Source organism: Delftia sp. (assembly GCF_059499305.1).
Genome location: NZ_JCABYI010000019.1, coordinates 1 through 55,087 on the forward strand (window position 1 = coordinate 1; position 55,087 = coordinate 55,087).

Annotated in this window: 54 protein-coding genes and 1 pseudogene (1 of these 55 cut by a window edge); 21 read left to right on the plus strand and 34 right to left on the minus strand. The window is 65.6% G+C overall.

The features are described 5' to 3' along the window. The 4 genes and pseudogenes from AC5I49_RS10435 to AC5I49_RS10450 all read right to left on the minus strand — a co-directional run. A pseudogene (locus AC5I49_RS10435) lies at window positions 1–363 on the minus strand (electron transfer flavoprotein subunit alpha/FixB family protein); the annotation flags it as partial. 1 nt (window position 364) lies between these two features. Continuing rightward, a complete protein-coding gene (locus AC5I49_RS10440; RefSeq protein WP_035884627.1) occupies window positions 365–1,114 on the minus strand; it encodes an electron transfer flavoprotein subunit beta/FixA family protein in 750 nt (249 codons plus the stop codon). A gap of 24 nt (window positions 1,115–1,138) precedes the next feature. Then, window positions 1,139–2,920 carry an acyl-CoA dehydrogenase gene (locus AC5I49_RS10445; RefSeq protein WP_016452523.1) on the minus strand — a complete coding sequence of 594 codons (1,782 nt, stop codon included), beginning with the start codon at window positions 2,918–2,920 and terminating at the stop codon, window positions 1,139–1,141. Between the two features lie 157 nt (window positions 2,921–3,077). After that, a complete protein-coding gene (locus tag AC5I49_RS10450; RefSeq protein WP_016452524.1) occupies window positions 3,078–3,779 on the minus strand; it encodes a nitroreductase in 702 nt (233 codons plus the stop codon). 294 nt (window positions 3,780–4,073) lie between these two features. On the opposite strand from AC5I49_RS10450, the gene AC5I49_RS10455 reads away from it, so the two are divergent. Continuing rightward, window positions 4,074–5,102, plus strand: coding sequence for an AraC family transcriptional regulator (locus AC5I49_RS10455; protein WP_016452525.1), 1,029 nt, complete (start codon window positions 4,074–4,076; stop codon window positions 5,100–5,102). Window positions 5,103–5,124: 22 nt separating this feature from the next. On the opposite strand, the gene AC5I49_RS10460 is transcribed toward AC5I49_RS10455, so the two are convergent. Continuing rightward, window positions 5,125–5,895 carry an SDR family NAD(P)-dependent oxidoreductase gene (locus tag AC5I49_RS10460; RefSeq protein ID WP_271427067.1) on the minus strand — a complete coding sequence of 257 codons (771 nt, stop codon included), beginning with the start codon at window positions 5,893–5,895 and terminating at the stop codon, window positions 5,125–5,127. Between the two features lie 286 nt (window positions 5,896–6,181). Between AC5I49_RS10460 and AC5I49_RS10465 the strand changes: the two genes are divergently transcribed. The 15 genes from AC5I49_RS10465 (at window position 6,182) to AC5I49_RS10535 (ending at window position 20,521) form a co-directional block, all read left to right on the plus strand. Then, complete coding sequence (locus AC5I49_RS10465; protein WP_271427066.1) at window positions 6,182–7,213, plus strand: helix-turn-helix domain-containing protein; 1,032 nt, start codon at window positions 6,182–6,184, stop codon at window positions 7,211–7,213. Window positions 7,214–7,360: 147 nt separating this feature from the next. Beyond that, window positions 7,361–8,506, plus strand: a complete 1,146-nt coding sequence (locus tag AC5I49_RS10470) for an acyl-CoA dehydrogenase family protein (RefSeq protein WP_016452528.1) — start codon at window positions 7,361–7,363, stop codon at window positions 8,504–8,506. Continuing rightward, window positions 8,503–9,570: a CaiB/BaiF CoA transferase family protein gene (locus AC5I49_RS10475; protein WP_271427065.1), complete on the plus strand. Its 1,068-nt coding sequence runs from the start codon at window positions 8,503–8,505 to the stop codon at window positions 9,568–9,570. Before AC5I49_RS10470 ends, AC5I49_RS10475 begins: the two co-directional genes overlap by 4 nt. 11 nt (window positions 9,571–9,581) lie before the next feature. Beyond that, entirely contained in the window at window positions 9,582–11,249 is a 1,668-nt protein-coding gene (locus AC5I49_RS10480; RefSeq protein WP_271427064.1) for a long-chain-fatty-acid--CoA ligase, read from the plus strand. Between the two features lie 27 nt (window positions 11,250–11,276). Beyond that, entirely contained in the window at window positions 11,277–12,458 is a 1,182-nt protein-coding gene (locus AC5I49_RS10485) for a thiolase family protein (protein ID WP_271427063.1), read from the plus strand. Window positions 12,459–12,469: 11 nt separating this feature from the next. After that, window positions 12,470–13,255: an enoyl-CoA hydratase/isomerase family protein gene (locus AC5I49_RS10490; protein ID WP_271427062.1), complete on the plus strand. Its 786-nt coding sequence runs from the start codon at window positions 12,470–12,472 to the stop codon at window positions 13,253–13,255. Between the two features lie 29 nt (window positions 13,256–13,284). Next, window positions 13,285–14,067, plus strand: a complete 783-nt coding sequence (locus AC5I49_RS10495; protein ID WP_271427061.1) for an SDR family NAD(P)-dependent oxidoreductase — start codon at window positions 13,285–13,287, stop codon at window positions 14,065–14,067. Between the two features lie 147 nt (window positions 14,068–14,214). Further along, complete coding sequence (locus AC5I49_RS10500; protein ID WP_271427060.1) at window positions 14,215–14,937, plus strand: glutathione binding-like protein; 723 nt, start codon at window positions 14,215–14,217, stop codon at window positions 14,935–14,937. Between the two features lie 45 nt (window positions 14,938–14,982). Then, complete coding sequence (locus AC5I49_RS10505) at window positions 14,983–15,591, plus strand: 2-hydroxychromene-2-carboxylate isomerase (protein ID WP_271427059.1); 609 nt, start codon at window positions 14,983–14,985, stop codon at window positions 15,589–15,591. A 60-nt stretch (window positions 15,592–15,651) separates the two neighbouring features. Beyond that, window positions 15,652–16,842 carry an ABC transporter substrate-binding protein gene (locus AC5I49_RS10510; protein ID WP_271427058.1) on the plus strand — a complete coding sequence of 397 codons (1,191 nt, stop codon included), beginning with the start codon at window positions 15,652–15,654 and terminating at the stop codon, window positions 16,840–16,842. A gap of 16 nt (window positions 16,843–16,858) precedes the next feature. Then, a complete protein-coding gene (locus AC5I49_RS10515) occupies window positions 16,859–17,626 on the plus strand; it encodes an ABC transporter ATP-binding protein (protein WP_271427057.1) in 768 nt (255 codons plus the stop codon). Then, complete coding sequence (locus AC5I49_RS10520; protein WP_026062538.1) at window positions 17,623–18,339, plus strand: ABC transporter ATP-binding protein; 717 nt, start codon at window positions 17,623–17,625, stop codon at window positions 18,337–18,339. Before AC5I49_RS10515 ends, AC5I49_RS10520 begins: the two co-directional genes overlap by 4 nt. 20 nt (window positions 18,340–18,359) lie before the next feature. Beyond that, window positions 18,360–19,232, plus strand: a complete 873-nt coding sequence (locus AC5I49_RS10525) for a branched-chain amino acid ABC transporter permease (RefSeq protein ID WP_016452539.1) — start codon at window positions 18,360–18,362, stop codon at window positions 19,230–19,232. Window positions 19,233–19,243: 11 nt separating this feature from the next. Beyond that, a complete protein-coding gene (locus AC5I49_RS10530; RefSeq protein WP_271427056.1) occupies window positions 19,244–20,239 on the plus strand; it encodes a branched-chain amino acid ABC transporter permease in 996 nt (331 codons plus the stop codon). A 9-nt stretch (window positions 20,240–20,248) separates the two neighbouring features. Then, on the plus strand, window positions 20,249–20,521 hold the full coding sequence (locus AC5I49_RS10535) for a thiolase family protein (protein ID WP_271427055.1): 273 nt from the start codon (window positions 20,249–20,251) through the stop codon (window positions 20,519–20,521). A gap of 26 nt (window positions 20,522–20,547) precedes the next feature. Here AC5I49_RS10535 and AC5I49_RS10540 read toward each other — a convergent pair whose 3' ends face one another. The 9 genes from AC5I49_RS10540 to AC5I49_RS10580 form a co-directional block, all read right to left on the minus strand. Next, entirely contained in the window at window positions 20,548–22,530 is a 1,983-nt protein-coding gene (locus AC5I49_RS10540) for a relaxase/mobilization nuclease domain-containing protein (RefSeq protein WP_271427054.1), read from the minus strand. Between the two features lie 448 nt (window positions 22,531–22,978). Further along, a complete protein-coding gene (locus tag AC5I49_RS10545; protein ID WP_012202386.1) occupies window positions 22,979–23,566 on the minus strand; it encodes a S26 family signal peptidase in 588 nt (195 codons plus the stop codon). Beyond that, window positions 23,563–24,120 carry a DUF2840 domain-containing protein gene (locus tag AC5I49_RS10550; RefSeq protein ID WP_012202387.1) on the minus strand — a complete coding sequence of 186 codons (558 nt, stop codon included), beginning with the start codon at window positions 24,118–24,120 and terminating at the stop codon, window positions 23,563–23,565. The genes AC5I49_RS10545 and AC5I49_RS10550 overlap by 4 nt, the downstream gene beginning before the upstream one ends. Then, a complete protein-coding gene (locus AC5I49_RS10555) occupies window positions 24,117–24,392 on the minus strand; it encodes a hypothetical protein (protein WP_012202388.1) in 276 nt (91 codons plus the stop codon). Before AC5I49_RS10555 ends, AC5I49_RS10550 begins: the two co-directional genes overlap by 4 nt. Next, window positions 24,389–25,027 (minus strand): ParA family partition ATPase, encoded by a 639-nt coding sequence (parA, locus tag AC5I49_RS10560; protein WP_012202389.1) that lies wholly within the window; start codon window positions 25,025–25,027, stop codon window positions 24,389–24,391. The genes AC5I49_RS10555 and parA overlap by 4 nt, the downstream gene beginning before the upstream one ends. A gap of 253 nt (window positions 25,028–25,280) precedes the next feature. Next, a complete protein-coding gene (locus tag AC5I49_RS10565) occupies window positions 25,281–26,138 on the minus strand; it encodes a replication initiator protein A (RefSeq protein WP_012202390.1) in 858 nt (285 codons plus the stop codon). Window positions 26,139–26,164: 26 nt separating this feature from the next. Further along, the gene (locus AC5I49_RS10570; protein WP_016451569.1) at window positions 26,165–26,455 is read right to left on the minus strand and encodes a helix-turn-helix transcriptional regulator; all 291 of its coding nucleotides are present in this window, start codon (window positions 26,453–26,455) and stop codon (window positions 26,165–26,167) included. An 83-nt stretch (window positions 26,456–26,538) separates the two neighbouring features. After that, window positions 26,539–27,312: a DUF2285 domain-containing protein gene (locus tag AC5I49_RS10575; RefSeq protein WP_016451570.1), complete on the minus strand. Its 774-nt coding sequence runs from the start codon at window positions 27,310–27,312 to the stop codon at window positions 26,539–26,541. 343 nt (window positions 27,313–27,655) lie between these two features. Continuing rightward, on the minus strand, window positions 27,656–28,003 hold the full coding sequence (locus tag AC5I49_RS10580) for a DUF2958 domain-containing protein (RefSeq protein ID WP_012202392.1): 348 nt from the start codon (window positions 28,001–28,003) through the stop codon (window positions 27,656–27,658). A gap of 216 nt (window positions 28,004–28,219) precedes the next feature. On the opposite strand from AC5I49_RS10580, the gene AC5I49_RS10585 reads away from it, so the two are divergent. Next, window positions 28,220–28,513: a helix-turn-helix domain-containing protein gene (locus tag AC5I49_RS10585; protein WP_012202393.1), complete on the plus strand. Its 294-nt coding sequence runs from the start codon at window positions 28,220–28,222 to the stop codon at window positions 28,511–28,513. A 364-nt stretch (window positions 28,514–28,877) separates the two neighbouring features. Here the strand turns inward: AC5I49_RS10585 and AC5I49_RS10590 are convergent, their stop codons facing one another. The 17 genes from AC5I49_RS10590 to cadR form a co-directional block, all read right to left on the minus strand. Continuing rightward, entirely contained in the window at window positions 28,878–29,192 is a 315-nt protein-coding gene (locus AC5I49_RS10590) for a DUF736 domain-containing protein (protein ID WP_016451571.1), read from the minus strand. Between the two features lie 790 nt (window positions 29,193–29,982). Further along, a complete protein-coding gene (locus tag AC5I49_RS10595; RefSeq protein ID WP_012202395.1) occupies window positions 29,983–30,375 on the minus strand; it encodes a YkvA family protein in 393 nt (130 codons plus the stop codon). Then, complete coding sequence (dmeF, locus tag AC5I49_RS10600) at window positions 30,372–31,319, minus strand: CDF family Co(II)/Ni(II) efflux transporter DmeF (protein WP_017405395.1); 948 nt, start codon at window positions 31,317–31,319, stop codon at window positions 30,372–30,374. Before dmeF ends, AC5I49_RS10595 begins: the two co-directional genes overlap by 4 nt. Window positions 31,320–31,371: 52 nt before the next feature. Continuing rightward, window positions 31,372–31,644: a metal/formaldehyde-sensitive transcriptional repressor gene (locus AC5I49_RS10605; RefSeq protein WP_012202397.1), complete on the minus strand. Its 273-nt coding sequence runs from the start codon at window positions 31,642–31,644 to the stop codon at window positions 31,372–31,374. A 260-nt stretch (window positions 31,645–31,904) separates the two neighbouring features. Then, window positions 31,905–32,114 (minus strand): hypothetical protein, encoded by a 210-nt coding sequence (locus tag AC5I49_RS10610; RefSeq protein ID WP_012202398.1) that lies wholly within the window; start codon window positions 32,112–32,114, stop codon window positions 31,905–31,907. A 63-nt stretch (window positions 32,115–32,177) separates the two neighbouring features. Continuing rightward, window positions 32,178–34,241 carry a ParB/RepB/Spo0J family partition protein gene (locus AC5I49_RS10615; protein WP_016451573.1) on the minus strand — a complete coding sequence of 688 codons (2,064 nt, stop codon included), beginning with the start codon at window positions 34,239–34,241 and terminating at the stop codon, window positions 32,178–32,180. Window positions 34,242–34,305: 64 nt separating this feature from the next. Further along, on the minus strand, window positions 34,306–35,130 hold the full coding sequence (locus AC5I49_RS10620; RefSeq protein WP_012202400.1) for a DUF932 domain-containing protein: 825 nt from the start codon (window positions 35,128–35,130) through the stop codon (window positions 34,306–34,308). 710 nt (window positions 35,131–35,840) lie between these two features. After that, a complete protein-coding gene (locus tag AC5I49_RS10625) occupies window positions 35,841–36,119 on the minus strand; it encodes a hypothetical protein (RefSeq protein WP_012202401.1) in 279 nt (92 codons plus the stop codon). A gap of 65 nt (window positions 36,120–36,184) precedes the next feature. Next, the gene (locus AC5I49_RS10630) at window positions 36,185–36,535 is read right to left on the minus strand and encodes a DUF2958 domain-containing protein (protein WP_012202402.1); all 351 of its coding nucleotides are present in this window, start codon (window positions 36,533–36,535) and stop codon (window positions 36,185–36,187) included. Between the two features lie 465 nt (window positions 36,536–37,000). Then, window positions 37,001–37,438, minus strand: a complete 438-nt coding sequence (locus AC5I49_RS10635; protein WP_016451574.1) for a copper-binding protein — start codon at window positions 37,436–37,438, stop codon at window positions 37,001–37,003. 108 nt (window positions 37,439–37,546) lie between these two features. Next, window positions 37,547–37,852 (minus strand): hypothetical protein, encoded by a 306-nt coding sequence (locus tag AC5I49_RS10640; RefSeq protein WP_016451575.1) that lies wholly within the window; start codon window positions 37,850–37,852, stop codon window positions 37,547–37,549. Window positions 37,853–38,269: 417 nt separating this feature from the next. Then, window positions 38,270–41,440 carry an efflux RND transporter permease subunit gene (locus tag AC5I49_RS10645; protein ID WP_016451576.1) on the minus strand — a complete coding sequence of 1,057 codons (3,171 nt, stop codon included), beginning with the start codon at window positions 41,438–41,440 and terminating at the stop codon, window positions 38,270–38,272. Then, on the minus strand, window positions 41,437–43,074 hold the full coding sequence (locus tag AC5I49_RS10650) for an efflux RND transporter periplasmic adaptor subunit (RefSeq protein WP_016451577.1): 1,638 nt from the start codon (window positions 43,072–43,074) through the stop codon (window positions 41,437–41,439). The genes AC5I49_RS10645 and AC5I49_RS10650 overlap by 4 nt, the downstream gene beginning before the upstream one ends. A 20-nt stretch (window positions 43,075–43,094) precedes the next feature. Next, complete coding sequence (locus AC5I49_RS10655) at window positions 43,095–44,408, minus strand: TolC family protein (protein ID WP_016451578.1); 1,314 nt, start codon at window positions 44,406–44,408, stop codon at window positions 43,095–43,097. Between the two features lie 134 nt (window positions 44,409–44,542). After that, window positions 44,543–45,016, minus strand: a complete 474-nt coding sequence (locus tag AC5I49_RS10660; protein WP_012202408.1) for a hypothetical protein — start codon at window positions 45,014–45,016, stop codon at window positions 44,543–44,545. Further along, window positions 45,013–45,534, minus strand: a complete 522-nt coding sequence (locus AC5I49_RS10665; protein WP_012202409.1) for a MerR family transcriptional regulator — start codon at window positions 45,532–45,534, stop codon at window positions 45,013–45,015. Before AC5I49_RS10665 ends, AC5I49_RS10660 begins: the two co-directional genes overlap by 4 nt. 163 nt (window positions 45,535–45,697) lie before the next feature. Next, on the minus strand, window positions 45,698–46,138 hold the full coding sequence (cadR, locus tag AC5I49_RS10670; protein ID WP_012202410.1) for a Cd(II)/Pb(II)-responsive transcriptional regulator: 441 nt from the start codon (window positions 46,136–46,138) through the stop codon (window positions 45,698–45,700). Window positions 46,139–46,370: 232 nt separating this feature from the next. Between cadR and AC5I49_RS10675 the strand changes: the two genes are divergently transcribed. The 4 genes from AC5I49_RS10675 to AC5I49_RS10690 all read left to right on the plus strand — a co-directional run bounded on the left by AC5I49_RS10675 (window position 46,371) and on the right by AC5I49_RS10690 (window position 52,812). Further along, entirely contained in the window at window positions 46,371–49,244 is a 2,874-nt protein-coding gene (locus AC5I49_RS10675; RefSeq protein WP_174484806.1) for a heavy metal translocating P-type ATPase, read from the plus strand. Continuing rightward, window positions 49,234–49,740, plus strand: a complete 507-nt coding sequence (gene lspA / locus AC5I49_RS10680) for a signal peptidase II (protein ID WP_016451581.1) — start codon at window positions 49,234–49,236, stop codon at window positions 49,738–49,740. The genes AC5I49_RS10675 and lspA overlap by 11 nt, the downstream gene beginning before the upstream one ends. An 87-nt stretch (window positions 49,741–49,827) precedes the next feature. Continuing rightward, window positions 49,828–50,631 (plus strand): undecaprenyl-diphosphate phosphatase, encoded by an 804-nt coding sequence (locus AC5I49_RS10685; protein ID WP_012202413.1) that lies wholly within the window; start codon window positions 49,828–49,830, stop codon window positions 50,629–50,631. Between the two features lie 231 nt (window positions 50,632–50,862). Further along, window positions 50,863–52,812, plus strand: coding sequence for a cytochrome c/FTR1 family iron permease (locus tag AC5I49_RS10690; protein ID WP_012202414.1), 1,950 nt, complete (start codon window positions 50,863–50,865; stop codon window positions 52,810–52,812). A gap of 63 nt (window positions 52,813–52,875) precedes the next feature. Here AC5I49_RS10690 and merA read toward each other — a convergent pair whose 3' ends face one another. The 3 genes in view from merA to merT are tightly spaced (at most 12 nt apart) and all read right to left on the minus strand, a layout consistent with a single transcriptional unit that may run on beyond the window. Beyond that, a complete protein-coding gene (gene merA, locus AC5I49_RS10695) occupies window positions 52,876–54,564 on the minus strand; it encodes a mercury(II) reductase (protein ID WP_047219395.1) in 1,689 nt (562 codons plus the stop codon). Window positions 54,565–54,575: 11 nt separating this feature from the next. Then, entirely contained in the window at window positions 54,576–54,854 is a 279-nt protein-coding gene (merP, locus tag AC5I49_RS10700; protein WP_012202416.1) for a mercury resistance system periplasmic binding protein MerP, read from the minus strand. A 12-nt stretch (window positions 54,855–54,866) separates the two neighbouring features. Continuing rightward, a protein-coding gene (gene merT, locus AC5I49_RS10705) for a mercuric ion transporter MerT (RefSeq protein ID WP_046239654.1) crosses the window boundary here: on the minus strand, window positions 54,867–55,087 show its 3' portion. The gene runs 130 nt beyond the window's last position; 221 of the gene's 351 nt are visible here — the last part of the coding sequence; its start codon lies off the right edge, out of view — the gene reads right to left on this strand; the stop codon is at window positions 54,867–54,869.

The following is a 55,087-nucleotide window of genomic DNA, read 5'->3' on the forward strand; positions in this document are numbered from 1 at the left end:
GACCTTGGTGATGTCGCTGATCTGGGCGACGTCGAGCTTGGCAGCCACGCGCGGGGCCACGTTCTTGCCGCTGGCGGTGGCGGGGAACAGGATGTGGCTGTAGTTGCCGGCACCACTGCCATGGAGTGCCAGCACCTGGGCGGCCACGTTCTCGGCGAGGCCGTGGGCCAGGCTGGCGCCGTCGGCGTGGATGACCTTGGCAACGCCGGCGATCTGGCTGGCTTGCTGTGCGGCAGCGCCGGCGTTGTGGCCGGCCACCAGCACGTGCACGTCGCCGCCGCAGGCTGCGGCGGCCGTCACGGTGTTGAGCGTCGCGCCCTTGATGGTCGCGTTGTCGTGTTCAGCGATTACGAGTACGGTCATGTCAGATCACCTTCGCTTCGTTCTTGAGTTTCTCGACCAGGGCGGCCACGTCGGCCACCTTCACGCCGGCGCCGCGCTTGGCGGGTTCGCTGACCTTCAAGGTCTTCAGGCGCGGGGCCACGTCCACGCCGAGGTCTTCGGGCTTGACGGTGTCCAGCGGCTTTTTCTTGGCCTTCATGATGTTGGGCAGCGTGACGTAGCGCGGCTCGTTCAGGCGCAGGTCGGCGGTGATGACGGCGGGCAGCGTAAGGCTGAGGGTTTCCAGGCCGCCGTCCACTTCGCGGGTCACGGCTGCCTTGTCGCCGGCGATCTCGACCTTGGAGGCGAAGGTGGCTTGCGGCAGGTCGGCCAGCGCCGCCAGCATCTGGCCGGTCTGGTTGCAGTCGTCGTCGATGGCCTGCTTGCCCAGGATCACGAGGCCGGGCTGTTCATTGTCGATCAGGGCCTTGAGCAGCTTAGCCACGGCCAGCGGCTGCAGTTCTTCATTGGTCTCGACCAGGATGCCGCGGTCGGCACCGATGGCCATGGCGGTGCGCAGCGTCTCCTGGCATTGGGACACGCCGCACGAGACGGCGACGATCTCCGTTGCCGCGCCTTTCTCCTTGAGCCGCACAGCCTCTTCGACGGCAATCTCGTCGAAGGGGTTCATGCTCATTTTGACATTGGCGATGTCCACGCCGCTGCCATCGCTCTGGACGCGGACCTTGACGTTGTAGTCAACCACCCGCTTGACGGGAACCAGGATTTTCATGGGAGGGTTTCCTTTCAGGATCATTCAGAGTTGATCATCCGCCAGGGCCAGCGTGCTGGCGGCGCCGCCCGTGACGATGTCGCGCAACATCGGCGCCTGCACTAGGACATGCGCTGCGTAGTGGCTGGCCGTGGCACGCTTGGCGCCGAGAAAGCCCGCATCGCCAGATCTCGCCGCGAGTTGCGCAGTGGCGGCTTCGGCCATGCGCGCCGACAGCCAGCCGCCGATCACCGTGCCCGCCAGCCGCAAGAAGGGCACGGCGCCCGCCGCGCACTGCGCGGGTTGGTCGTCGTGGGCCAGCAGCCAGTCGGCCGCGTCCCCCAGCGCACGCGCCGAAGCCGCTAACACGCCGCCGATCTGCGCCAGCGCGGCATCGGGCATCTCGGCCAACCGGCGCGCATCGCCGTCGATGCGGCCCAGCAGTGCCTTCAGCGTGCGCCCGCCCTCGCGCGCCAGCTTGCGGCCAATCAGGTCGTTGGCCTGGATGCCCGTCGTGCCTTCGTAGATGGTCGTGATGCGCGCGTCGCGCAAGTGCTGTGAGGCGCCGGTTTCCTCGACGTAACCCATGCCGCCATGCACCTGCACACCATCGGACGTGATGCCCTGTGCGCTGTCGGTGCACCAGCCCTTGACCACCGGGATCAGCAGGCCGACCAGGGCCAGCGCCTGCTCGCGCTCTTGCGCGTCGGCGTGGCCTGCGGCGCGGTCCATCTGGCCGGCGCAGAAATAGGCCAATGCGCGCATGGCCTCGGTGCGGGCCTTCATGTCCATCAGCATGCGCCGCACGTCCGGGTGGCCGGCGATGGTGGTGCTGCCGCTGAGCAGTGGCTTGCCCTGCACCCGCTCCAGCGCGTAGGCGCGTGCGCGCTGGTAGGCGCGCTCGGCGATGCCCACGCCTTCAAGGCCGACGTTCAGCCGCGCATGGTTCATCATCGTGAACATGCAGGCCAGCCCCTGGTTCGGCTCGCCGACCAGGTAGCCGATCGCGCCCCCGCAGTCGCCAAAGCTCATCGACGCCGTGGGGCTGCCGTGGATGCCCATCTTGTGCTCGATGGAGGTGCAGGCCAGGTCGTTGCGTTCGCCCAGGGAGCCGTCGTCGTTGACCAGGTACTTCGGGCACAGGAACAGCGAGATGCCTTTCACGCCGGGCGGTGCATCGGGCAGGCGCGCCAGCACGAGGTGGACGATGTTCTCGGCCATGTCGTGCTCGCCCCAGGTGATGAAGATCTTGTTTCCGCTGACGCGGTAATGGTCGCCTTCGGGCACGGCGCGACTGCGCAGCGCGGCCAAGTCGGAGCCTGCTTGGGGCTCGGTGAGGTTCATGGTGCCGGTCCAGCGGCCCGCGACCATGGGCTCCAGGAAGCGGCGCTTGAGTGCGTCGCTGCCATGGTGCGCAATGGCTTCCACCGCGCCCAGCGTGAGCATCTGGCACAGGCTGAACGCGAGGTTGGACGACTTCCACATCTCCAGCACGGCTGTGGACACCAGCGTGGGCAGGCCCTGGCCGCCCCATTCGGTGGCAGCGGGCATGCCGTTCCAGCCGTTCTCGCAGAAGCTGGCCCAGGCTTCGCGAAAGCCATCGGCTGGCGTGACCTGGCCGTCGTGCCAGCGCGCGCCCTGCACGTCGCCGGTGCGGTTCAGCGGATCAAGCACGCCGGTGGCGTAGTGGGCAGCCTCCTGCAGGATGGCCTCGACCAGGTCGGGCGTGGTTTCTTCATGGCCCGGCTGGGCACAGATCGCATCCAGGCCTCCGACTTCCTTCATCGTGAACAGCATGTCGCGCAAGGGCGCGGCGTAGGTAGACATTGCTTACTCCTCTTTGTGGGTTCAACCCGTCTGCCCCATAGGGCATACATCCATGCATGACCCTACCCACCAGGACAAGGCCCGGTCGATCAACCGCTTCAGGGCGGCTGAATTTCTCAGGCGGCTTACGACGCGATTAGTTGGTATGACAAGATTTCTAGAAGCCGCTGAAGCGTGTGAAGTTCTCGACCGGCTCACGCTCGGTGCGCACGCGGTTCACCACGGCCGCCGGGTCGGCATAGCCCAGTGCCATGCCGCACAGGACCATCTGCCCGTCCGGGATTTGCAGGGCTTCAGCCAGAAGGCGCGGGTAAAGGGTCCACGCCATCTGCGAACAGGTATCCAGGCCTCGTGCGCGGGCCGCCAGCATGATGTTCTGTAAGAACATCCCGTAGTCCACCCAACTGCTCTGCACCATACGCCGGTCCAAGGTGAAGATCAAACCGACCGGCGCATCGAAGAAGGCAAAGTTGCGTGCATGTTGAGCGCGCATGGCATCCGTATCTCCCTTGGAGATTCCGACTGCGGCATAAAGAGCGAAACCGCACCGACGCCGCCTGGTCAGGTAGGGCTCGAAGAACTCGGCCGGGTAGATGTCGTATTCGGACTGGTGCTCTCCCTCTTCATGGTGAAAGGCGTGCAATACACGGTCGCATAGGCGCTTCCTCGCCTCGCCCGCCACGGCAATGACATGCCACGGCTGGGTGTTGGTGCCACTGGGCGCGCTGGCTGCCACCGACAGAATCTGGGCCACCGCTTCTTGCGACACCGGGGTCGGCAGAAAGGCGCGCACGGAACGACGTTCGCGCATCACCGCATCAATCAGCATGTTGCGCAAAGGCACGGCGCAGACAGACATTCACTCTCTCCTGGTTGCTGGGCTATTCGGGTGAGCACACCGACATGCCGTTGCCGAAGAAGCATTCATGCGAATGCATCGATGCCGAACGTCCACGGGTCGTCCCTGGGTGTGCTACCAAGCGGTATTCTGGGCACTCGGCACATACGCGTCTTGCCCGCCAGTGCATGGCGAGTTGACTTTGTATGCACAAGGCAAAATCCGGTTGACCGCAGCCGGACGCTACATCGTTAGCGGGCCGTTTTCTTGGTGTAATTTCGGATTCAGCGCCAGCTATCGTTGCTCCCTTTGACCATGTTGAAACCCGTCGTCACTGTTCCTGTTTTTGCCGTGCATGGCCTGCTCGACGGCGCGCGCAGCAAAGGACTGGCCACCGAGTCCTGGCTGGATGGCGTTCTGGCGCAGGCCCGCATCGCCGAGTCGCTGCTGCATCTGGAGCAGTCGCGTGTGACCATAGAGCAATACATCGCACTCTTCAGTGCCGTGAAGAACAGCTTGGACGACGAATGCCTAGGCCATCTACACGGTCGGCCGTTGCGCTGCGGCAGCTTTGCGCTGATGGCTCGCTCTACGCTCGGGGCCAAGACGCTGGCAGCCGCCTTGCAGCGCGTGAGTGCATCCTTCGCCCTGCTGCAGGACGACGTGGCGCTTGTGCCCGTCTCTGATGGCTTGCTCAAGGGTGCTGCTCTGGACGTGCGCCACGCTCTGGGCAAACATTCAGACTTCCTGCACGGGCTGCTGTTGCGCGTTTTCTGGCGTCTGCTGGTATGGCTGCACGGCGGCCGACTGGTGCCCAGAGGGCTCGATTTTGCCTTCGAGCCACCGCCGCGTGCCGCAGACTATGCCCAAATCTTCTCGGGCACGTTGCGGTTCGGGCAGGCGCGGTCGGCGGTCTGGTTCGAGGCATCCGCATTCACGCAGCCGATGCGCCGTGACACCGCCGCGCTCCAGACCTTTTTGCGTGCCACACCGGGCAACCTGATCGGCCCGCGTCTAATCGAGCGGACAGCCAGCGCGCGGGTGCGCGCGCTATTGCAGCAAGCGTGCCCGGAGTGGCCCGATCTGACTGTCGCCGCGCAGCGCTTGCACATGTCGGTCAGCGCACTGCAGCGGCATCTGGCCGTGGAGGGCAAGTCCTTTCAGGTGCTGAAGGACGAGTTACGGCGCGACATGGCGATCGTTCGGTTGACCAGCACCGATGCCGCGCTGAGCGCCATCGCCGCCGAGTTGGGGTTCGCCGACGGCACCGCCTTCCAGCGGGCCTTCAAGTCATGGACCGGCAGCACGCCAGGCGTCTATCGTTCGCGCACCCAAAAAACGTAGCGCTGCTTCGACGCGGTCGCACTCAAAGCGACGAGCACAGATGCCCGCCATCCACTGGCACGCAGGCGCCGGTCATCCACGACCCGGCCTCGGTCGCGAACAGCAGGAACAGACCGTTGAGCTCCTCCGGCTTACCCAGGCGGCGCATCGGGATGCGCTTGATAAGCGCCTTGCCATGGTCGGTATCCCACATGGCATCGGTCATCTCGGTGTCGATGTAGCCCGGCTCGATGGCATTGACGCGAATGCCGTGGCGCGCCCATTCGAGCGCCAGGCTCTTGGTCATGTGCACGACTGCAGCCTTGGACGTGGCATACAGCATGGCGCCCGGCATCACGCGTTCGCCCAGGATCGATGCGATGTTGATGACTGAGCCTCCCCGCCCCGCATCCACCCAGCGCTGCGCGGCACGCGCGGCCACCAGCCACACGCCGCGCACGTTGGTCTCCATCAGCGAGTCGAAGTCGGACGCAGGCAGCGTGAGCGACAAGGCGTCGTTGGAAGCCCCGGCGTTGTTAACCACCACGTCGAGGATGGTGCCCGAGGCGTCTATCTCGGCGAAGGCGTCGTCGATGGACTGCTCGGAAGCCACATCCATTTCCAGCACCGTGACCTGAGGCGAACCGAGCTTTTCGAGTTCCTGGGCGAGTTTGTCGAGCCGCGCCTTGCGCCGCGCCCCAATCACTACCTTGGCCTTGCAATCAGCAGCCAGCCGAGCGAAGTTCTCGCCCAGGCCCGACGAGGCCCCCGTGACCAGCACCCGCTTGCCTGCCAGCATTGCACCCAGATCCATCATCGTCTCCTTGCATCTTCAGTTCGCCGTCGATGCCGGGAGGTTAGCGCAGGGCCGCTCGGCTGCGGGGTTGCCTCGCTCCCCCATCCGTCGAAAGAGGTGCCTTGTCAGTTGATCGAGACCATCCGTCATTGCCGCGCCAAGCACCGCTGCCTACGATTGCCTGTATGCCTTGGGTACCCTGAGCGCCGCACGAAAGCACGCCACGGTGTCGACGCTCCGGTCCCGATGGGCTGCGGCGTCTGGGGGCAGATTCAGGAGACGACAAGTGCTGCAACAGTCACCCATGGGTTGGTCCATCGACCATGCGCCCATCGAGGGCAGGATAGATGCGACGGAAGCGATCCTCAAGGACTCCTTCCAGCGCTGGAGTCTTTCCTCCCCGGCGAAGCCTGCTGCATTCCAGGCGAAGTTGCGGCGACACGAACTCGCCGGAGCCTCCTTGGTATGCACCGTGACCGGTGCTTGCGTCGAGCAGTCTCCTCCTGGACATTCGTCATTCGACGATGAGTTCTGCCTGGGGCTGCAGCTGAACCTGAGCGGCCGAGTACAGTTGCAGCAGTGGGACACGCCAATCTGCGAGGGCGACATGTTCCTCTGGCGTACCGATCAGCGGCAAGACTATGAGGTGCTGGAACGAACCCACAGCGTGTCGTTGATGATTCCCTGGCAGCTCATGCGCGAGCATCTACCGGGCCGCAAGCAGCCGCCCGCAGCCTGCCGCATTGACAGTCACACAGGCGTGGGCTCACTGCTCAGCCAACACCTGATGGGGTTGGCAAAGGAGATCGGCGCCGTGCCGCCCTCCGCCCACGTCGCCCTTTGCCGCACGGTGATCGGGCTTCTGGACATTGCGCTGCCAGAGCCGGAGAGCGCCACTCGATTCACGGCCATGGCCGCGTTGCGCGAACGAGTACTTGCCTACATCGCCCAGCATTTTCAAGAGGATGACCTGAGTCCGGCACGCATCGCCGCGGCGCACGGTATTTCACTGCGTTACCTTCATGCGCTGTTTGCGCAGGGCGATACCACGGTGGTCGGCCACATCCTGGAAAGCCGATTGCAAGCGTGCTGGCGGACACTCGTTGACCCGGTCTGCCGGCATCTGCAGGTCTCGGCGATCGCCTTTCACTGGGGCTTCAACTCCACCAGCCATTTCTGCCGCGCATTCAAACAACGCTTTGGAGTGTCGCCCAGCGATGCACGCGGCATGACTGCTCACGGCTCCGCCATCGGCCCGGTCGAGTCAGCCGGGCTTTCCCTTGCACACGCAAAGTCAACTTGCCATGCACTGGCGGGCAAGACGCGCACGGGCTGAATGCCGACCATATGCCCTGGACAGACTGAGAACGCAGAGATTCGACGCTTCGCCCGCCCCGTTGTGGGTATGCGGGCATGACCCGGGGCCGCATCGCTGGCCAAGTTTTCAAACCTTCATCGTACAAACCTTCTGAGGAGCGCTCCCATGCTGCCGCAATTGCACCGTCAACCCTGGATGGACAGCGACATCGAGACCTTTCGCGACCAGGTGCGCCGCTACATCGCCGCCGAGATGGCTCCGCACCTGCCCGCTTGGCGCGAACAGGGCTACGTCCCGCGCGAGACCTGGCGGCCCTTCGGCGAGATGGGGTTCATGCTGCCCGAAATGCCCGAAGCCTACGGCGGCACCGGGGCCAGCATTGCCTACCAGCTGGTGGTACAGGATGAGTTGACCAGAGCGGAAATGCCCAACAACGTCCAGGTGAACAGCATCGCTGCGCACTACATCATGGACTACGGCACCGAGGAGCAGAAGCAGCGCTGGCTGCCCAAGCTGAGCAGCGGCGAGATGCTGCTCGGCATTGCGATGACCGAACCCGGCTGCGGGACGGACCTCAAGGCCATCGCCACCCGCGCGCGCCGTGATGGCGACCACTACGTGATCGACGGTGCCAAGACCTTCATCACCAACGGCTACACCTGCAATCTGCTGATTGTGGTCGCACGCACCGGCGAGGCGGGCAGCCGAGGCCTTTCGCTGATCGTGGTGGAGACCGAGAACCTGCCAGGGTTCCGCGTGGGCCGCCTGCTCGACAAGATCGGCCTGCATGCGTCGGACACCGCCGAACTCTTCTTCGACGGGGTGCGCGTGCCGGTCGATCAAGTCCTGGGGGGCGTCGAAGGGCTTGGTTTCAAGCAGTTGATGGGCCAGTTGCCCTACGAACGCATGACCATCGCCGTGCCTGCGGCGGCCATCATCGACCGGGCCCTGGAACTCACCGTCGAATACACGAAGGAGCGCAAGATTTTCGGCGCACCGCTGTTCGAGATGCAGACCACGCGCCACAAGCTGGCCGAGATCGCCACCACCGCTCACGTGGTGCGCACCTTCGTCAACGACTGCATCCAGCGGCTGCTGGACGGAAAGCTCGACGCCGAAGCCGCGTACATGGCCAAGTGGTGGTGCAGCGAGCAGCAGTGCCGCGTGGTGGACGAGTGCCTGCAGATGTTCGGCGGCTACGGCTACATGTACGAATACCCGATCGCGCGCATGTACACCACCTCGCGCGTGCAGAAGATCTACGGCGGCGCGAACGAGGTCATGAAAGAACTGATTGCGAGGAAGCTGTGAACGCCTCGCACACGCTGCAAAAGCCACTGCACGGCGTCCGTGTGGTGGAGTTCGAAGGGATCGGGCCGGGCCCGCTCGCCGCCATGATGCTGGCCGACATGGGTGCCGAGGTGATTGCGCTGACACGGGCCGAGCAGGCCGCCGGGGCGCAGCCGCTGGGCGGGGCGGCGGCCAACCCGCTGCACCGGGGCAAGACGGTCGAGATCACCGACCTGAAGTCGCCCGGCGGCAAGGCGCGCGCCCTGGATCTGATCGGCCAGTCCGACGTTCTGATCGAAGGCTTTCGCCCCGGCGTGATGGAACGGCTGGGGTTCGGCCCCGCCGAATGCGCGGCGCGCAACCCCAAGCTGGTCTATGGCCGGATGACGGGCTGGGGCCAGGACGGCCCGCTCTCCCGGGCCGCTGGCCACGACCTGAACTACGTGGCGCTGACGGGCCTGCTGTCGCTGTCGGCGCGCAAGGGGCAGATGCCCATCGTGCCGCCCTCGGTGCTCGGGGACGCGGCCGGGGCGCTGGGCATGGCCTTCGGTGTCGCCTGCGCGCTGGTCGATGCGCGCGGTAACGGTAGGGGCAGTGGCCGCGGCCGGGTCGTGGATGCCGCCATCATCGACATCGTGGCCATGATGGGCACGCTGGTGCATTGGATTCGCGCCAATGGACAGATCGACGGCACGAAGCCGAGCCCGTTTCACGATTCGCCGTTCTATGACGTGTACGCCTGTGCCGACGGCGGCTTCATCAGCCTCGCGGTGGTGGAGCCCGCGTTCCACGCACTGCTGCTGTCGAAGCTGGGCCTGACGGACGTGAACCCTGCCGACCAGTACGACACGACGACGTGGCCAGCGCTGAAGGAGCGCATTGCGGCCCTCATCCGCAGCCAACCCAGGGCGCATTGGTGCGCGTTGCTCGAAGGCAGCGACGCCTGCTTCGCGCCCGTGCTCAGCCTGGCCGAGGCGGCGCGGCATCCGCACAACGCGGCACGGGGCATCTACCAGACCACCCCCTCCGGCGCCATCGAGGCGGCCCCGGCCCCACGGTTCCAGGCACTCAACGCAATTACTTAGGAGACCAGAAAATGACCAGCACCACCCAGCCCATCCGCGGCTGCCCGTCCACCACGGGCAACGAACGCCAGCTCAACACCACGACGCTGATCCGGCACGCCGCGCGCACCCACGGGGACCAGGAGATCGTCTACCGCACACCCGATGGCGGCTGGGATCGCTACACCTATGCCGACTGCTACGCGCGCGTCTGCCGCAGCGCCAATGCGCTGCGCGCGCTCGGTGTCGAGCCGGGCGACCGCGTCGGTGTGCTGGACTGGAACAGCCGGCGCCACTTCGAGCTGTACTGGTCCATCCCCGGCCTGGGCGCGGTCATGCTGCAGATGAACCTGCGCCTGGGCGCCGAGGACCTGGGCTACGTGGTCGGCCACAGCAAGGTGTCCTACGTTTGCGTGGACGAGTCCTTGCTGCCGATCGCCGAATCCGTCGCAGCGAACTCGCCCCAGATCAAGGGCTGGATCGTGATGACCGACAAGCCGCTGGACCAGATCAAGACTACGCTGAAACCGCTGCTGCACTACGAAGACCTGCTGGCCGCTGCTGACGCCAAGATCGACTGGCCCGAGATCGACGAAACCTCGGCTTACAGCGCCTGCTACACCACCGGCACCACGGGCAAACCCAAGGGCGTGTACTACTCGCACCGCGGCATCTACCTGCACTCCACGGGCATGGCCACCAACATGGGCATGACGCTGGATGACTGCGTCATGCTCATCACGCCCATGTTCCACGGGCAGTGCTGGGGCTTACCACAGGCCGCCACGCTGCTGGCCGACAAGATCGTGCTGCCGGGACGCTACGCTGCCGAGGACACCAAGCCGCTGGTCGACACCATGATTGCCGAGGGCGTGACCATCACCAACGGCGCACCGGCCATCTTCCAACCGATGCTGCAGTACATCGAGACGCTGCCGGTCAAGCCGGACTTCAGCCGCATGCGCATGCTGTCCGGCGCGAGCGAGCCGCCGCTGTCGATGATGATCGGCTTCCACGAACTCACAGGTGCCGAGGTGGTGCACGGCTACGGCGCCACCGAAGCCACGACGCTGGTGACCGTCAACCGCCTCAAGCCCACGTTGAGGAAGCGCTTGACTCAGGACGAGCGGTGGAATCTCAAGCGCAAGCAGGGCCTGGTCCTGACCGGCGTGGACATCCGCATCCTCGATGCCAACGACCGGGATCTGCCGCACGACGGCCAGTCGGCCGGCGAGATTTGCCTGCGCGGCCCCTGGATCACGACCAGTTACCACGACATGCCCGATTCCGGCGATCGCTTCCTGGAGGGCGGCTGGTGGCGATCGGGCGATGTCGGCACGGTGGACGAGAACGGCTACCTCAAGGTCACCGACCGCATCAAGGACGTGATCAAGAGCGGTGGTGAATGGATCTCTTCCATCGACATGGAAAACCTGCTCATGGGCCACCCGGCCGTGCGCGACGCCGCGGTTGTCGGCATTCCTCATGCGAAGTGGCAGGAACGGCCGCTCGCCCTGGTTGTGCTGAAGCCCGGCCAGCAGGCGACCCAGGAACAACTGCAGCAACACCTGACCAGCGCTTTCGCCAAGTGGCAGTTGCCCGACCAGGTCCTGTTCGTCGAAACCATCCCCAAGACCAGCGTCGGCAAGCTTGACAAGAAGCGCATACGCGTCGAGCACGCGGGCCGCTACACCGAGTGAGCCAACCCTTTGCTACAGGAGAACAACATGAATGGTCATGAACCCGTTATCGTCGGTGCGCTGCGCACCCCCGTGGGTAAGCGCGGCGGACGCTTGCACAAATGGCATCCCGTCGACCTGATGGCCGAGACGTTGCGCCAGTTGGTCGAGCGCTCCGGCATCAACCCGGCGGATCTAGACGACGTGATCGTCGGCTGCGTGCTGCAGTGGGACCAGCAGCACGGCAACCTGGGGCGACATGCCGTGTTGGCGGCGGGGCTGCCAGAGTCCGTGCCGGCGGTGACGGTCGATCGGCAATGCGGCTCAGGCCAGCAGGCGGTGAGTTTTGCCGTGCATGGCATTCAGGCGGGCGCCTACCAGTTGGCCATCGGCGGGGGGGTGGAGTCGATGTCGCAGGCGCCGCTGCCGCCGTCGTTCAAGCCCGGCGCGCCGCTCGGTTCGCAATACAGCCCGCGCGAACTGGCGCGCTACCAGGACAACCCGCTGATACCGCAAGGCGTTTCGTCGGAGTTGCTGAACACGCGCTTCGGCATTACGCGCGAGACCCTGGATGCCTCTGCCGTGCGCAGCCATCGGCGCGCCACCGAGGCGATGCAGGCCGGCCGCATCAAAGATCAGCTGGTGTATCTGACCGAGGACCCGGCCGACCCGAACAGCCCGGTCGTCGCGGCCGACGAGGGCGTGCGCGCCAACCCCGACCCCGAGAAGATGGCCACGCTGAAAGCCGTGTTTGCCGCCAACGGCACCACCACCGCCGGCAACTCGTCGCAGGTCAGCGATGGTGCCGCCGCGCTGTTGATCGCCAGCCGCGCCTATGCCAAGCAGCACGGCCTGAAGCCGCGTGCGCGCTTCGTCAGCACCGCCGTGGCCGCCGCCGACCCGGTGATCCAGTTCACCGCCGTGCTCGACTCCACTCGCAAGGCACTGAAGGAATCGGGCCTGACCATCAACGACATCGACCTGTTCGAAGTCAACGAGGCTTTCGGCGGCGTGCCGCTGATGTTCCAGCAGGAATTCGGCGTCCCGGACGACCGCCTAAACGTCAACGGCGGCTCGATGGCCATCGGCCATCCGCTGGGCTCCACTGGCGCGCGCATGCTCACCGACCTACTGTACGAGCTGGAGCGCCGGGGCGGCCGCTATGGCCTGCAGACCATCTGCGAGGCTTCGGGCACGGCCAACACCACCATCATCGAGCGGCTGGCATGAGCGGGGCCAACATGAGCGAATCCAGCGAAGTGCTCGTCGGCCGCGAAGGCGCCATCGTCACCTTGACCATCAACCGCCCGCGCGCGAAGAACAGCCTGAACCGCGCGGTATTCGATGGCCTGTGCGCGCAGTTGGCGCAACTGCGCGACGACGATGCCGTGCGAGCCGTCGTCATCACCGGCGCCGAGGGCGTGTTTTGCGCGGGCGCCGACATCACGGCCTTTGAAGTGCTGCGCGCTGCGCCGCTGCTGGGCGACCGCTCGGCAACGGGCTGGGACTTTTTTGCGGCGCTGGGGCGCTTCCCCAAGCCCGTCATCGCGGCGGTGGAAAAGGTCGCGCTGGGCGGCGGCACGGAACTGGCGTTGGCCTGCGACATCGTGGTTGCTGGCGAGTCCGCCAAGTTCGGTGTGCCGGAAGTCAAGCTGGGCGCCATTCCCGGTGCCGGCGGCACCCAGCGCCTGGTTCACGCCATCGGCAAGTCCAAGGCGATGGCTCTGCTGCTGACCGGCGATTTCATCGACGCCCGCAAGGCCTGCGACGTCGGCATCGTCGCCGAAGTGACTGCTGACGGTCAGGCCCTGCCGACGGCGTTGGCGATGGCCAGCCGGATTGCGGCCAATTCGCCGCTGGCCGTGGCGCTCGCGAAAGATGCGGCCTTGGCCAGCTTTGAAACTCCGCTCGCGCAGGGCCTGGAGCATGAGAAGCGCAATTTCGTTGTCGCTTTGCGTTCGGCCGACAACCTGGAAGGGCAAGCGGCATTCCTGGGCAAGCGCACCCCCAAATTCACCGGCCAATAACGCCTGTCTGTCATCTTCAAGGAAAAACCATGCAACTCAATTCCGGCATTTCTGCCGTCATCACCGGGGGGGCTTCCGGCCTGGGGGCCGCCACGGCCCGGCGTTTGGCCAGCCATGGCGTCAAGGTCGCCATCTTCGACATGAACGAAGCCGTCGGCCAGGCGTTGGCCAGCGAGCTTGGCGGTGTTTACTGCAACGTGGACGTGACGTCCGAGGAGCAGGTGGACGCGGCCTTCGCCAAAGCCCGTGCCGCGATCGGGCAGGAACGCATTCTGGTCAACTGCGCCGGCACGGCCGACGCCGTCAAGACCGTCAGTCGCGACCGGAAAACGGGCGAGATCCGCCCGAGTGCGGTGGATCGCTTCAACCGCATCGTGCAGATCAACCTGGTGGGCACGTTCCGCTGCATTGCCAAATCGACGGCGGGCATGCTGGCGCTGGAACCGCTGGCCGACGGCGACCGCGGCGTCGTGGTCAACACCGCTTCGGCCGCTGCGGTGGACGGCCAGGTCGGCCAGGCCAGCTATGCCGCCAGCAAGGCCGCCGTCATGGGCATGACCTTGCCGATCGCACGCGACCTGATGGACGAAGGCGTTCGCGTCAACACCATCCTGCCGGGGATCTTCGGCACCCCCTTGCTGCTGGCCCTGCCGGACAACGTCAAGCAGGCGCTGGCGGCCAGCGTGCCCTTTCCCAAGCGTTTGGGCGACCCCGATGAATTCGCGCAGGCCGTCGAGTTTCTGGTCACTTGCGGCTACATGAACGCTGAGTCCATCCGCGTGGATGGGGCCCTCCGCATGGCGCCGCGCTGACGCCTTGAACCCTCGAAGAGCTGCGCATGATGTCGTCAACCCGAGAAAGCCACGCGACGGGAGCCTGGAATGTCAGGGGGTCGGCCACGGGTGCCTGCAAGTCATGGCGTGATGTCGATCCGCAGCTCGGCAGGAGCGTCATTCGCCATGATTGACCTGCATTACGCACCGACACCCAACGGCTGGAAGATCTCCATCCTGCTGGAGGAACTCGGACTTCCCTATACGGTGACTCCGGTCAACATCCGCGCTGGCGAGCAATTCAAGCCGGAATTTCTGGCGATCAGCCCGAACAACCGCATTCCGGCCATAGTGGACCATGCGCCGCTCGACGGCGGCGGCCCGCTTTCGGTGTTCGAGACCGGCGCCATCCTGGTCTATCTGGCCCAGAAAACCAACCGCTTCCTGCCCACGGATCTGCGCGGCTTCACCCAAACCATGCAATGGGTGATGTGGCAGGTGAGCGGACTGGGGCCGATGCTCGGCCAGCATGGTCACTTTGCGCTGTATGCGCAGGAAAAGATCGCCTACGCGATCGAGCGTTACCGCGACGAAGCGGCACGGCTGTATCGCGTGCTCGATACCCAGCTCGGCAAGACCGGCGCCTATGTCGCTGGCACCGAGTACGGCATCGCCGACATCGCCTGCTTTCCCTGGACCATGACCCACAAGGCCCAAGGCTTCACGCTCGACGACTTTCCCCACCTCAAGCGCTGGTACGCCAGCGTGCGCGGCCGGCCCCAGGTGCAAGCGGGGCTGGCGGTCGGCAAATTCGAGCAAGAGCCGCTGGACGACGAAGCGAGAAAGAACATGTTCGGCCACAAGGCCAGGGAGCTGGCGGAACGGAGCGCCATTCCGGGGCGCGAGTAGCGCGATTCCGGAATCCAGTGACGCCCCAAAAACACAGGAAACACCATGATCGAATTCTTCTTCGACTGCTCCAGCCCCTGGACTTATCTCGCCTTTCATAACATCCAGCCGCTCGCCAAGGAGCTTGACGTTGAGATCACATGGCGGCCGATCCTGGTCGGCGGCATCTTCAACACCATCAATCCCACCGTCTATGCCTCGCGCGAGACGCCGGTGCCGCAGAAGGCCCGCTACCTGAAAAAGGACCTAGCGGATTGGGCCCGCTCGACGGGGCTTGCGATCAAGATGCCGCCGACGGTGTTTCCCGTCAACAGCGTGAAGGCGATGCGCGGCTGCATCTGGCTCGGCAACGACATGGCGCCGTTTGCCCGCGCCATATTTGAAGCCTATTGGGGCGACGACCAGGACATCTCGCAGGACGCGGTGCTGGCGCAGGTGTGCCAGCGCGTTGGCATCGAGCCCGCCCAATTCTTTGCAGGCATCGGCGAGCAGGCGATCAAAGACCAGCTCAGGGCCAACACCGATGAGGTGGTCGCGCGCGGCGGCTTTGGCTCACCGACCATCTTCGTGGACAAGACTGACATGTATTTCGGCAACGACCGCATGCCGCTGATGCGCGAAGCCGTGCTGCGCTTGCAAGGGAAGGCGGCCTGATGCCGCAGGCCAGGGTTCACCCATCCATCCATTCATCTCACCACCACCACAGGAGACACCATGCAAAAAAGACAATTCATCACCATGCTTTCCGGCGCCATGCTGACCGGCGTTTCTGGCCTGGTCCGCGCGCAGGGCGCGGGCACCCCGGGCGTGACGGATCGCGAGATCAAGATCGGCTCGACCGGACCGCTCAGCGGCCCGGCCGCAGGCTATGGCGTCGTCGGCAAGACCATGTCTGCATGGTTTGACCTGGTCAACGCCGAGGGCGGCGTGAATGGGCGCCAGCTCAAGCTGGTGCTGGCCGACGATGGCTACAGCCCGCCGAAAACCCTGGAGCAATCGCGCCGCCTGGTGGAGCGCGATCAGGTGGCTTTTCTCGCGGCGCAGATAGGCTCGTCCACTGGGCTGGCGTCGCGCAGCTATCTCAACAACGCCAAAGTACCGCAACTCTTCGTTTCGTCCGGCTCCGCCACGTGGCTGGATGATGCGGCTAAGTTCCCCTGGAGCATGGGCTGGCTGCCCCTGTACACCGACGAAGGGCGCACCCTGGCCAGGCACATCCTGCAGACGCGGCCCAACGCGAAGATCGCCATGTTCTACCAGAACGACGACGCCGGCAAGGATGTGCTGCGTGGCGTGAAGGAGGTTCTGGCTGCCGCCGGGAAGAAGCTCATCAGCGAAGAGTCGCATGAGGTGTCGGATCCGACGGTGGACTCGCAGATCGTCTCCATGCATGCCTCGGGCGCGGACGTGCTGGTGGCGTGGGGTTCGCCCAAAGCCACCCTCCAGTCGCTGCGCAAGACCCACGACATCGGCTGGCGCCCGGCCATCTACATCAACCCGAGCGCATCTTCGGTGCCCGCGGTGCTGACTCCGGTGGGGCTGGACAAGGTCAAGGGCATCATGAGCGCCGCGTTCCTCAAGGATCCGAGCGATCCGACCTGGAAGGACGACCCTGGTGTCCTGGCCTGGCATGCCTTCATGGACAAATACAACAAAGGCGCGGCCAAGGAGTACCTCACCGTGCTCGGTGCCTGCCTTGGGCAAGTGACAGTGCAGTTGCTCAAGCAGTGCGGCAACGACCTCTCGCGCGAGAACATCATGCGGCAGTCGCGCCGCCTGGACATGGATTTGCCCATGATGCTGCCGGGCCTGCGTGTCAAGACCAGCGACGCCCGCCCTCACCCGATACCGGACATGCGCATCCAGCAGTTCGACGGCACGAGCTGGAAGGTGATGCCGTCCTGACGGGGCGAGCGCAGCGATGGAACCCATTCTTTCCGTACGCGACCTGACGATCCGCTTCGGCGGTGTCGTCGCGCTGGACGCCTTCTCGATGGACGTGCCCGAGGGCTGCATCTTCGGCCTGATCGGGCCGAACGGCGCTGGCAAGACGACCTGCTTCAACTGCATCAGCGGCCTGTACCAGCCCACCCACGGCAGCGTGCGCTTCGGCCAGGCCGAGTTGACGCGCCTGCCGCGCCACGGCGTGGCACGGCTGGGTCTGAGCCGCACCTTCCAGAACGTGGCGCTCTACCCCTCGCTCACGGTGCGCGAAAACGTGATGGTGGGTGCGCACGCGCGGCTGCCGGTGTCGATGCTGGGTGCCGCGCTGCGCTCGCGCGCCGTCCGTGCCGCCGAGGAAGAAATCGCGCACTCGGCTGACGCGGCCCTGGCCACGCTGCGGCTGTCTGACTATGCCGACCGGGGCGTGGCGGAACTGCCAGTGGGCATCCAGCACCGCGTGGAAATCGCGCGGGCGCTGGTGACGCGGCCCAAGCTGCTGCTGCTCGACGAGCCCGCCGCTGGCCTCACCGCTGGCGAGGTCGATGAACTGCGCGACGTGCTGCTGCGCCTGCACGAGGAGTTGAAGCTGACCATGGTGGTCGTGGAGCACAACATGCGCTTCGTGATGAAGACCTGCTCCGACCTCGCGGTACTGAGCTTTGGCCGCAAGCTCGCCCAGGGCTCGCCCGAGGAAGTGGCCAACAACGACGCCGTGCTCGATGCCTATCTGGGAGGTGTGCTGTGACCCAACGGCTTGAAATCCGCAACCTCGCGGTGGCCTACGGCCGAACGGCGGTGGTGCATGGCATCGACCTGCACGTGCAGGCCGGCGAGATGGTGGCGCTGCTCGGCGCCAACGGCGCGGGCAAGACCTCCATCCTGCGCGCCATCAGCCACCAGCAGGTGACTGCCAAAGGCACGCTGCGCTTCGAGGGCCAGGACATCATCGACATGGCCGCGCCCGCCATCGCCTCGCTGGGCATCGCCCACGTGCCCGAAGGGCGCGGCACCTTTGGCGACCTGACGGTGCTGGAGAACCTGCGCGTGGGCGCCATCCACCGCCGCGACAAGGACGGCATCGAGCAGGACATCGCCCGGATGCAGACGCTGTTTCCCAAGCTGTCCAGCCGCGCGAAGCAAGCGGCGGGCACGCTCAGCGGCGGCGAGCAGCAGATGCTGGCCATCGCGCGCGCGCTGATGATGCGCCCCAAGATGCTGCTGCTGGACGAGCCTTCGTTCGGCATCGCGCCGCGCGTGACGCAGGAGATCTACGAACTCCTGCACCAGTTGCGCGAAACCGAGCACCTCACGGCGCTCATCGTGGAGCAGAACGCCCAGGTCGCGCTGAACCTAGTCAACCGGGCCTATGTGCTCGAAAGCGGGCGCGTCACTGCCCAGGGCACCGCAGCCGAGCTGCGCGAAGACGACGCCGTGCGCCGCAGCTACCTCGGCCACTGATCAAAAAGAGGTTCATCACCATGCAAGCATTCCTTCACCAGATAGCTTCGGGCCTGGCGGCGGGCGGCATCTATGCCAGCCTCGCCATCGCGCTCGTGCTCATCTATCGCTGCACTTCGTCCGTCAACTTCGCGCAGGGCGAACTGGCGATGTTCTCCACCTATATGAGCTGGGCGTTGGTTCAGGCGGGCGCATCATGGTGGGTGGCCTTCGCCGTTGTGGTCGTGGGTTCCTTCCTGCTCGGGCTGGCGCTGGAGCGGGTCATCTTCCAGCCCCTGCGGCACAAGCCGGTGCTCTCGGTCGTGGCGGCCAGCATCGCGCTGCTCATCATCTTGAACAGCCTGGTCGGCTGGCTGTTCGGGCATGAGATGCTGGAGTTCGCCACGCCGTTCGGTGGCGTCCTCAGCCGTGCCGAACCCTATCTGTCGGCCCACGAGGTCGGCGTTCTGCTCGTCACCCTGGCCGAACTGGCGGCGGTATTCGCGTTCTTCCGCTTCACCCGGTTCGGCCTGGCGATGCGTGCGGTGGCGGTGAACGCGCCGTCGGCGGAACTGTCGGGCATCAGCACCAACAAGGTGCTGGCCGTGGGCTGGGGTCTTGCAGCGGTGGCCGGTGCCGTGGCGGGGCTGATGGCCGCGCCCATCGTGTTCCTGGAGCCGTCGATGATGATGGGGCCGCTGATCTACGCACTGGCGGGCGCGCTGCTGGGCGGCATCGCCAGCCCTGTGGGCGCCGTGGCCGGGGGCTTCGCCGTCGGGGTACTGGAGAACCTGCTGGGCGCCTACGTGGTCGGCAACGACCTGAAACTGACTTGCATCATGCTGTTGATCATCGCGATGCTGGTCTTGCGGCCCGCCGGGATCTTCGGCAAGACGGCCCAGGTGAGGGTGTGAGCATGAGTACCATGAACGCCCCACTCAACATCCGCCCGGCGGCATCGCCCACCTGGTTGCGCTGGACGGCCTCGGTGGTCGGGCTCGCGCTGCTGGCCTGGTCCTTTAGTTGGCAAAGTTATCCGCTGTACGTGATGACGCAGGTGCTGATCTACGGCATCGCCATCATGGGCCTGAACCTGCTCACCGGCTACACGGGCCAGATCTCGCTCGGCCACAGCGCCTTCTTCGCCATCGGCGCCTACGCCACGGCGGTGCTCTCGCACCACCTGGGCTGGCCGTTCTACGTGGGCGTGCCGGTGGCGGCGCTGCTGTGCTTCGCGGTCGGCTTTCTTTTCGGGTTCCCGGCACTGCGGCTGCCGATGCTCTACCTGGCGCTGTCCACCTTCGCGGTGGCGGTGGTGACGCCGCAGGCGCTCAAGTGGAAGAAGATCGAGTGGCTGACCGGCGGCGTGGCGGGGATCGTCCTGGAAAAGCCCGTGTTCCCAGGCATGCTGGCCGACCGGACGGACTGGGCCATCATGGCTTGCGTCGCGGTCTGTGCGCTGTGCGCCTTCCTGCTGGCGCGGCGGATCCTCGGCGCGCAGTTCGGCCGCCTGGTGGACGCCTCGCGCGACCAGCCGCTCGCGGCGGCGGCGGGCGGGCTCGACATCACCGCCCTGCGCACGCAAATGTTCGGCCTCAGCGCGGCGTTCACCGGTCTGGCCGGCGCTCTGAGCGCGGTGGCTACCCAGTTCGTCGCACCCGAGAACTTCCCCTTCCTGCTCTCGGTGTCCTTGCTGGTGGGCAGCTTCGTGGGCGGGGTGCGCAGCCTGTGGGGCGCCTTCCTGGGGGCGGCCTTCATCGTGCTCACGCCCAACCTGGCCGAGAGCGTGTCGCAATCCGCCCCGTGGATGATCTTCGGCTTCGCACTGCTCGCGATGGTCTTCCTGGCACCCAATGGCTTGAGCGGCTGGATCACCGGCCTCTGGCGCAGCCGCGCCAATTCCTCATCCACCCGACCGTAGGCGCTTTCCATGCAGCCCGTCTTCGTCGCTGGCACGGGCATGACCCGTTTCGGCAAGCACATTGACTGCGGTCTCAAATCGCTCGCCGCCGAGGCGATTGGCGAAGCCATCGCCGATGCGAGTATCACTTCGTCCCAACTGCAGGCGGCCGACATGGGCAACGCCGCTGCCGGTGTCATGGCCGACCAGGTGCTGATCCCCGGACAGGTGGCGCTGCGCGGCATGGGCATCGGGCGCATTCCGGTCGTCAAGATCGAGAACGCTTGTAGACGCATCACTTGAAGTGAGTGCTCGATATGCTGCTGGCTTCAGATAACAGATAAGCCCTGTTGCCGTCGGATTTGCCAGGATACACGGCCGTCATGTACCTGCGCAGAAATCGGCATACCGAGTCGTTGTTCGATGACAGGCCTCCATGGCACCAGGCTGAACCCCATGCCGTCATCGAGCATGGCGTAGCGCCCGCTGGCCAGCATGACGCTGCGGCGGTAGATGCCGGCCACGCGCTGCCCGTCGGCCGCCGTGCGATGTTCCAGTCCGGTGTCGGCGGCAATGTCCTTCGCGGCCTGTGCCACCTCCCGGTTGCGCAACGTGCCCAGCAGATTGCGCACCAGGATCACGCGCTGCCCGCGCCGCTCGGCCAGCCCCTGTTCGGCCAGGAAGTCGGCGCGCTGCTGCATTGCCCGCTTGGCCTCGCCGCCAAAGCCCAGGTCGCCCAGGACCGAGCCGCCGCCGATCAACTGCTGGTCAAGCCAGGTGGCCCCGACCACGCGGGCCTGCCGCTCGATGGGCAGGTGCGATTTCAGCTCCACGGCCACGCCGCCCAGGCGCTGCGCGTCGTAGCGACGGCCCTGATCGGGCAGGTCGCCCGGCACCTTCCATAGCCCTTCGGCCACGCGCTCCACGATGCCTGCCCGGCGCAGGGCTTCCAAGCGCCGGACGTGGGCCGCGACGACTTCCTGCGGATCGCGGCCCGGTACGGCCTGGCCCTGCGCGATAGCAAGGTGGTGGTCGGTGCGGTACAGGCCATCGCTCGCCAGCACGGCGATGTTCTTGTCAGCCGCGCGCACGTCGGCCGATCCCTTCACCTCCACCACGGCGCCGGTGGGATAGTTCGCCAGCTCGTCGCGGGTGTTGAGCGCGACGTAGTGGGCCTTGCCGTCCACCCCGTCGATGACCAGATAGCCGCGGTCGCGCAGCTCGTCGGCCAGCCCCTTCGCGGCCACGCGGCCGAGAATGGTTCGGCTATCGTCGCCCGGCTCGAACACCGCCAGTTCGCGCGGCTCGCCGCGCATGGCACGCTGCATGGTGCGGATGATGTCGCCACGCTCGCCCAGGGCGCGCAAGGTCTTCTCGGCATCGGCATGGACGGCCCAGGTGCCCGGCTGCGCCTCGTCGGCCAGTCCCAGGCGCTGCAAGCGTTGCAGGCGGCCGATCAGCAGCAGGCGTTGGCGTTGCAGCTTCGGTTCGTTGAAGCGTTCGATCTGCACCCGGCCGTCTTCGCCGGCCTCGCGTTGCAGCGTGCGATCCAGGCTCGTCCACCGCTCCTGCTCCACCTCGCGTTGCAAGGTCTGCTGGATCTCCAGTTCGGTGCGCGGCCCCAGCCATTCGGTCGCCAGTTCAGCGGCACGATGGCGGAATCCATCAGCGATGTAGTCGCCGGCGATGATGAGGTCTTTGCCGGTGTCGTCGCGCCCGCGCACGATCAAATGCGTGTGGGGGTTGTCGGTGTTCCAGTGATCCACCGCCACCCAATCCAGCCGCGTGCCCAAGTCAGCTTCCATGCGGTTCATCAGATGCCGCGTGTAGGTGCGCAGGTCGTCCAGTTCGGCCCCGTCCTCGGGCGAGACGATGAAGCGGAAATGGTGCCGGTCGTCGGCGCAGCGTTCCTTGAAAGCATCCAGATCGGCTTCGTCGGTCTGCGGCCCATAGGCCCGGCCTGGCTCGCCATCACGGCCCACACCATCGCGCTCGATGTAGCGCAGGTGCTTGGCGAGCGATTGCGGGCTGGCCCGCTGCTGGTTGACCAGCAAGGTTTTGATAGTCACACGCCGCGACATGGGCGTGAGCTTCGCGCCCGCAAACCGCGCCGCCGTATGGCCGCGCCCCAGGCGTGAGCCGGGCCGCTGGCCGGTGGCCTTGCCGCCGATGGCCGATGCCGGACGGCGCACCGAGGACTTGCCGCCACTGGCCTTGCCGGCCTGCTGGAGCACCTTGGAAACGAAGCCCTGGCCGCGGTTTTTTGGAGCGCTGGGGCGGATGCGGAAATCGTCGTCGCGGCGGTTGATCATGACTTCTCTCCCTGAAAGCTGGGGCGTAGTCCGTCGTGCGAAGCACGCGGACAAGCCCATATCGACGCGGGCCACGCGCCACAAGCAGCACGGCGGCGAAGCCGCTGCGTGCCGCGCCGCCCCCACGTGCAGACAGGCTTTCGACGCGGCCCGGTGCCGCGTCCTTTTGTCTTGCCTTCCGCATTTGCCTCCCGCATCCGCTCCCGGCAATCGCGGCCCGGTGGCGCTGCTGCACCAGCAGCCAGCGCGCCGGCGAACGCGGATACGGCCGCAGGCCGGGCGCGTTCGAGGCAAGACGCCTGCACGTTGGACGGCTGCGCCGGAGACAGCGCGAAGTGCGGTGCGAATGCACCCGCACTGCACGCGCGACGACACGGCGACGACCAGCAGGACGACACGCCCGATGGCACGATGAGATGCATGGCAACGTGCAGCGAATCGACGGCCATCATGGGCGGGATTCCAGCCAGATCGGATGCGCGACGCCGATCACGGCGGATGCGCTGACCGGCCCGAAATACCGGCTGTCGAACGACGCCGGGTTGGTCACGCTCAAGAGGAACAGTTCGCCAGGCCGAAGCTGGCGGCACTGCCGCCAGGAAGGCAGCGGACGGCCCAGCCGGTCGGCGGGCAGCACGGCGGCCACCGGCACGCCGTCGATCCAGACCAGCGCATCAAACACGCACACCGTTTGCGGCGCGACGGCGCCCACGCGCTTGAGCAGCGGCACGCGCGCCGGCAGGTAGCGGCGCTGCGCGGCCAGCGCGGCGGTGTCTGCCGGCAACGTGGTCAAGACGATGCTGCCAACGGACAAAGGCTGGTGCAGCGAGTCGGTACGCTGGTGGAGCGGTTCCACGCGATACCAGCCGACCGCCACGCTGTCGGACGGGTTGTAGATGATGCGCGGCAGCGGATGCACGAAGGACGCCCAGGCCAGCGCAGCGAGGCCGCAGGCAGACAGGCACGCGAGCACGATGCGAGCGCGCAGGCGTGAGCGAGGACGCGGCGCGGTGCCGACAGTCGAAACGGCGGTCATGGCAGCGCCCTCCCGATGAGCCATCCGGCGTGCCGCTCGGCGGTGTATTCGGGCAGCGGCAGGCGCGCAGCGAGCCGGTTGGCGAGCGTGCGCCAGTACGCGGGTGAAGCGGCGGATGGCGCGATCCCCAGCGCCTCGATGGCGTCGATGCGCTCCAGCACGGCGCGCACCTGGTTCTCGCCCTCGGTGTGCAGCAGCAGGCGTGCGCCCGGCTGCACACCGGGGATGCGCTGCGCCGCGTCCAGCGGCGTGCAAGCCTGCATCACCATGAGCTGCCAGCGAACAGTGCCGTAGTCGGTGGACTGCCAGCGAATGCGGCAGAACATGGCATTCGGCATGAATACGGCGAGACTGCGCCAGCGGTCGAGCCGCAGCGTGCGCGCCGGTTCGCCGAAGCGCAGGTAGAGCTTGAAACGGTGCTCCAGGAAGGCCAGCGAAACGCGCGTTAGCGGCGTTGATGTTGGCCCCGTCGCGTGTGCTAGGAGTGGCGGCGACGGTGCAGCCGTGGCCGCGAAGGCAACAGGCGCGGGGGCAGACGAAGCGGATGCGGTCATGGTGTGTTCTCCCTGCGTTGTTCTGGAAACTCGCGCTCCAGCAGGCCGCGCAGCAGTTCGGCCACCGTCACGCCTTGCGTGAACGCCGACACCTTGATGCGCGCCCGCATTGCGGGCGTGATGTCGAGCGTCAGGCGTGCGGTGTAGAGGTCGCCCTTGCCCAGCGCATCGGCGTCGCCCTGGCGAATCCACGCCTCGGCGTGCGGATTCGCGGGCGGACGCGCGCCGATGCCGACGCGCTTTGTCGTGCGCTTGCTGGCGGGGCTGCTCATGTCGGCCACCGCAGCAGTTCGTCCACCAGTGCGGTGATTTCGCGCGCGGCGACGCTGTCCGGCGCCGTCTCGCGTGCCAGCCGGCCAGCAGCCACGCTGTCGGCGAACACGATGCGTTGATGCACTTCCGCGCGCAGCGCAGGAAGCGGCTGCTCGGCCAGCGCGCCGCGTGCTTCGCGTCCGATCACCGTGGTGCTCACGCGCCGGTTGATGACGAAGGCCGCGCGCAGCGCAGGCCGAAACACCTGCGCCTCGCGGATCAGCGCCACCATCTCGGCGCTGGCCCACAGGTCGTAGGGGCTGGGCTGCACCGGGATCAGCACGCGCTCGGCCGCCAGCAGCGAGGAGCGCGCCAAGGCGGCGATGCGCGGCGGCCCGTCGATGACGACGTGATCGGCCCGCCTGGCGAGTTCTGGCGCTTCCTGGTGCAGCGTTTCGCGTGCGAGGCCCACGGCGCTGAACAGCCTTGGCAAACCTTGCTGGCTGCGGCGCTGCGTCCAGTCCAGCGCGGAGCCTTGCGGGTCGGCGTCCAGCAACACGACGTGTTGGCCGCGCATCGCCAGCTCGCCAGCGATGTGGGTAGCCAGCGTGGTTTTGCCGACGCCGCCTTTCTGGTTGAGCAGCGCGACGATCATGGCCTGGCCCTCCCTGTTGGAAAGCCCGGTTGTTGCCGCTGTGCTTCGCGCCGCGTGGCGGTTTTCCACCGAGGTGCGGCGCTTCTACTACCAGTTAGATGTTTTAAGTTAGGGAAGTTAGGGGAGGCCGAAACCCGCGCCGTTATTGGCTTTGCGGCCGATCCGTACTCCTGATAGCACGAGAGTCGTACTCCCGATAGCACGATACCTCGTACTCCTGATAGCACGAGCCCGTCCACAAGCTGCGCACCGTTTATCCCCGTGCCGCGAACGGCACGGGCCGGAAGGTCAGCAGCTCGGCGCTGTTGTCCGGCATCCGCTCGATGCCTAGGACGTAGCCGGGCAGCGACTGCCGCGCGACCAGTGCGCGCAGGTCGTAGGCGAAGTCTGAGAAGCGCGTGGCACTGCCCGATTTCCGATACAGGTGTCGGAAATCGAATTGCCAACCACCCGGCTGTCGCCCGCCGTGTTTGCGCACCAGCCGGTACAGCCATCGCTCGATGCCGCCCGTGAGCCGGAAATACGCTGGGTCGATGGTCAGCACCAGCGCGGCATCCATGACGCCCGCGTAAAACCAGTCCGGCAGGATCAGCTCCAGCCCTAAGGGCGTGCCCTTGGTATCGGCCAGTTCCTTCCATTCGTTGATCCACGAGAAGCGGTGCAGCCGTCTTCCCGTGGTCTCCCGAATGGACGTGGCCACCGTCGTGGATTGCAGGCGATCCAAGGCCGCCTTGAGGCGCTGGTAGTCGCGCAGCGACGTACCGCGCCCAATGAATCGCTGGATCTCGTAGGGCGTGGCCTGCATGAGCCGCGATGGACGCAAGCCCGCGTCGCGCGCCTCCACAATCTGCGAAGCCGCCCAAATGAGCACATCTGCATCCCAAATCGTGGCGATGCCATGCTCCTGCGTTCCCTCCACGCGGATCGTGATGCCGCTGGCGCGGAAGTCGATCGGCGCCACGCGCCGCGACTTCGCCAGCGAGAAGAACGGAAAGGCCATCAAATCCTGGCTGTCGCGCGGCGCCATGTCGCCCGGCAGGGCACGGAACAGGTCGAGCTGTTCGCGCTCTGGCACGAGCCGCTGCCGGGACGGCAGCGCAGGGCTGGACATGGCGAAAGCCACCCGCGCGCCAGCGGTCAGCGCGCACGGCTGTCCGCCGAATGCTGCTCGGCGTACTCGGGATCGGATGTGCTCTCGAAGCTGCGCTCGGAAGCCCAGGCATCGAGATCGGCCACGGCGTACATGACGCGGCGGCCGAATTTGCGGAACTTGGGGCCGCCGCCCAGCACGCGCTGCTTTTCCAGCGTGCGCGGTGACAGTCGCAGGTAGTCGGCGGCTTCGTCGTTGGTGAGATAACGCTGCGGTTGCGCGACAGCGGCCGAGGTGGTTGCGGGAGCGGCGGCAGGCCGCAAGGGAGCAGGACGCATGGTGAGAACCTCCATCGGTTGCAGGGCTCCGGCCACACAGCGCAACCGGATGGAGGCAGTCTCAGAAAATGAAGCTCTCTTGCTCAGGGTCGTTTTGCGTGGCCTTCAAAACGACCCTTCTCAAGCGGCGCAAGCTGTGCTAGGCGGCGATAGCCGCCGCGCATCAGCGCATCGCCGCGCCGCGTCAGGCGGCGCACCTTGGAGCGCAGGCCGCCGTCGCTGTACCAACCGGCTGCGGCATCCACGCCGAACAAGCCTTCGGCCACATCGCGCAAGGACGCACCCGCCAGGGTTGCGTCGAGCGCCTGCAAGGTGTGCAGTTCCAGCAAGGCCGAATGCGATGGCCGGGGCCGAGCATTGGCCAGCGCCGCACCGGGCGCATGGCCGCGTGCAGGTGCGGCAGCACCGCCGTGATGGGCATAGGCGACAGCCATGCCGTCCTCCAGGCCGGGTGCCAGCGCGAAGCGCAGGCAATGGCCAGGGCTGCGCGCGATCAGCACCAGCCGCTTGCCATCGTGGATCAATTGCTTGTGACCAGGGATGCGCCAGAACGCGAAGGCGGTGGCATTCTGCGGTGGGTCGGCATCGGGGTAGAGCTGCACCACGCCGGCATGGCCGGGGAGCCAGGCCGGATGCGCGTCGCGCGCATCCAAGGCTGGGTCTTCCAGCAGGCGTAAGCCCCAGCGATGCGCCGCGTGCTGTGCCGCCTGCGGCCGGCGATGACGGTGCAGCCAGTCGAGCCGGTAGTCGGGATGGCGCCGCAGGTACTCCCAGGCCAGTGCGAGTGCATCGAGCCGCAGAACGTAGAGGTAGGCGGCGGTGGGATACCAGTGCGGGAAATGGTGAGGGCTGACCATGACGAAAGCTCCTGTCGAACAGCAGGAACGTCGCCACGGGCCGATCAAAACGAAGCTATCGCATCCAGATCAAAACCATCATCTGCATCAATTCAAGCATGTAACATGCGGTGTCAAGACTGATTGGCTCCGGTGTATTGCGAATCCCGTCCGAATGCGACGACCGCCCGACCCGACAACGTCATGCGGCACAAAACACCGTGCCCGTACCCGCATAAAAGATCGTGACTGATTGGGTCACACCAGCACGGGTTGAATGCAAGAGTGCGGATTCAGACCGGACAGGTCTGGAATAAGACTGAAATAGTCCCAATACGCCCCGCTTGGCCGCAGTGCGAACGGTTCAATCGAGGATGGAACCATTCTCCTGGGCCAGCCGCAGATATTCCGACAGCGGGCGTGCCGCCTGAAAATACCGATCCCGCATCACGGGCTGCTTGCGTGGCCCGACGATGGATTCCAGATCGGACAGCTTCACGGTGCCCAGCTCGGGCATTCCCAGCCCCAGGTCGATCAGGCCAAAGGCCGTATCGCCATCGGCCGGATCGAGCGCGGCCAGCAGCCAAGTGAGATGCGCGTCCGGCGTGAACAACCGCACCACGGGCAACGGGTCGATGGAGCCGCCAGCGGCGCGATTCTGGCCGTGGGCCAGCAACTGCCTGCGCTCGTCCTCGGTGATGAGTCGGTTCATGGGCAGCCCTTTCTTGGAACAAATCCACCGAAGCGTGAAAGCGTAAAGCCGTATCGGCGGATTTGAGGAAATGCACGGATTCGGTTTTGTGCTTCCGTGAAAAACCGCAAATGCGTATTTCTGTAAAGACGTAGAAGCACGAAAAAGGATTGATTCGGAATGAATGAGTTAAAGATAACGTGGTTTTAATTGTGCTGCGAATTGACGCTTCTGTCTATGCAGAAGCGAACCGTCCAGCGCGGCCGACCGGCCGGCTCCACCACCCATGACGCCGAGCTGGCCCACGCCTTCGGCGCGGCGGTGCGTGCTCTGCGGATGGAGCGCGGCATCGCGCAGGAATCGCTGGCACACCAGGCCGGCATCGAGCGTTCCCACATGGGGAAGATCGAGCGCGGCGAGCACATGCCCACGCTGGCGATCATTTTCAAGATCGCTGGCGCGCTCGAATGCAGCACGGCAGTGCTAATGAGCGAGGCTGAAAGCCAGCTCGCAGCGGCGGCCCCGCCGTAGGCGCTGGCCCGGCCGATCCGGCGCAAGCCGGTTCGGCGGTGTTCAAGGGGCGCCAAGTGCAGCGCGGCGGGGATGGGCCTTGCGCCGATCCCCTGGAGCAAGCGACGCGCGCAGCGCCGCAGGCGCGAAGGCGTGAGGGATTGGCGCCGAATGGCCGTGACGACAAAGACGGCACGGGGCGCAGCCAGCTAAGCCCGGCGGTGCAAGGCACCGACACGCCCGGCCGTTCTTGCAGCCGCAGACTCGCCCCATGCCTCAACAGAAGCGGCCCAACATGGGCCACGCTCCTGCAATGACCAGGCTTCCATGCAGCTCTGCGAAAGCGGCACGGCGCCCCGCCGCGTGGGCGGGGCGCTGGCGGCCATCAGGCCGCCTGGGGCTTGCTGCGCGACCAGATCAGCGTGTGCGTGCCGTCCTCTTCCTCGATCAGCCGGGCATAGACCGTTGCTGGGAACGAAGGATCGTCGAGGGTCACGGACACGTAGGGCCGTTCGGCCTTGCTGACTTTCTTCCACGCCGCGCCGATGTCGAAGCCCGCCGCCTGCACGCGGAAGTCGGGGGCGTGTTCGTTGTCCCCCTTGTCGTTGGGAACCAGCTTGGCCTTGACGTTGAGGGTCAGGGTGCGCAGCGTGCCGGTGAAGCCGTCTTTGTCCGCGGTGAAGGTGCCGATGGTTGCCATGATGAATCTCCTTACGATTGAACAAGGTTCGCGCCCATCGCGTCCTTGTTGTGATCCGACCGGCGGGAGACGGGCTGGCTGCACCGCTTGCGGTCGCAACGCAGTGGAGAACCGGGAGGCGAAAAGAATTTGTCCCGCGAGGAATGCGCGCAGCGCAGGGGGAAATTGTTTTCGCCGGACGGTTGCAGCCATAAAGCCCGAGGCGCAGCCGTGCCACCGCCAGGATTCACAACAAGACAAGGACGCCTTGGGCCGAACCGCTTCGAAAGGAGACAGGGCTGACTCGGCATCCCCGCACGAACGCTGCACTGGCTCGCTCCCAGACGCGGGCCAGGTCAACACCCCAATGACGGGCGAGAACGCCCCGGTCACACCTTGCGGCGCCAGTCTTGAGGCGTGGCATGGAAGCTCCATAGCGATGCCGGGCGGGATGCCCGTGAACCGTCCTTCGTAACGTGATGGGCAGGAACCGTCAGCGTCGGGGACGGCACGCATCCGTACAACCTGCCGCAGCAAGCTCCAGCGTATTCGCCAGTTCCCCGCCCATCGCGGCGGGGGCGCCGGCTTGGCCGATCCGGCGTTGCCGGTTCGGCGGTATTCGACGGGCGTCAAGCACCGCGCGGCAGGGATGAGCCTTGCGCCGATCCTCAGGAGGCAAGCGCAGGCGCGAAGGCGTGAGGGATTGAAGCCGAATGGCCGTAATTCGGCACGAAGCACGGGACGCAGCTCGAAAGCCCGGCGGCGCTTCGCGCCGACACGCCCATGCCATTCAATATGCCCTCAGGAAAAACTAAAGATGCGGCATGAGCCAGAACCACAATGCCACCCCCATCACCAGCCACAGCGCCACGATCATCACTGCCCCGAACCGGCTCCGCGGCTTGGCGCCTTCCGCCAGCATCCATTCATCGGCCTGAATACGGCATTGCGCCAGCACATCGGATGGCAGCAGCTTCACAGTCAACCAGATCAGCACGGGCAACAAGATCACATCGTCCACATAACCCAGCACCGGAATGAAGTCTGGAATCAGGTCAATGGGACTGAGCGCATAGGCCACCACGAACAGCCCCAGCGCCTTGGCATACCAAGGCGTGCCGGGATGCTTGCCGGCAAACCACAGCGTCACGCCATCACGCTTGATCCGCCTGGCCCAAGCCTTCAAGGTGACGCCGATGCTCATGCGGCCCCGCGCTGCACTTCGATCGTGACATGCGACAGTTCGTGAATATGCGCGAGCAGTGCCTTGTAGTGCGCGGGCTCCTGGGGCTCCCGAGCCACCAGTGAGACGATGGCCGCGAAATGCCCTGGCCCCACCTGCCAGACATGCAGATCTGTAACCTCGCTTCCCGTCGGCTCCACGGCCTCCCGAATCTCCTGCCGCACTTCCTCGCCCTCGACTGCCGCATCGAGCAACACGCTGCCGGAGTCCCGGATCAGCCCCCATGACCAGCGGGCAATCACCAGCGCGCCCACCACACCCATGACCGGATCAGCCCACAGCCAGCCGTAGCTGCGGCCGAGCAGCAGCGCGACGATGGCGAATACGGATGTCAGCGCATCGGCCAACACATGGATGTACGCGGCGCGCAGATTGTTGTCGCGGCTCTTGCCTGGCACATGATGGTCGTGATCGTGGTGGTGATGTCCATGATTGTGACCGTGATGCGCATGGTCGTCCTTCAGCAGCCAAGCGCAGACCAGGTTGACGCCCAGGCCCACGACAGCCACGGCGATCGCCTGGTTAAAGTCGATATGGATGGGTTGGGTGAGCCGTACCAGACTTTCCCAAGCGATCAGCAGGGCAATCAAGGCCAGGACGATCGCGCTGGCGAAGCCGGCCAGATCGCCGAGCTTGCCCGTGCCGAAGGTAAAGCGCGGATTGCCCACATGCTGGCGCGCAAAGCGGTAGGCCAGCGCGGTAATCAGCATCGCGCCCGCATGGGTGGACATATGCCATCCATCGGCCACCAGCGCCATGGAGCCGTAGATCGAACCGGCCACGATTTCCACCAGCATCATGCTGGCCGTGAGAGCGATCACCAGCCACACCTTGCGCTCATTGCGCTGGTGGTCGCTGCCGAGAAAGAAATGGTCGTGGCCTGAGGCCGAGGGGGTATAGGTCATTGTCATCGGGGAGTCCCTGTCATCTGGAAAAGGTCGCCGGCGGGCGGCGGGTTTATTTCATGTAGGCTCGGATGACCTCGACCATTTCCTCGCCGCCCTGGCGGCGCTCCTTGTCCGTTTCAACTTCCAGGACGTGCTCGCGCAAATGGTCTTCCATCACCTCGGCGGTCAGGCCATTGACCGCGCCGCGCACTGACGCGATCTGGCGTAGCACTTCCACGCACGCCGCGTCTGATTCCAAAGCGCGCTCGATGCCTTCCAACTGCCCTTTGATGCGGCGAACACGGGCGACCAGCTTGTCTTTCTGGCGAGAGGTATGGGACATGACAGCCGACAATTAATATAGTCTAGGGGGCTATATTATAACAACAGCAAAGACGGCATGAGGCGCAGCCGGAAAACCCGACAGCGCGTTGCCGGGCGTGACGCCCGGCAATTTCAACGCCGCCGCCTGAGTGCCAGCGAAGGCGGCGGCGTTCTGATGGAGCTGTTGGGCCTTCAACACCGGGCGCGGCCACCGCCGCGCCCGGATTGGGCTTTTACCGCGCCCAGGACGGAACGGCCTGGGCGCGGTGCTGATCGCGGTTATTCCTTCGTTTTGATGAGCCACCACACGGCGCGCGGCAAGGCGCGTCCCGTGATGGGGTGAATGTCGGCGAGGTCGGCGCGCGTCGTCCAGCCCGAGGGCGGGAGGTAGCCGCACACGTCGCCATCGCCGCGCCAGCGGCGGGCGCGCACCGTGCCGGGCGCGTAGATCGCCGCCATGCGCGGGCGGCTGGTCGTGGTGCGGGTCATGGGGCGGTTCTCCTTCCAGCGAAGCGCCCCGGTCAAGGCCGGGGCGATTGCCATTGGCGCGGGTCAAGCAGCCAGCGCCTCGGCGGGTTCATCCGCCATTACCTCGGCATCCTCCGGGGCGTCCTGTTCCGGGCCTTCCTCCTGCGCAGCTCCCTGCGAGCCTATGGCCTTGAAGATGGCGGGCATCCAGCCCGTACCATCGGCCAGTCGTTCGGCTTCGCTGGCAATGTCGGCTTTCTTCAGCTTTGCCAACCGGGTGACGTGCTCGGGCGCGTACTCGCCCACGGCTCGCAGAATCACGGCCTTTGGAACATGCCGGAAATACCCCTCGGCAGTCGGCTGCCACCACGCGGCCATGTCCAGCCCCACGGCCTGCGCTAGTTCCGCGCCCGGCTGCTGCACCGTGGCACGCGGCGTCACCACGTCCACCGTCGAAGCCACGCACACGGCCAGCAGCTTGACCAGTTCGCCTTGCTCCATCGCCAGCAGCGCAGCGAACAGTTCGGCGCTGTCCTCGGGCAGCTTCTCGCCCCATGCCTGCTGCGCCTCGTGCAGAGCCACAGCAGCAGGCGATTCCGGCCAGTCCGGGGCCATGCCTTCCAGCCTGTCCTGCACCGTGAGGCGAACCCCCAGCGGCAGATCGTGGCCGTAGTGACTGCCCTGCAAGATGGTTTGCACCATGCCATGCACCAGCGCCGCCAGCGCCACCTGCGGATGCCGGGCGACTTCGGTTTGCAGCGCGGCGGTGCGGTGGGCGCTCAAGCGTTGGGCCAGCCGGTCGGACATGGCTGCGGCCTTGGGTGCTTCGTCGGCATCTTCGCCGTCGTCGTCGCCTTCGATTTCCGCGCCGCTAAAACCTTGGCGCAGCTTCTCCAGCGTGCGCAGCGCCTTGGCCTCGGCTTCGCGCAGCAACCCGCGATGAATGACGGCTTCGCCGTTGCGGTCGATGGTGACGATGGCACCGGCTGCGGCCTTCACGCTCGCGGCATAGTCCAGCAAGCCATCCTCCAATGCCTGCAACTGCTCGCCCAGGCGCTCGCCTTCTTCCTGCAAGGCTTCGGCCTTGTCCTCGTCGTCGGCGTCCATCGCGGCATCAATGGCTTCGGCCACTTCCTGCATCTTGGCCTGCAACTTCTCGATGCGCTGTGCGTCGCGCTTGCCCGGTGCGCGGCGCTCCCTCGGCGCACGCTGAAAGGCGTGCAGGTCGGCATGGGTCACGCCCGGCGTGGCATCCACCCATGCCCAGCCCTCGGTGCGGATTGTGTCGGCAATGCTCGCCAGCTTCTGGCGCACCAGCGTTTCCAGCAGAGCGGCATCGTTGAGGTACACGCCCGCATCGCCTTCCGCGAACAGGTCGCGGCGGATGCCTCCGCCTGCCTGCTCGTAGGTGTCCAACCCGACAAAGCGCACCAGCGGATGCGATGCCCCAATCTCGCGCTCGGTCAGCCGCTCGCGCAAGTTGGACGGGTTGCGCTGCCACTGTGGCGCATCATAGAACGCGGCCTCCTGCGCGGCGTGGTCGTCGGTGATGGACAGCGCCATCAACTGATCCAGCGTCACGGCATCGGCGCGATAGTCGGCCATCAGGCGGGGCGAGACATTCGCCAGCTTCAAGCGGCGCTGCACCACCAGCGGCGTGACGGAGAAATCCGCCGCAATGTCCTCGATGGGCCGGCCCTCGGCCACCAATGCCGCAAACGCTTCAAACTGATCTGCGGGGTGCATGGCTTCGCGCTGCACGTTTTCGGTGAGGCTGGCCGTGCGGGCCGTGCCATCGGCCACCTGCAGGCAAGGCACCTCCCAATCCTTGGCGATGCGGTGTTTCTTCGCCAGCAGCTTGAGGGCTGCAAGGCGTCGGCCACCGGCCACCACCTCGTAATGCTCGCCATCAGCGGCGGGAATCACGATCAGGTTTTGCAGCAGGCCAACGCGCTGGATGCTCGCGGCCAGTTCGGGGATGGACATGCGCGGGGTCTTGCGCACATTGCGGCCCGTGGGGCGCAGCACCAGCCGCGACAGCGGAACCAGAATCATGTGCTTGCTCGGGTCGGCGGCTTGCAGCACGTTCGCTGCGCTGCTGGCTGCGGTGTGGACGGCGCGGGCTTCGGTAGTGGTAACGGCGTTCATGGTGAATCTCCAATAAGTGAAACAAGGAAATGGAGGGGAACCGCCCCTCCGGCGGGGGAACGGTTCAAGCCTTAAGCTGGCGCATACCATCGGCCAGCAGCCACAGGGCACGGTTCAGCCGAATGTCGGAATCAATGCCCTGCACGGGGCGGGTCTGCTGCCTGCGTCCGTTGGTGCTGCGCCCGGACAGGCCGCCTTTGGTGAGGTTTTCTTGAGTGCGGTTGAACACGCTCCACAAGTCCGGGCGGCGGTCGTCGAAGCGGCGCGGCATCAGAATTTGCGATTCGGTGACAGGCGCTGGCTTGTCCGGGTCGTCGTACTTCAACGCCAGCGCAGCACGGGCGAACACCTCCGATTCGCCATCGTCCAAGGTGATGCCGCGCATCAGGTCGCGCGATTCCTTCACCCGCTCGAAGCCGCTCAACACCTCATAAGCGCCTTCGATGACGTGCCCGGCCACGTTGCCTTTGTGGGGTACGCGCACATCGGCCACGGTGTCACCGCACACCAGCCCATTGCTGCACACGAAGCGGAACATTCCGGCCAGCATCTGGTAGCTGCTCGTGCCGTCATGGGAGTTCAGCAGCACGATTTCGTTAGCTTCCGCGCCGTTGATCTGGCTGGCATGGCGCAGGCGCAGCATGTGTTTCGTGTGCTCGCGCTTGCCTTCATCGCGCACGCGGGTCTGCGTCACCATGAAGGGTTGAAACCCCTCTTTGCGCAGTTCGGTCAGCACGGCGGCGGTGGGGATATAGGCGTACCGCTCGGAACGGCTCTCATGCGGTGCATCCGCGAAGATGGACGGGGCCACCCTGCGAATCTGGTCATCGGACAGCGGGTAGCCGCTGCGCAGCGCCGGGGAGTGGGAAGCGAAACGGGTTGCAAGCATGTCGTTCTCCTGAACAAAAAGGCTGTTGAAGAAAACCGCACACCGGATTCCTAGATTCGGAGCCCAGCCTTTCGGCTGTTCGGTGCGGTCGGCACGAGGAACCCGGTTGGCCCTGTTGCCACCGTCCTTCCTGAGTTCATCGCCCGCGACGGTCAGGAGCGCGCGGACGGGGGCCGTCAAGGAGACAAGCGCAGGGTTGGTGCGGCCCGCAGGCGCAGCCGAGGACACGGCCCTGCGCGCCTTGACGGCACACAGCCGCGGGCTACAGTCGCGGTGAAGGTGATGAAGTCAGGGAAGACGGCTGGACATGGCAACGGCCGTCCCTACACACCGACCGCACGGCAAGCGAAGCGCGCAGGCCCGAAGCTGGAAGCCGGGCCGGAGGCGTCAGCCGAGCGGAGCGAGGGAACGATGGAAGCCCGAAGGGGCGAGACGCCGCAGGCGGCTCGATGCGCCACGCGCACGACAGCGCGACCGGCTATCTCCCAGGTGGCCGGGGACGCCCAGCCTTCAAAGTGGAATGAACAACTGGATCAGGATGAGCAAACGCGAGGCATCGTCGATCTGCGGCTGATGTTGTCTGGCCGATCCGGCGCAGCCGGTTCGGCGGTCTTTGAGGGGTGCCAAGCATCGCGCGGCGGGGATAGCCCGCAGGGCTTTCCCCTGGAGGCAAGCGAAGCGCGCAGCGCCCCGTCAGGGGCGCGTAGGCATCATGCCGAGTCGTCAGGACGCAGGCTGGATTCCGCAACCGGCATCCACGGCGATGACGAGTCCAGCAGGTATCGCGCACCGCGCGCGTACAGACCCGACAGCCCGGTGGGCTGGTAGAACCCGGTGACGCGGCGCCGGAACTGTGCGCCGTACTCGTTGGTGTAGATCACCGCGTCGCCGATCTTGAAGCGCAAGGGCTGGCCGTTCTCCGGCGCGAACGGCTTGAGCGCATCGTGCTGCGCCGTGATTTCGATGATGTAGTCGTGATGGCTGCTCATGGCATTGATCTCCTTCGATGGTCGAGAAAGCACAAGGAGCGCCTTGCGGCGCTCCCAAGGCCAGGTCAGACAGCGATCCGCCCGGCCAAGCGCGCATCGCGCGCATAGGCGCTCAACCGCTTCTCGGCGCGGAAAGACAGGTCACGCTCGATCGGCAACCCCAGCCGCCCGCGCACCGCTGCCAGCTCGCCCAGGCTGACCCAGCCGATTTCCGGCATCCCCAGGCCCAGGTCGCAAAGACCAAAGACGTGGTCGTGGTCGTCGGGATCAATCTCGGTCAGCAGCCAGGTCGCGCCCGCATCGGGCGTGAACAGCTTGACTACGGGCGCCGGATCGAAGTCCGGGTTCTCCAAGGATGCGCGGCCGTTGGCCAGCAGCAGCGCACGCTGCTCGTCGGTGATGAATGCGTAGTTCATGCTGAACTCCTGAAAGGATGCCGGGCGGAATTGCCCAGCCCCTGCGGGTCACGGCGCAGCGCAAGCCGTCAAGGGGCACGACGGCCGCAGGCCGCAAGCGCCCATGGCGCGCCGCCCTTTACGGCGCGAACGCCGTGGCACCATGGGGAGACAGCAAGCCGCCACACCCCACCATCCAGCTACACCCGGTCTTGGCAAGCGCAGCGCGCAGGCCCTGGTCAGCAAGTTGGGCCGGAGGTGTCAGCGATGAGAGCCCGCATGGGGCGAAACCCGCAGGGGTTCAATGCGCAGCACGACAGCGTGGCCGGCCATGCTCCAGTGGCCGGGATCGCCCTGCATCTGCGGTGAAACAGAAAAACGCCTTGGGTGACGATGCTGATCACCTTGATCAATTTGCAGGAAGGATGCGACTACGAAACGCGTGCGCGTTCACCGTAGTCGCAGGCTCACATCGTCTGCGGCGCGTTATTTGACCGAGGTCACGACGTAGCCGTCACCCTCTTTCTTGAACCCGACGTGGACTTTCGCGCCCACGGCGAGTTTGTCGTACAGGGCCTTGTCCTTGACGCCAAACGCCATGGTCATCGCGGGCCACCCCAGGCTCTTGACGGGGCCATGCGCAAGGGTGACCTTGCCCTGGACCGCGTCAAATTCCTTCACCACGGCATCGGCCTCATGGGCCGCGGACTTGGCGGTGCCTTTGGCGTCCATGCCTTTCATCATGTCCTGGCACTTCTTGGCATCCATGTCCTTCATGTCCATGCCCTTCATCCCCTTCATGTCCATGCACTCCTGCATGCCCTTACCCTCCATCTTCATGCTGCCCATGTCGCCGGATTGGGCGAAGGTGGCAGCAGAAAACGCCAAGGCGGCGATCAGCGTTGCGGTTGAGACGAGTTTCATGATGGATTTCCTTTTCTGAGCTTTAAAAATGGGGCCGGCCTTCTGGCAGGCCCCGGATGGAACGCGGCCACTGGGAATGGCCAGCGTTGGAGAGTCATGGGCTGGTGCTCACGACCCGGGGTTCGTGCATGCCTTGACCTGGGCCTCGTAACGCGCCTTGCGCATCCGGTTTTCTCCAGGCGTCGTTTGGGCACGCGGGCCGTGATCCAGCGGCAGCACCAGCGGGTCGGTCGGGCAGTTCACCCGCTGACCTGTGGTGCCGTCGACTCGGGTGGTACTGGCCGTTTGCGATGCTGCTGCCGCCTGTTTGGCTGCGCGTGCCTTCTCGATGGCCTGGAAGTCGGGGCCGGCCAGTGCAGGCAGAGAAGCGCCCAGCGCCAGGGCGGCGATGAGGGGGAGCAGTGATTTTTTCATGATGGTTTTCCAAGGTTGGTTGATCCAAAAAGTCCGAGAGGAGCCTCATCGGATCAATCCAGCCACCGGCAGAACGCTAGGCGTACAGGCCATCGCAGTCGACCGCCTCCCGCATCAAAGAACCAGGTCGGCGCCGGCGCCACCGTCGCAAGCGCGAGCCAGGCCACCGGAGCCTGCTCTCGCGCTTCGCCTTCGCCGGTGAATGCGTGAGCCGCTGGTGCCGGTGCGATGGCACAAGCCGGGCATACCTGGCAATCGTCGGCGCTGCTGGGCAACGGGCGCGAGGCCACCATTGCCGTCATCACCGGGCCGGCGTGCTGAATCTCCTGGGCGGAAACGGCAGCGCGTGTCGCTGTGCCCAGCAGCAGCGACAGGCAAAGCACCGCCGCACCCCATGCGCGGCCGCCACCGGAGCGTTCAAGTGGCCGCATGACGACGCCTCCAGAACATCCGCCGCGATGCCTTGCGCTCGCGCGGCCGCCGCATCAACAGGTAGGCCGCGGGAATGACGAACATCGACAGCAACGGGGCCGTGACCATCCCTCCCACCATCGGCGCGGCGATGCGCTGCATCACCTCGGAGCCGGTGCCCGTGCCCCACATGATCGGCAGCAGGCCGGCCAGGATGACGGCCACCGTCATCGCTTTGGGCCGCACGCGCAGCACGGCGCCCTCGCGAATGGCATTCAGCAGATCGGCCTCGCTGGTCGTGCCGCGGCCGACTCGCTCCTGCCAGGCGTTCTTGAGGTACAGCAGCATGATCACGCCGAATTCGGCGGACACGCCAGCCAGTGCGATGAAGCCCACCGCACCCGCGATCGACAGGTTGTAGCCCAGCAGGTACAGCAGCCAGATGCCGCCCACCAGCGCGAATGGGAGCGCAGCCATGATCAGAAGCGCTTCACCGAACGCGCCGAAGGTCAGGTACAGCAACACGAAGATGATGAGCAGCGTGAAGGGCACAACTACCTTGAGCTTGGCGGTGGCCCGCTCCAGGAACTCGAACTGTCCCGACCAGGAGATTGAGTAGCCCGGCGGCAGCTTTACCTGCTTGGCCACGGCCTGCTGCATGTCCTGCACCGCGGAGCGCAGGTCGCGGTCCCGGATGTCGACGTACACCCAGCCCGACAGGCGCGCGTTCTCGCTGCGCAGCATCGGCGGCCCGTCGGCAATGCGGATGTCGGCCACGTCGGACAGCACCAGGCGCTGGCCGCGCTCGGTCACGACGGGCAGGGAGCGCAGTTTTTCCAGCGAATCGCGCATCTCGCGCGGGTAGCGCAGGTTGATCGGGAAGCGCTGCAGGCCTTCCACCGTCTCGCCGATGTTCTCGCCGCCCACGGCGGACGAGACCACCGACTGCACGTCGGCGATGTTCAGGCCGTAGCGGGCCGCATCGTCGCGCCGGATGTTCACATCCACATAGCGCCCACCCGTGAGCCGCTCGGCCAAAGCGCTGCTGACGCCGGGCACGTCCTTGAGCGTGCGTTCGATCTCTGCGGTGATGCGATCGATGGTTGCTAGGTCGGTGCCCGCGACCTTAACCCCCACAGGGCTCTTGATGCCCGTGGCCAGCATGTCAATGCGGTTGCGGATCGGCGGCACCCAGATGTTGGACAGGCCCGGCACCTTGACGATGCGGTCAAGTTCCTCGACCAGCTTGTCGGTCGTCATGCCGGCGCGCCACTGGTCGCGCGGCTTGAACTGGATCGTCGTCTCGAACATCTCCAGCGGAGCGGGGTCGGTGGCGCTCTCCGCGCGGCCGGCCTTGCCGTAGACGCTCGCGACCTCCGGCACCGTCTTGATCAGGCGGTCGGTCTGCTGCAGCAGCTCTCCCGCCTTTCCTGCCGACAGTCCCGGCAGCGCCGAAGGCATGTACAGCAGGTCACCTTCGTCCAGCCGCGGCATGAACTCGCCGCCGATGTGCTGCAGCGGCCACAGGCTGGTGGCCAGCACCACGACCGCCACCACGAGCGTGAGCTTTGGGGCGCGCAGCACCCTGTCGAGCAGCGGCCGGTAGACCGCGATCAACAGGCGATTGAGTGGATTGTTTTTCTCATCGGGGATGCGGCCACGGATCAGGTAGCCCATGAGCACCGGAATCAAGGTCACCGACAGGCCGGCCGCAGCCGCCATGGCGTAGGTCTTGGTGAACGCCAGCGGCGAGAACAGGCGTCCCTCCTGCGCTTCCAGCGTGAACACAGGCACGAAGGACAGCGTGATGATCAGCAGCGAGAAAAACAACGCCGGCCCCACCTCCGCCGCCGAGTCACCGATGACCCGCCACCGGGCCGGCCCTTCGAGCACCTCGCCGGGGTGCTCATGGCTCCAGTGCTCCAGATGCTTGTGGGCGTTCTCGATCATCACCACCGCCGCGTCGACCATCGCACCGATGGCGATCGCGATACCCCCCAGCGACATGATGTTGGCGTTGACGCCCTGGTAGTGCATCACGATGAACGCCGCCAGGATGCCCAGGGGCAGAGAGATGATCGCGACCAGCGCCGAGCGCAGGTGGAACAGGAAGATGAAGCAGACCACCGCGACGACGATGAACTCCTCGATCAGCTTGTGCGTGAGGTTGTCGACCGCGCGTTCGATCAGCCCGGAGCGGTCGTACACCGGCACGATCTCCACGCCCCGCGGCAAGCTGGACGCCAGGCCCTTGAGCTTGTCCTTGACCGCGGCAATGGTCTGCAGCGCGTTCTTGCCTGAGCGCATGACGATCACGCCGCCGACGGCTTCGCCCTCGCCATTGAGTTCGCCGATACCGCGGCGCATCTCCGGACCGATCTGCACCCGGGCCACGTCGCCCAGGCGCACTGATACGCCGGCGGCTGTCGTCATCAGCGGCACCTTCCTAAAATCCTCAAGACTCCCCAGGTAGCCCGAGGCGCGCACCATGTATTCGGCCTCGCCGAGTTCGAGCACCGAGCCGCCGGTCTCCTGGTTCGCGCGCTGGATCGCCTCCACGACCTTGGTGTGCGGGATGCCGTAGGCCGCGAGCTTGTCCGGATCAAGCACGATCTGGTACTGGCGCACCATGCCGCCTACCGAGGCAACCTCGGCCACGTCGGGCACGGTCTTGAGCTCGTACTTGAGGAACCAGTCCTGCAGGGCGCGCAGTTGCGAGATGTCCATCTTGCCGCTGCGGTCGACCAGTGCGTACTCGTAGATCCAGCCCACGCCGGAAGCGTCCGGACCGAGCGAGGCCTTAGCCTGGGCCGGCAACCTCGACTGCACCTGGTTGAGGTATTCGAGGACGCGGGAGCGCGCCCAATATTGGTCGGTCCCGTCCTCGAACAGCACGTAGACGAAGGAGTCGCCAAAGAACGAGTAGCCGCGCACCGCCTTTGCGCCCGGCACCGAGAGCATCGTCGTCGTCAACGGGTACGTGACCTGGTTCTCGACGATGCGCGGCGCCTGGCCCGGATAGGTGGTGCGGATGATGACCTGCACGTCCGACAGGTCGGGCAGCGCGTCCAGCGGCGTTCGCTGTACCGCATAGATGCCCCAGGCGCTGAGTGCCAAGGTGGCCAGCAGCACGAGGAAGCGGTTGGCGATGGACCAGCGGATCAGCTTGGCGATCATGGCTTGCCTCCGGCCGCCATCGGCGTGACGTGCGTGAGCTGCGGCAGGTCGTCCGCGCCCATGAAGAACTCGAAGCGCACGCGATCACCGACCTGCACGTTGCGCGCCGCGCCGTCGGGCGGCAGTTTGAAGTCCATCGTCATCGGGCCCCACTTCATTGTGGGAATGGCGCCGTGCGACAGGGTCAACGCGTCCTTGCCGACGCTGACGACCTTGGCCTCACCGACATGCCGTGGCGCGCTGGCGGCCACCGGGGCCGAAGGCGAAGCTGGGGCAACCACGGCCGGCTCGCTGTTCAAGCGGGCCTCGACACCCTTGAGGCTGGCCTCCGAGTCGATCAGGAACTGCGAGGACACGACGACGCGCTGCCCCGCCGACAGGCCGCGCTTGATCTCGGTCTGGCCACTGTTCTCCAGGCCCGCCTCGACATCGACCGGACGGAAGCGCCCGTTGTCTTCGGCCACGATCACCACCGTGCGTTTGCCGGTCTGGATCACCGCCTCGGTGGGCACGAGCAGCGTCTTGTCGGGCCGCATGTCCACGAAGTTCATCGTGACGAACATCCCCGGTACCAGCCGGCTGCCAGGATTGGCGAGCTCCAGGCGAGCCTTCAGTGTGCGCGTGCTCGGATTCACCTCGGGCAGGATCGCCTGCACCTTGCCATCGAAGCTGCTGCCGGGCGCGGCCGGGCTACGGGCCTGCACCTTGGCGCCCGGGCGCAGCAGCGCGGCCTGGCTCTCGGGCACCTCGGCGTTGGCCCACACGGTGGACAAGCCGTTGATGCGGAACAGCGTCGCGCCCGGCATCACCGTCATGCCTTCACGCGCCAGCAATTCGACCACCACGCCGCCGATGGGCGCGCTCAGCGTGATGCGTGGCTGGGTCTTGCCGCTGCGCTCGACCAGCGCGATCTGGGCATCGTCCATGCCGACCTGGCGCATGCGCTGGCGCGCACCGTCGACCAGCCCACCCAGGTCCGTGCCTTTCATGCGCCGTACTGACAGGAACTCTTCCTGCGCAGCAACCCAGTCCGGGACATAGAGGCTGACCAGCGGTTGCCCCTTGGCGACCGGGTCCAGCGTGGCACGCACGTACAGGTGCTCGACGTACCCGGTGGCACGCGCTTGCACGATCGCCTGGTCACGCTCGTTGAAGGCGATGCTGCCCACCGCCGACACCTGCGGCGACAGCGTGCCTTCGGTCACTTCGGCGGTGCGAACGCCGAGGTTCTGCTGGATGCGCGAGCTGACAGTGACGTTTCCCTTATCTGCATCCCCGTCGGCATAGACCGGCGACATCATCATGTCCATGAAGGGTGACTTGCCCGGCTTGTCGAACTTGTTCGCCGGTACCATGGGATCGTTGTAGTACAGGATCTTCTTGCCATTGGCGGGATCGACGTCGCCGGCCTTGAGGCCGGCCGCGATATGCCGCCGCGTGGCGTCCTCGCCCGACTCATTGGCAGGCGCAGCAACAGCGGGAGTCGCCGCTTGCGGCGATGCCATGCCACTGGGATTCGAAGGCGTGGCCGGCATGTCGGCTCCGTGGCGCATGCCGAGGGTGTAGAGGCCGTAGCCGGCGGCGCCCAGCACGCCGGCGGCGACGAGGGCCATCACGAGGTTTTTGGTTTTCATGGGAGGTCTCTCGGTTGTGCTCAGGGGCGGGGTGCGGCCGTGTCGTGACCAGCCGGCACCAGGTAGTTCAGTTGTGCCCACAGGCGCGCCGCGCCCATTTCCAGGCGCAAGCGTTCGACGCGCGTGTCAATCTCGGCGCGGCGTGCCTCTAGCACCGCGGTCAAGGTGCCCGCGTTGCCGCGGTAGGCGGCGATCGAGGCGCGCGTGCGCTCGGTGGCCAGTGGCAGCAGCGAGCTGTCGTAGCGCGCCAGGCGCTCTCGGTCGCTGCGCCATTCCTGCAGCATCGCCAGTGCCTCGGCCACATGGGCGCGCGTGGCTTCCTCGCGCTCGGCGCGCTTTTGCTCGACACTGGCGAGCTTGGCGGCCAGCTCGCGGTCCTGGCGGTTTTTCTGGTCCCACTGCAGCGGGATCGAAACATTGAGCGAGACCATGTTCGAGTAGGCCGGGCCGCGCTGGCTGTACATCAGCTCGACGCTCACATCGGTCTTCTTGTTGGCTTGCGCGATGTCGGCTTCGGCCTGCGCGACCTCTTCCTGCTTTTGCATCACGGCGATTTCAGGGTGGTGGGCCAACTGGGCTTCCAAATCCTGCGGGCTCAGGCGAACCGTATCCAATGCCGGAACCGAGCCCAGGGGATCGCTTGCGACGGAGCCAATCCAGCGCGCCAGTTGCGTGCGGGCCGTGGCGACCTGGCGCTCGGCCTGCTCGATGCGGTCGTCGATCTGGGCGACCGCCGAACGGGCGGCGAACACATCGGCTTGCGTGCCGCGCCCGCCCCGGTAGGCGGCATCAGCGGCGTCGATCTGCAGGCGCGCTTCGTCGCGCTGGGTCACCAGCATGTCGCGCACACGCTCCTGGAAGAGACGGTCCAGCCAGGCCAAGGCGGTGTCGCGCTGCAGGTTGGCGAGCGCCAGGCTGCGCCCGGCCTCGGCGACTTCGGCCTCGCGCTCGTAGCGCCCGGCACGGGCCTTGAGTTTGTCTTCGCGTGTGAACTCCTGCATCACGCCGATGGAGCGCATGGTCATGAAGTCGCGCGTCGGGCTGAACCGATCCGCGCCGTTGACGGGCAGGTTGTTGATGCCGAGCTTGAGGGTGGGGTCTGGCCGCTGTCCGGCGGCGACCGCCATGTCCCGTGCGGCCGATGCCGTCGCATCCTGGGCCACGAGCGCGCGAGAACGGGTTTGTGCCAGGCGCAGCGCCTGATCCAGCGTCAGGCCGTCGGCGGCATGGGCTGCACCGGCGCCCATGGCGAATGCCGCAACGATGCCGGCAGCAAGCCTGCGCCATGGCACAGCGCCGCCCGGCGTGCGGAAAGAAAAAGAGTCGATGAACATGGGATCTCCAGTTGACGAATGCCATCAGGTCGAATGGAGCTTGGCGGGGGCGAGCGGAAACTCGCGGACACGCGCAAGCGCGACCGATCGGTCTGGTTCAGCCGGCTCAGGCCGGCCGCACCAGCGTCAGGAGATCAAATGCGAAAACAGCAGTGCAGGATGGCGTGCGGCGGAGACGCCGCGACGCGCCGGAATATCACGTCGGCCGAAGGCCAGCCATGCCCGAGAGGCTCGGGTTGCACCGGAAGGGTGTAGAGGGTCGTCAGCAGCGCCGCGGGTACGGTCGGGGCCGACGCATGGTCGGCGCTTTGCTGGCCGAAACGGCAGTGCTCTACGCACAAGTTGGCGGCGTTGTCGTCGATTTGGTCGCAGCTCGCCATGGCGGCCATGTCTGACGTTGCGACCATGTCGGGCGACACGGCCATCGCAGCACCGGCCTCATCACCGGGCATCGCCGCGGCCGACGCATTCAGGGCCATCGTCGGAAGCGACTGCGGCATGCCCGACAGTGCGGGGCAGGCGTAGGCAGCGATGGCCAACTGGCCGAAGACCAGCACACCGAGCATCAGCCGGCAGACGAATCGCCTGAACATGCGCGTCATCGTCATGCGGCCACCCCATCAGTGCGGTGATAGGCTTCAGCGCCCGGCCGCACGGATCTGCGTCGGCCGGCAACGCTTGCCTGCGCAACGAGGCTCGGATCGGCGATGGCCGGATCTAAGTCCTGCTCCCCGGTCAGCGCGGCGATGATCGAACAGGCCGAACCTTCTGGCGCTTTGGCGCAGCAATCGGCCAGATTTTCCAGCGCCGAGGCCATCGACTGCAGGTCGGCCACGCGCTCCCGGATCTCCGCGATGCGTTCGCGGGTGATTTCCCGCACGCGCAGCCGATCACGCTTGGTACTCAAGGACATCAGTTCGGCGATGTCCTCCAGCGAGTACCCCAATGCCTGAGCCCGCTTGATGAAGCGCAGACGACGGACATCGTCCTCCGAATACTGCCGGAAGCCGCCGTCCACGCGATCCGGCGCAGCCAGCAATCCACCGCGCTGGTAATAGCGCACCGCCTCCACGCCAACGCCTGCCGCGTCGGCGAGTTTGCGTATGGTGAATGCATGGGTCGGCATGGGGAAAAGAATGGCTCAGGCGATCGAACGACGAAAAGACTCTATGTCTGTTGTTTGGTACGTAGTTTAGGCGGTCTTGCCGGCGCATGTCAACACAGCCTTCGCCTGCTGCCAGTGCTTGCGCACAGGCGTCTTGCCCTGCGCCATCGATAGATCTGTTTGACTACGCTTCCCGCTGCGCTGCAGAGACCAGCTCGCCAAGGATGCCGCACTCTTTCGCTTGATGTCCTGCGGAGCAGCGGGCGCGCAGCGTCGTCAGTTGCCTTTCCAGTGCTTTCAAGCTGGTCAGGCGGGCACGCACCCTCGCAATCTGCTCGTCGACCAGCCGGTTGATGTCCGCGCAATCCTCATCCGGACGGGATGTGAAGTTCAGGAGCCGCCTGACATCGGCCAGAGGAATGTCCAAGGCCCGGCAGTGGCGGACAAAGGACAGTCCATCGATGTGTTCCGTCCCGTATACCCGGTATCCATTGGTCTGCCGAGCTGGCGGCGGCAACACCCCCGTCCTCTCGTAGAACCGGATCGTGTCGGTGTCCACGCCGGTGGCGTGGCTCAACTCGCCAATTTTCATCGCAGAACACTCACATGTTGTCAGGACATGCATCGTAGCCGCTTGACCTTGGAGCTACTCCAAGGTGTGAAATAGCCCTTGTAAATGAAAGCACAAGGGGAACGGCACCTGTCGCAACGCTGTCGGCGTCTGCGCTTTGGCTCTCCTGCGCGGAGACTGGCAAAGCTGGCCCGTCTCACCACCTGACTCTTGAAGAAGAACGGATCGATCCATGAAAGCAGACACCGAAACCTCCTGCACCACGGCGTGCTGTTCAGCGAGCGCCATGAGCGCAGCGGCGACCGTTGAGCCACTCGTGACCCACTTCGGGATAGCCAACATGGATTGCCCCAGCGAGGAGGCTCAGATTCGCAAGCGCTTGGCGCAGGTCGATGGCGTCCGGGATATGGCTTTCGACTTGACCCGTCGCCGCCTTGAGGTCACACACGAACCAGCTGGACAGAACGCCATCCTGCGCGCGCTGCACGACATCGGCATGCGGGCGGTCGTGGAACCCGCGCCGCAGCAGGTCATCTACTTCATCAAGGAGATGGACTGTCCCAGCGAAGAGCGCCAGTTGCGCTCGATGCTGGAGCCACTGGCGGGCGTGCAGGCGGTGGACTTCGATCTGAAGGCCCACACGCTGACGGTGACCCATTCGCTGACCGATACAGCCCCGATTGCCAGGACCATCGAAGGCCTGGGAATGAAGCCGGTGGAAAAGACGGCGGGCAGCATGCCAATCGCTGTCGAAGCCCTCATCCCCAGCACGGCGGCGTCGCAAACCCCGGCACCGGCGACAGGGAACGGTACACGCTTCCTTATTCCGAACATGGATTGCCCTACCGAAGAGGCAACGATCCGCAAGCGCCTTGGTGCGGTCGATGGCATCGAACGGCTGGATTTCGACCTGATGGGGCGACGGCTCGATGTCCAGCACCGTCTGCCCGACCCCGCGCCGATCCTCAAGGCCCTGAACGATGTAGGCATGAAGGCCAGCATTGAGCACGCTGACGACACCGGGCCGCAGGGCCAGGCCGTGTACCTGATCGAAAAAATGGACTGCCCGACCGAGGAGGGCCTGCTGCGCAAGGCGCTCGAAGGCATGCCTGGGGTGAAGGCCCTGGATTTCAACCTGATGGGCCGCACGCTGACCGTGAGCCACGAGCTTGTCGATCTGGCTCCGGTGACCAGCGCGATCGAGCGGCTCGGCATGGCTCCAGTGCTCCAAAGCGCCTCCGACCCGGCGCCATCCGCTCCCCGTGAGTTCGGCACCGGCATCTCGCGCGGGCAATGGATTCGGATGGCGGTCTCCGGCGTGCTGGCGCTCGGCGCGGAGGCCATGGTCTTCGCGGGTGCTCCCGAGGCCTCCTGGCCCATCATTCTTGCTTGCCTCGCGGCCATCGGCCTGGGTGGGGTCGAGACCCTCAAGAAGGGCTGGATCGCGCTGAAGACGCGTTCGCTGAACATGAACCTGTTGATGACGGTCGCCGTCATCGGCGCGGCGCTGATCGGCCAGTGGCCCGAGGCGGCGGTGGTCATCTGGCTCTTCGGCATCGCCGAGATGATCGAGGCCTTGAGCCTGGATCGGGCCCGCAATGCCATCCGCAAGCTGATGGACCTGGCGCCAGAGAACGCATTGGTGCGCCAGCCCGACGGTCAATGGCGCGAGGTCAAGGCGGATACCGTGCCACTCGGAAGTGTTGTGCGGGTGCGTCCGGGCGAACGCATCGCACTGGATGGCGAAGTCGTCGCGGGACAGTCGTCGGTGAACCAGGCGCCGATCACCGGCGAAAGCATGCCGGTGGAGAAGACCGCCGGTGCCACGGTCTTCGCCGGCACCATCAACGAGCGCGGCACGCTGGAGTTCCGCGTTACCTCGCGCAAGGGCGAAACCACCCTCGACCGCATTGCACGATCGGTCCAGGAAGCGCAGGGACAACGCGCGCCCACGCAACGCTTCGTGGACAAGTTCGCCGGCATCTATACACCCGCGGTGTTTGCGCTTGCCCTTGCCGTGGCGGTCATTCCTCCGCTCGCTTTCGGGCAGCCCTGGTTCGAATGGGTCTACAAGGCGCTGGTGATGCTGGTCATTGCCTGCCCCTGCGCATTGGTGATCTCCACGCCGGTTACCGTGGTCAGCGGCCTGGCAGCTGCCGCACGCCGAGGCATCCTGGTCAAGGGCGGTCTTTACCTCGAACAAGGGCGGCACCTGAAATCGGTGGCCCTGGACAAGACCGGGACCCTGACCCATGGGCGCCCCGCACTGACCGATGTCATATCGCTGCGCGGCCTGCCGAAGGAAGAAGTTCTGCGCATTGCAGCGAGCATCGATGCTCTGTCGGAGCATCCTGTGGCCACCGCCATCGTGGCGGGCTACAACCAACCGCATGCCCAGGTGGACAAGTTCGAGGCGATCCCTGGACGCGGCGTCAAAGGCAACGTCGATGGAGATGTCTATTACGTCGGCAACCACCGGCTGATCAAAGAGCTGGGACTTTCAACACTTGAGGTCGAGACTCAGCTCGATGCGTTGGAGTACCAGGCCAAGACCGTTGTGCTCCTCGCCACGGACCAGCAAGTACTCGCCCTGCTGGCCGTGGCCGACACAGTGCGCGACACCAGCCGGCAAGCGATCGCCGAACTCAAGTCGCTGGGAATCGAACCAGTCATGTTGACTGGCGATAACGCGAAAACCGCGCAAGCCGTGGCTGCCCAGGTCGGCATCACCAGCGCCAAGGGCGAGTTGCTGCCGCAGGACAAGCTGCAGGCAATCGAAGAACTGCTCTCACGCGGGCCAGTCGGCATGGTGGGCGACGGCGTCAACGACGCACCGGCATTGGCCAAGTCGAGCATAGGCTTCGCAATGGGCGCAGCTGGCACCGACACGGCAATCGAAACGGCCGACGTCGCATTGATGCAGGACAACCTGCGCAAGCTTCCAGAGTTCATCCGGCTGTCACAGCGCGTAGCCGGCATCCTGACGGCCAACATCGTCTTTGCGCTTGGAACAAAGGCGGTGTTCATGGCCTTGGCCTTTACTGGACATGCAAGTCTGTGGCTGGCGATTCTGGCCGACATGGGTGCCAGTCTGGCGGTCGTTTTCAATGGGATGCGCTTGCTGCGGTCGTCTGAGGACATCAAGCCACATGGCCATTGATAGGGCTGTCTTGCGGATGTACCTGTTGGCCGTGACGGTGCTTGCCGCCGACGTAGCGACCAAGGCGGCCATCGTCGCGTGGATTCCCTTGTATGGCTCCCATGAAATCACGCCATGGTTCAACATCGGGCATTGGCTGAATCCAGGCGCGGCCTTCAGCTTCTTGGCGCAGGCGGGTGGGTGGCAACGCGGCTTTTTTATTGTTATTGGCGTCGCTGCTTCTGCCTTTCTCACCTGGCTCATTGCCCGCGAGAAGACTGCAACACCTGAGGCCGTGGGCTATGCAGCAATTCTCGGCGGCGCGCTCGGCAATGTTCTTGATCGAGTGCGGCATGGGGCCGTGGTGGACTGGCTCGATTTTCATTGGGGCGATTGGCACTGGCCTGCGTTCAATGCAGCCGACGTTGGCATCACCCTGGGAGCGGGGCTTCTGCTGATCGCCGCGTTTCGCGGCCGCGGCCGAAACGGCGCAGATTCCCATTCGCCAGCACGATGATCCAGATTTTCATTGACACATGCGGAGCCGTGAGCACGGCTTCGGAGAAACCGATGTCCCACTCGGCGCTACCACTGCCGCCTGCAAATGCACGCTGAACTCGTTCTCAAGACGCTAATGATGGGCGTCGTCGAAGGCATCACGGAATTCTTGCCAGTCTCCTCGACGGGGCATTTGATCCTAGCGGGCAATGCGCTCTCATTCCTTGCGAAAGAGAAGCGCGACGTCTTTGAAGTGTTCATCCAGTTCGGCGCGATGCTCGCGGTCATCTGGGAATATAGGGCTCGTCTGGCAAGCGTTGTTGTCTCAGCGCATGCCGACCAAGGCTCCCGCCGGTTTTTAGTGAACCTTGCCATTGCATTTATGCCCGCGGCAGTGCTCGGACTGCTGATTGGATCTCATGTGCAGAGGCTGCTTTTCAGTCCGGGGCCGGTGGCCGTCGCACTCGTTGTCGGTGGCATCGCGATCCTGTGGGCTGAGCGACGCCCCGTGCAAGTGAAGGCTGAGCGTGCCGAACAGATCAGCCGAATCGACGCACTGAAGATTGGTTTCGTGCAGTGCCTTGCGCTCTGGCCGGGTACTTCGCGCTCAGGCGCGACGATTATCGGCGGGCTATGGTTCGGGGCTTCGCGGCAGGCTGCGACGGAGTTTTCGTTTTTCCTCGGCATTCCAATCTTGGGGGCCGCCTCGGTATACAACCTCTTCAAGCACTGGGGCGCATTGTCGAGCGACGACATCGGCGTTTTTGCAATGGGTTTCATTGCTTCTTTCGCATTTGCGCTGCTTGCGATACGCCTTCTGATGCGTTATTTGACCGGACATGGATTTGGAGTTTTTGCGTGGTATCGCATTGCACTGGGAACGCTAATCTTGGTAGCGGTCGCCACGTAACCTTTCACTGGCGATGACGACGACCCATGTGGACGCTGTTGAAGGCCTTCTGCACAACAGGCCGTGGCGCAGGGCCATACGTGCAGCGAAAGGTGCGCGGCGTAGTTAGCCCCATCATTTTTCGCCGGCAACAGGCAAATCTTCGTTTTAGAACCTTCGCTCGCACTGCATCGTGCAACGCCCAGTGGTCCGAGTCATCGATAAAATGAGAATCAATAACATTTATACATCATGAAAATGCTTTCTCTTTGCGCCAGGCGATTCCTGGCAATAGCCGCGTTGTTCGCACTCTGGTCGGCTTCTCCCGCCTGGGCTGCCGCCCCTGCCGCCAGCGACCAGGCCAAGCAGACCTGGCAATTGCTGGACTACCTCGCGGTTGACTACGGCGGCGCGGTGAGCAACGGCCAGATTCAAAGTGCCAGCGAGTACGAGGAGATGAAGGAGTTCGCGGCAACCGCCGCACAGCAGCTTGCCGCACTGCCGAGCACTGCGGCGCTGCCCGAGTTGCAGCGGCAGGCCAAAGCGCTCGGAGACCTCATCGCCGCAAAGGCGGACGCCAAGGCCGTGGCCGACAGCGCCCATTCGCTGGCCGCAGCGCTGGTCAAAGCCTATCCGTTTCCGCTCTCGCCGACCCAGCCGCCGGATCTCGCACGCGCCAAGGTGCTGTTTGAAGCCAACTGCGCGGCATGCCACGGGGCAACCGGTGCAGGCGACGGCCCGCTCGGCGCCAAGCTCGAACCGCCGCCGATCGCCTTCACCGATCGTGATCGTGCCCGTTCGCGCAGCGTGCTCGCGCTGTACCAGGTCATTTCTCAAGGCGTGACCAGCACGTCGATGCCCAGCTTCGCCACGCTCTCCGACGAGGATCGGTGGGCATTGGCATTTTTCGCCGGCACACTGTCGCATGACGATGCCATGCGCGCACGCGGCGAACAGTCCTGGGGGCGAGACGCCAGCGCCAAGGCTGTCTTTCCCGACCTGGCTGCTGCCGCCACCTTGACCGAAGCCGCCTTGTCCGAGCGGATGCCCCCGGACGCAGCCCGCGACCTCACCGCCTATGTTCGCCGCCACCCGGAAGTCACCGCTGCCGCGAGCGGCTCGGGCGGACTGGCCTTGGCCCGCACACGCCTTCAGGAGAGCCTTGCCGCGGCGCGCGCGGGCGACCGGGCCAGCGCAACGCGCCTGGGCCTGTCGGCCTACCTGGATGGATTTGAGCCTCTGGAGCCGGCATTGCGCGCACGCAACCAGACACTTCTCACGGAAGTCGAAAACGCCATGCTGGCCTATCGCGGCGCGCTCGCCGGCGGGAAACTGGAACAAGCCGATGCCACGGCGCAGAAGCTGGACTATCTCTTTGCCCAGGTGGACGCCGAACTCGGCGCGGACAAGGCAGACCCGCTGACCACGTTCATCGCCTCCCTCACCATCCTGCTGCGCGAAGGGGTTGAAGCGCTGTTGATCGTCGTGGGCATGCTGGCCTTCCTGAAGAAGGCAGAACGGCGCGATGTGCTGGGCTATGTGCATGGCGGCTGGATGGCCGCACTGGCTTGCGGTGGCCTGACCTGGGCGGTGGCCACCTACTTCGTGAGCATCAGCGGCGCAAGCCGTGAGGTGACCGAGGGGGTTTCATCCCTGTTTGCGGCCGTTGTGCTGCTGAGCGTCGGGCTCTGGATGCACCAGAAAAGCACGGCGGGCAAGTGGCAGGCCTACCTGAAGGAAAAACTCTCCGCAGCCATGACGCGGCGTTCGGCATGGGCATTGTTCGCCTTGTCGTTCATTGCGGTCTACCGCGAAGTTTTCGAGACGGTGCTTTTCTATTCGGCCCTGGCCGGCGACGGCAACAATGGAGCCCTGCTCGGTGGATTGGTGGGCGGAGTGGCCGTTCTGGCCGTCCTCGCATGGTTCATGCTGCGCACCAGCGCCCGCATGCCGATCGGCAAATTCTTCAGTCTCAGCTCGATCCTGGTAGCGGTGCTCGCGGTCGTGCTCGCCGGCAAGGGGGTTGCCGGCCTCCAGGAGGCCGGCCGGTTGAGCGCCAGCCCGATCCATTGGCCGCGCATCGAAGTGCTTGGCATCTATCCGTCAGCGGAAACCGCCATTGCGCAAGCCGTGGTGCTTGCCGTTGCTCTGGCAGGCTTTGCCATGAACGCCGTGAAGGCGCGAAATCCCCGGCCCGCGTGAAACAAGCCGGCGTCACTGCCGAGCGTGACTCCTGGAAAAAATCGCGCTCAGCAAGAGATGACGCTATCCGGCACAGCAGGACAGCTGCTTCACGTCCTTGCTGAAGGTCTGCGCCGCGAGCTTCAGGCCCTCGACCATCGTCAGGTAGGGGAATAGCTGATCGGCCAGCTCCTGCACGGTCATCCGGTTGCGGATCGCCAGCGCCGCCGTCTGGATCAGTTCGCCCGCTTCCTGCGCGACCGCCTGCACGCCGATCAGCCGTCCGGTGCCGGCCTCGGCAACCAGCTTGATGAAGCCGCGCGTGTCGAAGTTGGCCAGCGCCCTCGGCACGTTGTCGAGCGTGAGCGTGCGGCTGTCGGTCTCGACGCCGTCGTGGCGCGCTTGCGCCTCGCTGTAGCCCACCGTCGCCACCTGCGGATCGGTGAACACCACGGCCGGCATCGCCGTCAGGTCCAGCGTCGCGTCGCCGCCGGTCATGTTGATGGCGGCGCGCGTGCCGGCCGCCGCCGCGACGTAGACGAATTGCGGCTGGTCGGTGCAGTCGCCGGCCGCGTAGATGTGCGGCGCGCTGGTACGCATGGTGTGGCTGACGAGGATGGCCCCCTGGGGATTGACCTCGATGCCCGCCGCTTCGAGGTTCAGCGTGCGGGTGTTCGGCGCGCGCCCCGTGGCAATGAGCAGCTTGTCGGCGCGCAGCTCGCCGCGATCCGTCGTCAAGATGAACTCTTCCTCTGCATGGGCGACTCGACTGGCCTGGACATGCTCCAGCACCTCGATGCCCTCGGCACGGAACGCGGCCGTGACGGCTTCGGCGACGGCGGGGTCTTCGCGAAAGAGCAGTGTGCTGCGCGCGAGGATCGTGACCTGGCTGCCCAGCCGGGCAAAGGCTTGCGCCAATTCGACTGCCACCACCGACGAACCGATCACGGCCAGCCGCGAGGGAATGGCATCGCTCGCCAGCGCCTCGGTGGAGGTCCAGTAGGGAGTGCCCTTCAAGCCAGGAATCGGCGGGAGCGCGGGGCTCGCACCAGTGGCGATGAGACAGCGGTCGAAGGCCACCGTGCGCTCACCGCCTTCCGCCAGTTGCACGGTCAGGCAGTTTTCATTCATGAAACGGGCCTCGCCATGCAGCACGGTGATAGCCGGGGTGCTCTGCAGGATGCCTTCGTACTTGGCATGGCGCAGCGCATCGACGCGGCCTTGTTGCTGGGCCAGCAGCCGCTCGCGCAGAATGGACGGCGGCGTGGGCGGCAGGCCGGCATCGAACGGGCTTTCCCGGCGCAGATGCGCAATGTGCGCGGCGCGGATCATGATTTTGGACGGCACGCAGCCGACATTGACGCAGGTGCCGCCGATGGTGCTCCGCTCGATTAGCGTCACGCGCGCGCCTCGCTCGACCGCCTTGAGTGCCGCCGCCATCGCCGCGCCGCCACTGCCGATCACGGCCACATGCAGCGCCCGCTCGCCACCACCGTGACTCGGTTCGCTGCCCAGCCAGCCCAGCGCCTTGCCCAACAAGCCCGCAGCCTTGTTCGGCGTGTCGGACACCCGTGCGCGGTAACCGAGCGCGGCCATCGCCGCGACCAGCGGACCATGGTTCATGTCCGCATCCGCCTCGACCTCGGCCCGTCGCCGCGGATAGGACACCGAGGCCGAGCGCACCCCGGGCACCTTCTCCAGCGCCTCTCTGACGTGCTCGGCGCACGACGCGCAGGTCATGCCGTCGATGTGCAAGGCGATCGCTTCGGCCATGGCGGGCAACCTCACTGCTTGACGGTGGCGGGGTAGCCCGCGTTTGCGGTGGCCTTGGCCAAGGCCCCGGCGTTGGTCTTGGCATCGTCGAAGGTCACGACGGCTTCCCGCTTTTCATAGCTGACCTCGGTCTTCTGGACCCCGGCCACCTTGAACAGGGCCATCTTGACCGTGATCGGACACGACGCGCAGGTCATATCGGGCACCGACAGTGTGACGGTCTTGGTGGCGGCCCACGCCGGAGCGCCCAGGGTAACGGCCAGGGCAATAGCGGTGGCAAGTTTCTTCACGGTGGATTCCTCTCAATAGAACAACGGCAGGACGTACGGAAAAGCGAGGGCAATCAAGACCAGCGCGACCACGATCCAGAAAATGATCTTGTAGGCCGTCCGCACGCGGGGCACGGCGCAGACCTCATCCGGCTTGCAGGCGTGAACCGGCCGGAAGATGCTGCGCCAGGCGAAAAACAGCGCCATCAGGGCCGCGCCGATGAAAATCGGCCGGTAGGGTTCCAACACGGCCA

What these genes read in the sequence shown, in the direction of transcription:
- AC5I49_RS10545 (WP_012202386.1), bottom strand. Translation starts at nt 23,566, where the DNA reads ATGACCGCCGTTTCGACTGTCGGCACCGCGCCGCGTCCTCGCTCACGC.
- AC5I49_RS10595 (WP_012202395.1), bottom strand. Translation starts at nt 30,375, where the DNA reads ATGAGCATCGGCGTCACCTTGAAGGCTTGGGCCAGGCGGATCAAGCGT.
- AC5I49_RS10490 (WP_271427062.1), top strand. Translation starts at nt 12,470, where the DNA reads ATGAGCGAATCCAGCGAAGTGCTCGTCGGCCGCGAAGGCGCCATCGTC.
- AC5I49_RS10675 (WP_174484806.1), top strand. Translation starts at nt 46,371, where the DNA reads ATGAGCGCAGCGGCGACCGTTGAGCCACTCGTGACCCACTTCGGGATA.
- AC5I49_RS10575 (WP_016451570.1), bottom strand. Translation starts at nt 27,312, where the DNA reads ATGGTCAGCCCTCACCATTTCCCGCACTGGTATCCCACCGCCGCCTAC.
- AC5I49_RS10645 (WP_016451576.1), bottom strand. Translation starts at nt 41,440, where the DNA reads ATGATCGCCAAGCTGATCCGCTGGTCCATCGCCAACCGCTTCCTCGTG.
- AC5I49_RS10690 (WP_012202414.1), top strand. Translation starts at nt 50,863, where the DNA reads ATGAAAATGCTTTCTCTTTGCGCCAGGCGATTCCTGGCAATAGCCGCG.
- AC5I49_RS10495 (WP_271427061.1), top strand. Translation starts at nt 13,285, where the DNA reads ATGCAACTCAATTCCGGCATTTCTGCCGTCATCACCGGGGGGGCTTCC.
- AC5I49_RS10510 (WP_271427058.1), top strand. Translation starts at nt 15,652, where the DNA reads ATGCAAAAAAGACAATTCATCACCATGCTTTCCGGCGCCATGCTGACC.
- AC5I49_RS10470 (WP_016452528.1), top strand. Translation starts at nt 7,361, where the DNA reads ATGCTGCCGCAATTGCACCGTCAACCCTGGATGGACAGCGACATCGAG.
- AC5I49_RS10590 (WP_016451571.1), bottom strand. Translation starts at nt 29,192, where the DNA reads ATGGCAACCATCGGCACCTTCACCGCGGACAAAGACGGCTTCACCGGC.
- AC5I49_RS10445 (WP_016452523.1), bottom strand. Translation starts at nt 2,920, where the DNA reads ATGTCTACCTACGCCGCGCCCTTGCGCGACATGCTGTTCACGATGAAG.
- AC5I49_RS10640 (WP_016451575.1), bottom strand. Translation starts at nt 37,852, where the DNA reads ATGAAAAAATCACTGCTCCCCCTCATCGCCGCCCTGGCGCTGGGCGCT.
- AC5I49_RS10610 (WP_012202398.1), bottom strand. Translation starts at nt 32,114, where the DNA reads ATGACCCGCACCACGACCAGCCGCCCGCGCATGGCGGCGATCTACGCG.
- AC5I49_RS10580 (WP_012202392.1), bottom strand. Translation starts at nt 28,003, where the DNA reads ATGAACCGACTCATCACCGAGGACGAGCGCAGGCAGTTGCTGGCCCAC.
- AC5I49_RS10535 (WP_271427055.1), top strand. Translation starts at nt 20,249, where the DNA reads ATGCAGCCCGTCTTCGTCGCTGGCACGGGCATGACCCGTTTCGGCAAG.
- AC5I49_RS10540 (WP_271427054.1), bottom strand. Translation starts at nt 22,530, where the DNA reads ATGATCAACCGCCGCGACGACGATTTCCGCATCCGCCCCAGCGCTCCA.
- AC5I49_RS10605 (WP_012202397.1), bottom strand. Translation starts at nt 31,644, where the DNA reads ATGTCCCATACCTCTCGCCAGAAAGACAAGCTGGTCGCCCGTGTTCGC.
- AC5I49_RS10570 (WP_016451569.1), bottom strand. Translation starts at nt 26,455, where the DNA reads ATGCGTCCTGCTCCCTTGCGGCCTGCCGCCGCTCCCGCAACCACCTCG.
- AC5I49_RS10625 (WP_012202401.1), bottom strand. Translation starts at nt 36,119, where the DNA reads ATGAGCAGCCATCACGACTACATCATCGAAATCACGGCGCAGCACGAT.
- AC5I49_RS10565 (WP_012202390.1), bottom strand. Translation starts at nt 26,138, where the DNA reads ATGTCCAGCCCTGCGCTGCCGTCCCGGCAGCGGCTCGTGCCAGAGCGC.
- cadR (WP_012202410.1), bottom strand. Translation starts at nt 46,138, where the DNA reads ATGCATGTCCTGACAACATGTGAGTGTTCTGCGATGAAAATTGGCGAG.
- AC5I49_RS10500 (WP_271427060.1), top strand. Translation starts at nt 14,215, where the DNA reads ATGATTGACCTGCATTACGCACCGACACCCAACGGCTGGAAGATCTCC.
- merA (WP_047219395.1), bottom strand. Translation starts at nt 54,564, where the DNA reads ATGGCCGAAGCGATCGCCTTGCACATCGACGGCATGACCTGCGCGTCG.
- lspA (WP_016451581.1), top strand. Translation starts at nt 49,234, where the DNA reads ATGGCCATTGATAGGGCTGTCTTGCGGATGTACCTGTTGGCCGTGACG.
- AC5I49_RS10550 (WP_012202387.1), bottom strand. Translation starts at nt 24,120, where the DNA reads ATGACCGCATCCGCTTCGTCTGCCCCCGCGCCTGTTGCCTTCGCGGCC.
- AC5I49_RS10485 (WP_271427063.1), top strand. Translation starts at nt 11,277, where the DNA reads ATGAATGGTCATGAACCCGTTATCGTCGGTGCGCTGCGCACCCCCGTG.
- AC5I49_RS10650 (WP_016451577.1), bottom strand. Translation starts at nt 43,074, where the DNA reads ATGAAAACCAAAAACCTCGTGATGGCCCTCGTCGCCGCCGGCGTGCTG.
- AC5I49_RS10635 (WP_016451574.1), bottom strand. Translation starts at nt 37,438, where the DNA reads ATGAAACTCGTCTCAACCGCAACGCTGATCGCCGCCTTGGCGTTTTCT.
- AC5I49_RS10450 (WP_016452524.1), bottom strand. Translation starts at nt 3,779, where the DNA reads ATGTCTGTCTGCGCCGTGCCTTTGCGCAACATGCTGATTGATGCGGTG.
- AC5I49_RS10505 (WP_271427059.1), top strand. Translation starts at nt 14,983, where the DNA reads ATGATCGAATTCTTCTTCGACTGCTCCAGCCCCTGGACTTATCTCGCC.
- AC5I49_RS10530 (WP_271427056.1), top strand. Translation starts at nt 19,244, where the DNA reads ATGAACGCCCCACTCAACATCCGCCCGGCGGCATCGCCCACCTGGTTG.
- AC5I49_RS10660 (WP_012202408.1), bottom strand. Translation starts at nt 45,016, where the DNA reads ATGACGATGACGCGCATGTTCAGGCGATTCGTCTGCCGGCTGATGCTC.
- AC5I49_RS10525 (WP_016452539.1), top strand. Translation starts at nt 18,360, where the DNA reads ATGCAAGCATTCCTTCACCAGATAGCTTCGGGCCTGGCGGCGGGCGGC.
- AC5I49_RS10460 (WP_271427067.1), bottom strand. Translation starts at nt 5,895, where the DNA reads ATGGATCTGGGTGCAATGCTGGCAGGCAAGCGGGTGCTGGTCACGGGG.
- parA (WP_012202389.1), bottom strand. Translation starts at nt 25,027, where the DNA reads ATGATCGTCGCGCTGCTCAACCAGAAAGGCGGCGTCGGCAAAACCACG.
- AC5I49_RS10465 (WP_271427066.1), top strand. Translation starts at nt 6,182, where the DNA reads ATGGGTTGGTCCATCGACCATGCGCCCATCGAGGGCAGGATAGATGCG.
- AC5I49_RS10665 (WP_012202409.1), bottom strand. Translation starts at nt 45,534, where the DNA reads ATGCCGACCCATGCATTCACCATACGCAAACTCGCCGACGCGGCAGGC.
- AC5I49_RS10455 (WP_016452525.1), top strand. Translation starts at nt 4,074, where the DNA reads ATGTTGAAACCCGTCGTCACTGTTCCTGTTTTTGCCGTGCATGGCCTG.
- AC5I49_RS10630 (WP_012202402.1), bottom strand. Translation starts at nt 36,535, where the DNA reads ATGAACTACGCATTCATCACCGACGAGCAGCGTGCGCTGCTGCTGGCC.
- AC5I49_RS10555 (WP_012202388.1), bottom strand. Translation starts at nt 24,392, where the DNA reads ATGAGCAGCCCCGCCAGCAAGCGCACGACAAAGCGCGTCGGCATCGGC.
- AC5I49_RS10585 (WP_012202393.1), top strand. Translation starts at nt 28,220, where the DNA reads ATGCAGAAGCGAACCGTCCAGCGCGGCCGACCGGCCGGCTCCACCACC.
- AC5I49_RS10620 (WP_012202400.1), bottom strand. Translation starts at nt 35,130, where the DNA reads ATGCTTGCAACCCGTTTCGCTTCCCACTCCCCGGCGCTGCGCAGCGGC.
- dmeF (WP_017405395.1), bottom strand. Translation starts at nt 31,319, where the DNA reads ATGACCTATACCCCCTCGGCCTCAGGCCACGACCATTTCTTTCTCGGC.
- AC5I49_RS10655 (WP_016451578.1), bottom strand. Translation starts at nt 44,408, where the DNA reads ATGTTCATCGACTCTTTTTCTTTCCGCACGCCGGGCGGCGCTGTGCCA.
- AC5I49_RS10685 (WP_012202413.1), top strand. Translation starts at nt 49,828, where the DNA reads ATGCACGCTGAACTCGTTCTCAAGACGCTAATGATGGGCGTCGTCGAA.
- AC5I49_RS10615 (WP_016451573.1), bottom strand. Translation starts at nt 34,241, where the DNA reads ATGAACGCCGTTACCACTACCGAAGCCCGCGCCGTCCACACCGCAGCC.
- AC5I49_RS10515 (WP_271427057.1), top strand. Translation starts at nt 16,859, where the DNA reads ATGGAACCCATTCTTTCCGTACGCGACCTGACGATCCGCTTCGGCGGT.
- AC5I49_RS10480 (WP_271427064.1), top strand. Translation starts at nt 9,582, where the DNA reads ATGACCAGCACCACCCAGCCCATCCGCGGCTGCCCGTCCACCACGGGC.
- AC5I49_RS10440 (WP_035884627.1), bottom strand. Translation starts at nt 1,114, where the DNA reads ATGAAAATCCTGGTTCCCGTCAAGCGGGTGGTTGACTACAACGTCAAG.